Genomic DNA, 57,671 nt, shown 5'->3' with positions numbered 1-57,671 from the left:
CGCGGCCATGTCGATATTGGCCTGGGTGATATGGGTGAGTTTGCGGCAAAAGGGCGTCAGCAATGGCCGCCGCAAGGGCCGCACAAAGCGCTGGAAGTGGTCCAGTTCGCGGCCCTGGCGGTTGACCAGGCTGGCGCCGATCTCGATGACTTCCATCTCCGTCACGGGCCAGCCGCCGTCATCCGTTGTGGCTTCAAGGTCAATAATCAGCCAATGAGGCATGGTGCAGGTTCCCGTACTCGTCCCTTCCTGATGGGGATAGAGCGTAGCCCGGCCCTGTAGTTCCGCCTAGGGGCGTTATTGGATCTCGAGCAAAACCTGGCGGTTGCGCACCTGATCGCCCGTCACGACGCGCAGTTCCTTGACCGTGCCATCGATACCGGCCTTCAACGGGTGCTCCATTTTCATCGCTTCAAGCACCAGCAAAAGCTGGCCTTTGCTGACGTTTTCACCGACGCACACCCGTATATCGACGATGGCGCCGTCCATGGGGGCCTGGACCGTGCCGCTGCTGGCATCGGCCGGGCGGCTGGCAACTTGCTGGGTGCGGTCGGTGACGGTCAGCCCTGGCAGCCACAGCCGGTTGCCGTCCAGGTGATAGGCGATGCGGCGGCGAACCCCTTTGATGACGAAGGTGGCGTGGCGACCGTCGGTGGTGAGTGGCAGGTCGTCAATGGTCACGCTATGGAGTTGGCCGTTGATCTCCAGGCGGTATGTCACCGGGGCACTCGCCGTGTTGCGCCAGCGTGCGAGGGGGTGTGAGTGCTGGTTGGCGCTGTGTTGATAAAACAGCGCGGCGGCCAGCTTGAGCTGTTCAGCGGTCGCCGTCTGCTGTGGGATGACGCTGAAGTGTTCGGCGATCAAGCCCGTGCTGAAGTCGCCGGCGATAAAGTCCGGGTGCTTGAGCAGGTCGATGAGCAAGCGCTGATTGGTCGCCACGCCGAGTAACACTGTGTCTTCCACGGCGCGCAGCAATTTCCGCCGGGCTTCTTCGCGGCTGGCGCCGTGGGCGATGATCTTGCCCAGCATCGGGTCGTAGAACGGGCTGATGGTTTGGCCTTCACGCAAGCCATGGTCGATGCGCACGCCGGGGGCGGGTTCCCAACGCAACACGTCACCGGTTTGCGGCAGGAAGCCCTGGGCCGGGTCTTCGGCGTACAGGCGCACTTCCATGGCGTGGCCGGTCAGGGTCACCTGTGATTGGGTGAGTGGCAGCGCTTGCCCAGCGGCGATCTGCAACTGCCAGTCCACCAGGTCGAGGCCGGTGATCATCTCGGTGACGGGATGCTCCACTTGAAGGCGCGTGTTCATTTCCAGGAAATAGAACTGGCCGTTGCGGTCGAGCAGAAACTCCACGGTGCCGGCACCCACATAGTTGACCGCCCGCCCGGCCTTGAGCGCGGCTTCGCCCATGGCCTGGCGCAGTTCGGGCGTCATCACGGGGCAGGGCGCTTCTTCGATGACTTTTTGATGGCGGCGCTGGATCGAACAGTCGCGCTCGCCGAGGTAGATGAGGTTGCCATGGCGGTCGCCGAACAGTTGCACTTCCACGTGGCGCGGGTCGATCAGCGCCTGTTCGAGGATCAGTTCGTCGCTGCCGAACGCATTCATGGCTTCCGAGCGTGCGGTGCGCAGTTGCTCCAGCAACTGTTCGCGCTGGTGCACCAGGCGCATGCCACGCCCACCGCCACCGGCGCTGGCCTTGATCATCAGCGGGAAGCCGATGCGCTCGGCTTCCTGCTGCAAGGTGGCGTCATCCTGGGCACTGCCCTGGTAGCCGGCGATGCAGGGCACGCCGGCGTCGAGCATGGCGAGTTTGGACAGGCGTTTGCTGCCCATCAGTTCGATGGCTTCGACGCTGGGGCCGATGAAGGTGAGAGTGGCCTGCTGGCAGGCGCGGGCGAAGTCGGGGTTTTCGGAGAGGAAGCCGTAGCCGGGGTGGATGGCGTCGGCGCCGGTCAGTTGGGCGGCGGTGAGGATGGCCTGTGTGTTCAGGTAGGACTGGTGTACGGGCGCCGGGCCGATGTACACGGCTTCGTCGGCCATCTGTACGTGCAGGGCATCGGAATCCGCGTCGCTGTAGACGGCCACGGTGCGATAGCCCAGGGCCTGGGCGGTGTGCTGGATGCGGCAGGCGATTTCGCCGCGGTTGGCGATCAGGATCTTGGTGAATGCGGGCATTGGGTTATCCCTTGGCTGATGGGGTGTTTGTTCTGGCCTCTTCGCGAGCAAGCCCGCTCCCACAGGTTGGAATGCATTTCAAATGTGGGAGCGGGCTTGCTCGCGAAGGCGTCATTTGCACCACCGAGGCTTTCGCTTCTGGACAAACGCCTGCGTCCCCTCAACCCCTTCCTCACTCCTCACCGCCTCGGCAAACCACTGCGCCCCGCGATCCAGCACGGTCTCAAGCGGCTCATCCACACTGGCCAACAACAAGGCCTTGGTCCGCGCATTCGCCCCCGGCGCACACTGCAACACCTGCCCCAATACCTCATCCACCCGCTGCGCCAATGCCTGCGAGTCGTGCTCGACAAAATGCACCACGCCCAACCGCCCAGCCTCCACCCCATCAAACCGAGCCGCCGTCAGCGCCAGGCGCCGCGCGTGGGTAAGGCCAATACGCTTGACCACAAACGGCGCAATCTGCGCCGGCAGCAACCCCAGGCGGGTCTCGGGCAAGCCGAACTGCGCCTGGCCCGCTGCAATCGCAATATCACTCACGCACGCCAGCCCGAACCCACCGCCCAGCACCGCGCCTTGCAGCACCACGATCACCACTTGCGCCAGCGCCTGAACCTCTTGCAGCAAGGTGCCAAACGCACGGTTCAATGCTTGCAACTGCCCCCCGGCGCCGGCCAGATCCTTCACATCGGCCCCCGCGCAAAAATGCCCGCCCGCGCCGCTGATCACCACGGCACGCACCTGGCTGTCCAACTGAGCCAGTACCGCACGCAGTTCATTGACCATTTCAAGGCTCATCGCATTGCGGCATTCGGGGCGGTTGAGGGTGATGTGCAGCACGCCGTTATGGGCTTCGAGCAGCAAGGTATTCATGGCTTTTTACCGGGCAGGGTGCCCATCAGTTTGCAGATGATGCCCAGCATGATTTCGTCGGCACCGCCGCCAATCGACACCAGGCGCACGTCGCGATAGGCGCGGGCCACCGGGTTGTCCCACATGAAACCCATGCCGCCCCAATATTGCAGGCAACTGTCGCTGACCTCACGGCCCAGCCGCCCGGCCTTGAGCTTGGCCATGGAGGCCAGCCGCGTGACGTCCTGGCCCTTGATGTACTGCTCGGTGGCCTGGTAGACCAAGGCGCGCAGGCATTCGATTTCGCTGGCCAGTTCCGCCAGGCGGAAGTGGATCACCTGGTTATCAATGAGCGCTTTGCCGAAGGTCTGGCGCTCTTTGCAGTATTCGATGGTGCTGTCGATGCAGTGCTCCAGGCCCTTGATCATATTGGCCGCGCCGAACAGGCGTTCTTCCTGGAACTGCAACATCTGCATCATGAAGCCCGCGCCCTCGTGGCCGATGCGGTTGCGTTGCGGCACGCGCACGCCATCGAAAAACACCTGGGCGGTCTCGGAGCTGTGCATGCCGAGTTTTTCCAACGGCGGGCTGACGCTGATGCCGGGGCTGTTCATCGGCACCATGATCAGCGACTTGTTGATATGCGGTTTGTCGTCGGACGTGTTGGCCAGCAGGCAGATGAAGTCGGCGCTGGGCGAATTGGTGATCCACATCTTGCTGCCGTTGATCACATAGTCGTCGCCCTCCTTGCGCGCATGGGTCTTGAGCCCGGCCACGTCGGAGCCGGCACCGGTTTCCGAGACGCCGATGCAGCCGACCTGTTCGCCGCTGATGGCTGGGCGCAGGAATTCCTCGCGCAGTTCATCGGAGCCGAAGCGCGCCAAGGCAGGGGTGCACATGTCGGTCTGCACGCCGATGGACATGGGGATGCCGCCGCAGCGGATGGTGCCGAACTCTTCGGCGGCGACGATGGAATAGCTGTAGTCCAGGCCCATGCCGCCGAATTTTTCCGGTTTGGAAATGCCCAGCAGGCCGAGGTCGCCGGCTTTGCGGAAGATCTCGTGAATGGGAAAACGCCCGGCTTTTTCCCATTCATCCACGTGCGGGTTGATCTCGCGGTCGACGAAGGCGCGCACGGTGCGGCGCAGTTCCTGGTGTTCCTGGGTGAAGATCATTCTTATTGTTCTCCTGATTAGAAGCGCGCCACACCAAAGCTGTTCGGTTGCAGTTGCCGCCGTTCGGCTTCGTGACAGATATCCAGCAAAAAACCGAGCAAGGTGCGGGTGTCCCGTGGATCAATCAGCCCGTCGTCCCACAGGTTGGCGCTGCCGTAAAGGGCGGTGGACTGGCTGTCGAGTTTCTGCGCGGTGACCTGTTCGAGCATGTCGAGCACCTTGGGGTCGGGCACCAGGCCGTCCTTGAGTTGCTTGGCCTCGGTGACAATGCGCAGCACTTTGCCGGCCTGTGCGCCGCCCATCACCGCGGTGCGGCTGTTGGGCCAGGCGAAGATAAAGCGCGGGTCCAGGCCGCGGCCGCACATCGCGTAGTTGCCAGCACCGTAGGAGCCACCGACCACGATAGTGAGTTTAGGCACACGGGCGTTGGCCACTGCCTGGATCATCTTCGCACCGTGTTTGATCACCCCTTGCTGTTCCGACTCGGTGCCCACCATGAAACCGGTGGTGTTGTGCAAAAACAGCAGCGGCGTGCGGCTCTGGTCGCACAGCTGGATAAACTGCGCGGCTTTGCTCGCGCCCTTCGGCGTGATGGGGCCGTTATTGCCAATCACCCCCACGGCGCGCCCCTGGATGTGCAAATGGGCGCAGACAGTGTGGGGGTCGAACTCACCCTTGAATTCCAGCAGGTTGGAAGCGTCGGCCAGGCGCGCCAGGATTTCGCGCACGTCATAGGGCTTTTTCGGGTCATCGGGGATCAGCCCCAACAGCTCTTCAATCGGGTACAGCGGTTCGCGATAGGCGCGTTGGGGGGCCTGCGGCAAGCGGTCATTCCAGGGCAGCAGGCCCACAATCTCACGCACGATACGCACGCCATCGGCATCGTCCTGGGCCAGGTACTCAGCGGTGCCGGCGGTTTGCGCGTGCATCTGCGCGCCACCCAGTTCTTCATCGGTGGCGATTTCGCCAGTGGCGGCCTTGAGCAACGGTGGCCCGGCGAGGAACAGCTTGGCCTTGCCGCGCACCACCACCACGTAATCCGACAGGCCCGGCTGATACGCACCGCCGGCCGTGGCCGAACCATGCACCACGGTAATCTGCGGCAAGCCCATGGCCGACATGCGCGCCTGGTTGGCAAAGCTGCGTGCGCCTTCGACGAAAATCTCGGCGGCGTAGTTGAGGTTGGCGCCGCCGCTTTCGGCGAGGGTCACCACCGGCAATTTGTTCTCCATGGCGATCTGTTGCAGGCGCAGGGATTTCTTCAGCCCGGAAGGGGAAATGGTGCCGCCCTTGATCGCGCTGTTATTGGCCACCACCAGCATGCGCACGCCGCTGACATAGCCGATACCGGCGATCAGCCCGCCACCGGCGGCGCTGCCGTCCTTGTCGTCGTGGAGTTTGTAGCCGGCCAGGCTGGCCAGTTCCAGGAACGGCGCGCCGGGGTCCAGCAGCAGGTTGAGGCGCTCACGGGGCAGCAATTGGCCGCGCTTGTCGAACTTGGGCTTGGCTTCCTGGGCCTTGGCCAGCAGGGTGTGTTCCAGCTGGCGCAACTGGGTGATGGACGCCAGCATGGCTTCGCGGTTTTGCGCGAACGCTGGGCTGTTGGGGTCGATCAGGGTTTCAATGGTTGGCATGGCGTTATTGCTCCGCCTTGAGCACATCCGGCAGGTAGGCTCGGTGGAACCCATTGAACGGCTTGCTCGGTGCCTGCGCTTTGTGCAGCGGCCATGCGCGGCTGCCCAGGCTCGCGGCGCCGTCGATGCGCAGGGTGCTGCCGCTGATAAAGGCCGCAGCCGGGCTGAGCAGGAAGACGATGGCCGCGCTGACTTCCGACTCGGTGCCGATGCGCTTGAGCGGCACATGCTCACGCAGGGTGGGAATCACCGCCTTGAACGCGCCTTCGTAAGTGTCCATGCCGCTGGAGGCGATCCAGCCAGGCGCCACGGCGTTGACGCGCACCCCGGCATAGCCCCACTCAAACGCGGCGGTCTTGGTGAAGTTGTCCATGCCGGAGCGCGCCGCGCCGGAGTGGCCCATGCCGGGCATGCCGCCCCACATGTCGGCGAGCATGTTGACGATTGCGCCGCCGTGCTTGCTCATCGACTGGTTGAACACCTCCCGGGCCATCAGGAAACCGCCCACCAGGTTGGTGCGCAGTACGGTTTCAAAGCCCTTTTGATTGATCGCGGCCAGTGGCGACGGGTATTGGCCGCCGGCGTTATTCACCAGGCCATGAATGGGGCCGTGGTCGTGCAGAACTTGCGTGACCAGTGCCTTCACCGCCTCTTCATCGCGGATATCACAGGCCTGCCAATGGGCGAGGCCACCGTCTTCGGTAATTTCCTGGGCTACCTGCTGCAACTTGTCCGGCTTGCGCCCCACCAGGATCACGCGGGCGCCCAGGGCCGCCAGTTCATGGGCGGTGCAGCGGCCAATGCCACTGCCGCCACCGGTGACGATCAGGGTGTGCCCCTGGAACAGGTCGGCTTTGAAGATCGAATCGAAGGCCACGGCGACAGTCCTTTAGCTGAGTTGGTCGGCAATGTGCTGCGGTACGGCGATGGGGATTTCCAGCAGTTGCTGGGCGAAGGCCTTGCCCTGGGGGTCGATGCGCAGGCTGGCGATGCCGCCACCGCCCAAGGCGTTTTCCAGCAGGAAGTTGAGGCTGTGGCTGCCGGGCAAGTACCAGCGTTCGACGCGGCCATGGATCGGGTCGAGCACGTGGTCCATCCAGTCGACGATCACCTCCGGGGTCAGGGCTTCGGCGATCCACGGCAGGTAGTCGGGGTGGCGGGCGATCACCCCGATATTGCTGTGGTTGCCCTTGTCACCGGAGCGCGCCACGGCGAGTTTGACCAGCGGCACGCTGGCGTCGGCACGGCCCTGGGGCTTGGCCGGCTCGATGGGCGCGGCCGGCGTGAGCAGGGGCGCGCAGGCGGGCAACTCAACGGCATGGCGTTGTCCCTGGTAATCGATGGAAACACTGCAGCATGATTTGTCGATCAGGAACGAAAACAGCCGGATCAGCGGGTACACCGTCGGCCGCCCGCCGACAATGCCGGTCAGGCCCGGCGCCATGCCGGTGGCCGCCTGGGCGATCTCGCGGGCGAACAGCACCAGCGCCTGCTTACTCGGGTGCCGCACCGCCAGCTTCACCACCACTTCACGGCAATCCACACGCCGGGCATGGGCGCCGTAGGTGGCTTCGCTGCCCAGCAGTTCGATGTTGACGTCGGTGTAGGGGGGCCAGCCGCGCTGGCTGAACAGCTCTGATGTTTTGTTGATGAGCGCCTGGCTGACCCGCTCGGCCTTGGCTACCGCGTCGATGCCGGCGATCAGGCAGCTGGCGGTACAGCGAAAGCCATCGGGGTAGGTGGCGCTGACCTTGTACTGGTCGGTGGGTGGCAGGCCCTTGGCGCCGTGCAGGCGCACCGCGTGTTTGCCTTGTTGCTGCAGTTTGACCTGGCTGAAATCGCAGATCACGTCCGGCAGCACATAGGCGCGCGGGTCACCGATTTCATACAGCAGTTGTTCGGACACGCTGAGTTCGCTGATCAGGCCGCCGCTGCCCTCGACCTTGTTCACCGTGAACTGGCCGTCGGCGCTGACTTCGACGATGGGGAAGCCGATGTGTTCGTAGTCGGGCACGTCACGCCAGTCGGTGAAGTTACCGCCGGTGCACTGCGCGCCGCACTCGATGATATGCCCGGCCAGGGCGGCCTGGGCCAGGTGATCGTAGTCCTGCCACGACCAGTTGAATTCATGCACCAGTGCCGCGCTGACCACTGCGCTGTCGACCACGCGGCCGGTGATGACAATATCGGCGCCGAGCCCCAAAGCCTGGGCAATGCCCGGTGCGCCGAGGTAGGCATTGGCGGACACGCACAGGGGCGGCAGTGGGGCACCGTTGAACATGTCGGTGACAGGCGGCAGCTGTTTGAGTTGAGGGTGCAGGTCATCGCCGAGCAACACGGCGATTTTCAGCGGGATGTGCGCGTTATCGCAGGCCGCTTGCAGGGCGGCGGCGCAGGCTTGGGGGTTGATGCCGCCGGCGTTGCTGATCACCCGAATGCCCTGACGCTGGATATCCGCCAGCAAGGGCGTGAGCACCTCGACAAAATCCGTGGCGTAGCCGGCCTTGGGGTCTTTCAGGCGGGCACCGGCGAGGATCGACATGGTGACTTCCGCCAGGTAATCGAACACCAGGTAATCCAGGGCGCCGCCCTGCACCAATTGGGCGGCGGCGGTGCAGGTGTCGCCCCAGAAGGCGCTGGCGCAGCCGATACGTACCGTCTTGCTCATGAGAAATCCTTCCTCCAAGGGCTGGCGTCGAGACTACCAAGCAAGCGCTTGGTTTGTAAACTCCAGTCACAAGTTTTACCCAAGCGCTTGCTTGGGTGGCAGTCACGGCCTAAATTGCCGGCCAAGACGACAGTAGACGTGAAGGAGAGCAGCATGGATGAGCACAAAGCCCTGGGGGTGATGCGCACCATGGTCGACGCAGGCCAATTGACCGACCCCGAGAGCGCCCGCGGCAAGTTGCTGCAAACCGCGGCTCATCTGTTTCGCAACAAGGGGTTCGAGCGCACCACCGTGCGAGATCTGGCCGGCGCCGTGGGCATCCAGTCCGGCAGCATCTTTCATCACTTCAAGAGCAAGGATGAGATCTTGCGTGCGGTGATGGAGGAAACCATCCACTACAACACCGCGATGATGCGCGCTTCACTGGAGGAGGCGAACACGGTGCGCGAACGCGTACTGGCGCTGATCCGCTGCGAGTTGCAGTCGATCATGGGCGGCAGTGGCGAGGCCATGGCGGTGCTGGTCTACGAATGGCGCTCGCTGTCGGCCGAAGGCCAGGCGCACGTGCTGGCCCTGCGTGACGTGTATGAGCAGATCTGGTTGCAGGTGCTGGGCGAGGCCAAGGCCGCTGGCTACATCCGGGGCGATGTGTTTATCACCCGGCGCTTCCTCACCGGCGCTTTGTCATGGACCACCACCTGGTTTCGCGCCCAAGGCAGCATGACCCTTGAAGAGTTGGCCGAAGAGGCCTTGTTGATGGTGCTGAAGGCGGACTGAAGCGCAAGCCATTAATTTGCTGGCGAAAGTTGTCTCCCCCGGTAAAAACGCCTAGCTTATCGGCATTGAACTCTTCAACGGTGTGTGCCTCGATGTTTTCGCCATGGCGGCTGGCTGCAGGACTTACTTTATGGGCACTGGGCACCGCCGCGTGGACGCAGGCCGGTGCCGCGCAGTTGGTGAGAGTCGGCGCGGCGCACTTTCCGCCCTACACCGTGCGCCCCGAGCAAGGGGCCGACACCGGGTTGTTGCCGCAATTGGTCGAAGCGTTGAACGCTGCGCAAACCGATTACCAGTTTGTGGTGGTGCCTACCTCGATCCCCCGACGTTTTCGCGACTTCGAGCAAGGCCGGGTCGACATGGCGATCTTCGAAAACCCGGCCTGGGGTTGGCAGAATATTGCCCATACCAGTGTTGATATGGGGCTCGAAGATGCGGAAATTTTTGTCGCTCAGCGTCAGCCCGGGCGCGACCAGAGTTATTTTTCTGACCTTACCGGTAAACGTCTGGCGGTGTTCAGTGGGTATCACTATGCCTTTGCTGACTTCAATCCTGATCCCAAGAACATGGCCGAGCGTTTCAATGCGACTTTGACGTACTCCCATGACAGTAATCTGCTGATGGTTGCTCGTGGGCGTGCGGATATTGCGTTGGTGACCCGTTCGTACCTGAGTGATTTCATGGTGCGTAACGCGGACATGGCGGGGAAGTTTTTGGTGTCGGAGCGTATTGACCAGGTGTATCACCACTATGCGTTGCTGCGGCCAAAGGCACCGATCACCGGGCCGGCGTTTGCCGGGTTGCTCAAGGGGCTGCGTGATAATGGCCAGATGTTGAAGATTTTCGAGCCGTATCGAATTGATGTGATGCCACTGCCTTGAAATCTCAGTAAATAAAAGCCTTCGGGGCCAGTGGGATCAACTGTGGGAGCTGGCTTGCCTGCGATGACGGCCTGAAAGGCGACACCTATCTACCTGACACCCCGCGATCCAATTGTGGGAGCGGGCTTGCTCGCGAAGGCGGCCTGGCAGGTAACACAGTTGGATGGTGTACATATCCATTGCTGCGGTAACGGCCGCTTAGGGTTCCGCCCTGACGGCGGCTCACTTTCGAAAAGCGCGAAAGTAAGCAAAGCGCTCTTGCCCCACCACTCGGCACCTCGCTTAGGCTCGGTGTGCCCGAACGCAGGCTTGAATCCGTGGGCCGCCGCCACGCGCCATCCATGGCGCGGGGCGGCTAACCCGGCGTCCTGCCGGGTTACCCACGAATTCAAGCCTGCGTTCGGCCAGCGTGGTTTAACGGGGCGCCTAAGATCAAGATCAAAAGCAGATCAAAAGCGGCTCGCTTCGCATCGTGGTTACCGTTGGAAGCTGCCGCCCATACATTCCTCGCTGTGCTCAAACCCGCCGCGCAAACGTATCGCTATGGCTACCCGACACCTTGCGGCAATGCACCAGCGCGTCGCGAATCATGAAGTTCACCAGCGTCGGCGACACCCCAAGCTCCTTGGCGATGTCTTTTTGCGGCACGCCATGCAGGCGATACATCTCGAACGCGTAGCGGGTGCGCTGTGGCAACTCCGTCAGGGCGTCGGCGATGTTTTCCAAGGTGTTGAAATTGATGTGCGAGGTTTCCGGTGAAGCGCCGTGAATAACCACATTCAAGCCTTCCTCTTCGGTCCCGGAGTATTTGAGCTCCAGGGCCTGCTTGCGGTAGTGATCGATCGCCAAGTTGCGCACGATCTGGAACAGATAACTCAGTTGGGCCTTGAACGATGAGGTGATAGTCGGTGCCGACTGCAGCCGAAAATAGGCGTCTTGCACCACGTCTTCGGCGCGGGAGCGGCACCCGGTGATGCGGGCCGCGATCTTCACCAGGATCAGCCGATTGTCGACGAACGCCTGAAGAAGGGGTGAATCGCACCTGCCTGTGGATACTGGTTCCGTCATGGAAATCACCTTGTTGCTAATAGGTTAGGGGAGGGCATCCCTGCTGAGGCCTCCTACACATCGGGCAACAAATTATGCTGAATGATAATGATTGTCAAATGAGAAGGCGAACTAATCTTATGCCTTGGGCAAAGGTGTGAACCACGTCTCGCTCGCCCCCGGCGACTAATTATTTGCCGCCTCCGTCCGTTCTCATGGGTGACAGGTTCGTTAGCACAACGGCCAAGGATCAGCACCCGCAGGAGGACCAGATGGGTTTTTATCGTGCATTCAGCGTGTTTCAGTTTGGAGTCCTCGCCGGATGAGTACGCCCCTGCGGCTACGCCTGTTTTGCCTGCCCCATTCAGGCGCCAGCGCCTCGGTCTATGCGCGCTGGCGCCGGGTGCTGCCGGACTGGTTGCAAGTGTGCCCGCTGGAATTGCCGGGGCGCGGCATGCGCATGGACGAGCCGTTGCAGCGCGATATCAAGGCCCTGGCCGCGCAGCTTGCTGAAGAGATCAGCCGTGATCTGGATGGCCCTTATGCCTTGTTCGGCCACAGCCTTGGCGGGCTGTTGGCGTTTGAACTGGCTCACGCTTTAAACGCGCGCAATCTGCCTGCGCCCCTGGCGTTGTTTGCGTCCGGTACGGCGGGCCCGGCGCGTCGTGATGTGAGCGAGTACGCCGTCGAAAAGACCGATGCCCAACTCATTGCCCGCCTGCGCGAATTACAGGGGACCGCCGAAGAAGCCCTGGCCAACCCTGAGTTGATGCAACTGATGTTGCCGATCCTGCGCGCTGATTTTCTGCTGTGCGGCAGTTTCACCTATGGCGAGCGCCAGCCCCTGGCGCTGCCGATCCATGTGTTCGGTGGCAAGCACGACAGCGTGCGTGCCGACCAGTTGCTCGACTGGCAACTCGACGCCGCCAGTGGGTTTTCCCTGGACATGTTTGACGGCCACCACTTCTTTCTCGTGCAGCACGAAAGCGCCGTGCTGCGCTGTGTGCGTCGCTATGCCGACGAGCACCTGACGCGCTGGCGCATTGGCGCGGCGCGGCAGCTCGCCGCCGGCTGAACCCCACCGTTTCCCGAATTTCCCGTAAGCCGATTTCAGGCAGGAACCCCATGATGGACGCCTTCGAACTCCCCCGCACCCTGGTCCAGTCCCTTCAACAGCGTGCTGCGCAGACGCCGGACCAGGTGGCGTTGCGCTTCCTCGCCGAGAGCGCCGAGCACAGCGTGGTGCTCAGTTATCGCGACCTCGACCAGCGTGCCCGTACCATCGCCGCCGCCTTGCAAGCCAACGCTGGCCTGGGCGAGCGTGCGGTGTTGCTGTTCCCGAGTGGCCCGGACTATGTGGCGGCGTTCTTTGGTTGCCTGTACGCCGGGGTGATCGCGGTGCCGGCGTATCCGCCCGAATCCACGCGCCGTCATCACCAGGAGCGTCTGCTGTCGATCATCAGCGATGCCGAGCCGCGGCTGCTGTTGACCATTGCCAGCCTCAGCGAAGGCCTGGCGCAGATTGAAAATGCGCCCACGGTGTTGAGCGTCGACACCTTGGAGGCGCAGCAGGCCGACCAATGGGTTGAGCCCGACCTCAAGGCCGACGACATCGCCTTCCTGCAATACACCTCCGGCTCCACCGCGTTGCCCAAGGGCGTGCAAGTCAGTCACGGCAACCTGGTAGCCAACGAACTGCTGATTCGTCGCGGCTTTGGGATCGACCTCAACCCTGACGACGTGATCGTCAGCTGGCTGCCGCTGTACCACGACATGGGCCTGATCGGCGGCCTGCTGCAACCGATCTTCAGCGGCGTGCCCTGCGTGTTGATGTCGCCGGCCTATTTCCTCGGCCGGCCCTTGCGCTGGCTGGAGGCGATCAGCGAATACGGCGGCACCATCAGCGGTGGCCCGGATTTCGCCTACCGTCTGTGCAGCGAACGGGTCAGTGAGTCGGCCCTGGAGCGCCTCGACTTGAGCCGCTGGCGCGTGGCTTATTCGGGCTCCGAACCGATCCGCCTCGACACCCTGGAACGCTTCGCGGAAAAATTCGCCGCCTGTGGCTTCACCCCGAATAATTTCTTCGCATCCTACGGCCTCGCCGAAGCCACCCTGTTTGTCGCCGGCGGCAGTCGTGGCCGTGGCATTCCCGCCCTGCGCGTGGACGAGCAGGCGCTGGCCGCCAACCGTGCCGAACCGGGGCAGGGCCCTGCGATCATGAGTTGCGGCACTAGCCAGCCGGACCACGCCGTGCTGATCGCCGACCCGCACACCCTCACCGAGCTGCCCGACCAGTGCGTCGGCGAACTCTGGGCCACGGGCCCGAGCATCGCCCACGGCTACTGGCGCAACCCCGAAGCTAGCGCCAAGACCTTCGTCCAGCACGCCGGCCGCACCTGGTTGCGCACCGGTGACCTGGGCTTTATCCGCGACGGCGAGGTGTACATCACCGGGCGCCTGAAAGACCTGCTGATCGTGCGCGGCCATAACCTCTACCCCCAGGACATCGAACAGACCATCGAGCGCGAAGTGGAAGTGGTGCGCAAGGGCCGGGTCGCCGCGTTTGCGGTCAATGACCAGGGCCTGGAAGGCATCGGCATCGCGGCGGAAATCAGCCGCAGCGTGCAGAAAATCCTGCCGCCCGAAGCGCTGATCAAAGCGATCCGCCAAGCCGTGGCCGAGGCCTGCCAGCAAGCCCCGAGCGTGGTGGTGCTGCTCAACCCCGGCGCGTTGCCAAAAACCTCCAGCGGCAAAGTGCAGCGTGCGGCCTGTGCGCTTCGGCATGCCGATGGCAGCCTCGACAGCTACGCGCAGTTCCCCGGGCAGCAGGGGCCGGCGAGCGAAGTGGCGCTGGAATCGGACCTGCAACAGCAGATCGCGGCGATCTGGTGCGAACAACTGCAACTGGCTCATGTGGCGGGCGACGATCACTTTTTCTTGCTGGGCGGCAACTCCATCACCGCGACCCAAGTGGTCGCCCGCCTGCGCGCAACCCTCGGGCTGGAGTTGAACCTGCGCCTGCTGTTCGAAGCGCCGACACTTGCGGCCTTTGCTGCGGCTGTGGCGCACCTGCAACAGGACGGCGGCATGGCCCAAGGCGCAATCCACGCGCTGTCGCGTCAAGAAGACCTGCCCCAATCCCTGGCACAGAACCGCCTGTGGATCACCTGGCAATTGGACCCTCACAGCAGCGCCTACACCATTCCCGGCGCCTTGCACCTGCGCGGCGAGCTGGATGAAGACGCGCTGCGCCACAGCTTCCAGCAACTGATCAAGCGCCACGAAGCCCTGCGCACACGCTTCTACGAGCGCGACGGCCAGGCGTTCCAGCGTGTCGAGGCTTCGGCGGATTTCGAACTGCCGCTCATCGACCTTAGCGACTTGCCCCACGCCGAGCGCGAAGCCCGTGCGCAACAGGTTCGCGAAGACCTGGCGCGCAGCCCGTTCGACCTGGAAAAAGGCCCATTGCTGCGGGTGACCCTGGTGCGCCTGGACGATGAAGAGCACCAATTGCTGGTGACCTTGCACCACATCATTGCCGACGGTTGGTCGCTGAATATCCTGATCGACGAGTTCTCGCGCCTGTACGCCGCTGCCGCCCAGGGCCAACCCCTGGAGCTGCCGCCGTTGGCCTTGCAATACGCCGACTACGGCAGCTGGCAGCGCCAATGGCTGGCCGAAGGCGAAGGCCAGCGACAGCTGACGTACTGGAAAGCGCAGTTGGGTGACGAGCATCCGGCCCTGAACCTGGCCACCGATCACCCGCGCGCCGCCCAGCATCGGCACAGCGCCGCGCGCCATAGCGTGCGCCTGGATGCGCGCCTCAGTGCGGCGATACGCCAGACCGCCCAGGCCCATGACTCGACGCCGTTCATGCTGCTGCTGGCGACGTTCCAGACCTTGCTCTATCGCTACAGTGGCCAGCGCGATATCCGTATCGGCGTGCCCAATGCCAACCGTCCGCGCCAGGAAACCCAGGGCCTGATCGGCTTCTTTATCAACACCTTGGTGCTGCGCGCCGAGCTGGACGGGCGCCTGCCGTTCAATCAGCTGTTGGCCGCCACTCGCGAGACCACATTGGCTGCCCAGGCCCATCAGGACCTGCCCTTTGAGCAACTGCTGGAAGCCTTCCCCCAGGCCCGCGAACAGGGCCTGTTCCAGGTCATGTTCAACCACCAGCAACGTGACCTCAGTGCCTTGCGCCGCCTGCCGGGCTTGCTGGCCGATGAGTTGCCCTGGCACAGCCGCGAAGCCAAGTTCGACTTGCAACTGCACAGCGAAGAAGATCGCAATGGGCGCTTGAGCCTGTCGTTCGACTACGCCGACGAGTTGTTCGATTGCGCGACCATCCAGCGCCTGGCCGAGCACTTCATCCATCTACTTCACGCTGTGTGTGCGCACCCACAACACGCCATCGGCGACCTGCCGTTGATGCAGACCGACGAACAGCAGGCGTGGAGCGAAGCCCCTTGCGCGCCGGCCCGGCACTGGTTGCCCGAGCTGCTCAGCCAACAGACGTCGGACGCCACCGCGCTGGTCTGGCAAGACGGCAGCCTGACCTTCGCCCAACTGCACACCCAGGCCAACCGCCTGGCCCATTACCTGCGCGACAAAGGCGTCGGCCCGGACGTGTGCGTAGCCATCGCCGCCGAGCGTTCGCCGCAACTGCTGATCGGCCTGCTCGCCATCATCAAGGCTGGTGGCGCCTACGTGCCGCTGGACCCGGATTACCCCGCCGAGCGCCTGGCCTACATGCTCAAGGACAGCGGCGTGCAACTGCTGCTCACCCAGACCGCCTTGCTCCCCCAACTGCCCAGTGCCGAAGGCGTGTGCGTGATCGCCATGGACAGCCTGCACCTCGACAGCTGGCCGACCCAGGCGCCCGGCTTGCACCTGCACGGCGATAACCTCGCCTACGTGATCTACACCTCCGGTTCCACCGGCCAACCCAAAGGCGTGGGCAACACCCACGGCGCCCTGGCTGAGCGTTTGCAGTGGATGCAGGCCACCTATCAGTTGAACGACACCGATGTGCTGATGCAAAAGGCGCCGATCAGTTTCGACGTGTCGGTGTGGGAATGCTTCTGGCCATTGATTACCGGCTGCCGCCTGGTATTGGCCGGGCCGGGCGAACATCGCGACCCGCACCGTATCGCGCAGCTTGTGCAGGAACATGGGGTGACCACGCTGCACTTCGTGCCGCCGCTGTTGCAGCTGTTTATCGACGAGCCGCTGGTGGCCGAATGCACCAGCCTGCGTCGCCTGTTCTCCGGTGGCGAAGCCTTGCCTGCCGAATTGCGTAACCGCGTATTGGCACGCTTGCCAGCGGTGCAATTGCACAACCGCTATGGCCCGACCGAAACCGCGATCAACGTCACCCATTGGCAGTGCGCTGCCTCGGATGGCGAGCGCTCGCCGATTGGTCGGCCTTTGGGCAATGTGATCTGTCGCGTGCTGGACGAGCAGCTCAACCCGCTGCCGGCCGGTGTGCCGGGCGAACTGTGCATCGGCGGCATCGGCCTGGCGCGGGGTTACCTGGGCCGTGCCGGGCTGACGGCCGAACGTTTTGTCGCCGACCCGTTGGGCGCGGCGGGCACTCGGTTGTATCGCACCGGTGACCGTGCGCGCTGGAACGCCGATGGCGTGCTCGAATACCTCGGGCGCCTCGATCAGCAGGTCAAACTGCGGGGTTTCCGGGTGGAGCCGGAAGAAATCGAAGCGCGCCTGCTGGCCCTCGCAGGCATCGCCCAAGCCGTGGTGCTGGTGCGTGATGCCCAGTTGATCGGCTACTACACCGCCGACGCCGAACTGGATGAGCAAACGGTCAAAATCGCCCTGGCGGCCGAGTTGCCGGAGTACATGGTGCCCGCGCTGCTGATGCGCCTGGACGCCATGCCCCTGAGCCCCAGCGGCAAGCTCGACCGGCGCGCCTTGCCGGAGCCGGTATGGCAAACCCGCGAACACGTCGAACCGCACACAGTCTTGCAGCTGCAAATCGCCGCGATCTGGCGCGAGGTGCTGGGCCTGCCACGCATCGGCCTGCGCGATGACTTTTTCGCACTGGGCGGGCACTCGTTGCTGGCCACGCAAATCATCTCTCGCACCCGCCAGGCTTGTGACGTCGAACTGCCGCTGCGCACCCTGTTCGAAGCCAGCGAGCTGGGCGATTTTGCCGAGCAGGTCGGGCTGATCCAGGCGGCGGGCCAGCGCAACCAACAGACTGCCATCGCCAAAGTCGATCGCAGCCAGCCAGTCCCCTTGTCCTATTCCCAGCAGCGCATGTGGTTTCTCTGGCAGATGGAACCGGACAGCCCGGCCTACAACGTCGGCGGCATGGCGCGCCTGCGCGGTGTACTGGATGTGGGGCGTTTCGAGGCGGCCTTGCAAGCCTTGATCATGCGTCATGAAACCCTGCGCACCACCTTCCCAAGCGTTGACGGTGTGGCCTGTCAGAAGGTCTCGGCGCAAACCACTGTGCGCATGGGCTGGCAGGACTTCTGCGCACTGGATGAGCCGCAGCGCCAGCAGCGTTTGCAGCAACTGGCCGATGTCGAGGCGCACACGCCGTTCAACCTGGAAACCGGGCCGCTGTTGCGCGCTTGCCTGGTCAAGGCCGGCGAGCAAGAACATTACCTGGTGCTGACCCTGCACCATATCGTCACCGAAGGCTGGGCCATGGACATCTTTGCCCGTGAACTCAGCGCCCTGTATGAAGCCTTTATCGACGAGCGCGACTCGCCGCTGCCAGCGTTGCCGGTGCAGTACCTCGACTACAGCGTGTGGCAACGCCAGTGGATGGAAGCCGGTGAGCGCCAGCGCCAGCTGGACTACTGGACCGCCCAACTGGGCAACGAACACCCATTGCTGGAACTGCCCGGCGACCGTCCACGGCCACCGGTGCAAAGCCACCGGGGCGAGCTGTACCGCTTTGACTTGAGCGATGAGCTGGCCGCCCGCGTGCGTGCCTTCAACGCGCAACACGGCCTCACGCTGTTCATGACCATGACCGCGACCCTGGCGGTGTTGCTCTACCGCTACAGCGGCCAGACCGACCTGCGCATCGGCGCGCCCGTGGCCAACCGTATCCGTCCGGAAAGCGAAGGCTTGATTGGCGCGTTCCTCAATACCCAGGTGCTGCGTTGCCAGCTGACTGGGCAGATGCAGGTCAGCGAGTTGTTCGAGCAGGTGCGTCACACCGTGATCGAGGGTCAGTCCCATCAGGACCTGCCGTTCGACCACCTGGTGGAAGCTCTGCAACCACCGCGCAGCGCGGCGTACAACCCGTTGTTCCAGGTGATGTGCAACGTGCAGCGCTGGGAATTCCAGCAAAGCCGCCAACTGGCCGGCATGACCGTGGAGTACCTGGCCAACGATGCGAGAGCGACCAAGTTCGACCTCAACCTGGAAGTCACCGACCTCGACCATCGCCTGGGTTGCTGCCTGACCTACAGCACCGACCTGTTCGACGAGCCGCGCATTGCACGCATGGCCGCGCATTGGTGCAACCTGCTCGAAGCGCTGATCGCCTATCCCGGCCAGCGCCTCAGCGAATTGCCGTTGCTGAGCGCCGATGAGCAACGCGCCTTGCAAGACAGCCTGGGGGCGGAGAAGGGCGCGCATCGCCTCGACCAGTGCATCCATCAACTGTTCAGCCAACAGGCGAGCCAGCGGCCGGATGCCCCGGCGCTGACCTTTGCCGGTGTGACCCTCAGTTATGCGCAACTGGATGAGCGCGCCAACCGCCTGGCCTGGATGCTACGCGAGCGTGGCGTGGGCCCGCAGGTGCGCGTGGGTTTGGCACTGCCGCGTTCGCTGGAAATGGTCATCGGTTTGCTGGCGATCCTCAAGGCCGGCGGCGCCTACGTGCCGCTGGACCCGGAATACCCGCTGGACCGCTTGCATTACATGATCGAAGACAGTGGCATCGGCCTGCTGCTCAGTGATGCGGCCCTGTTCGAAGCCCTGGGTGAATTGCCGGCGACGGTGGCGTGCTGGTGCCTGGAGGATGACTCGCCGGTGCTGGCCAATTACCCCGCCGAGGCGCTGCCGTTCGTGAGTCTGGCGCAACACCAGGCGTACCTCATCTACACCTCGGGCTCCACGGGCAAGCCCAAAGGCGTGGTGGTGTCCCACGGTGAGATCGCCATGCATTGCCAAGCGGTGATCGAGCGCTTTGACATGCGCCCGGATGACTGCGAGCTGCACTTTTATTCGATCAACTTTGACGCCGCCACCGAGCGTTTGCTGGTGCCGCTGCTGTGCGGGGCGCGGGTGGTATTGCGCGCCCAGGGCCAGTGGGATGCCGAAGAGATCTGCGCGCTGATCCGTACCCATCGCATCAATGTGCTCGGTTTCACCCCCAGCTACGGCAGCCAGTTGGCGCAGTGGCTGGCGACCCAACAACAGACGCTGCCGGTGCGTATGTGCATCACCGGTGGCGAAGCCTTGACCGGCGAACACCTGCAACGCATCCGTGCGGCGTTCACGCCCCAGCTGTTCTTCAACGCTTACGGCCCCACCGAAACCGTGGTGATGCCCCTGGCCAGCCTGGCGCCCGAGCGGTTGGAGGAGGGCGCCGGCAGTGTGCCGATTGGCAGCATCGTCGGTGAGCGCGTGGCCTACATTCTCGACGCCGACCTGGCGCTGGTGCCCCAGGGCGCCAGCGGTGAGCTGTACATCGGTGGCACCGGCCTGGCCCAGGGTTATCACCAGCGGCCGGGGATGACGGCCGAGCGTTTTGTCGCAGACCCGTTTGCTGGAAAGGGCGGGCGCCTGTACCGCACCGGCGACCTGGTACGCCAACGCGCCGATGGCCTGGTGGAGTACCTGGGGCGTATCGACCATCAGGTGAAGATCCGCGGTTTTCGCATCGAACTGGGCGAAATCGAAACACGCTTGCTCGAACACGAGGCCGTGCGCGAAGCGGTGGTGCTGGCCCTGGATGCGCCGAGCGGCAAACAGCTGGTGGCGTACCTGGTCAGCGATGCCGAGCACGTCGCCTTGCGCGACGCGTTGAGGGCACACCTCAAGGCGCAATTGCCGGACTACATGGTGCCCGCGCATCTGATCGTGCTGCAAAGCATGCCGTTGACCGCCAACGGCAAGCTCGACCGCCGCGCCTTGCCGGAGCCGGACCCAGAGGCCAATCGCCAGGCCTACGTGGCGCCCCGCAGCGAGCTGGAACACAGCCTGGCCGCCATCTGGTGCGCGGTGCTGAACGTGGAGCAAGTCGGCCTCGACGATAACTTCTTTGAGCTGGGCGGCGACTCGATCCTGTCGATCCAGGTGGTCAGCCGTGCGCGCCAGGCCGGGATTCATTTCAGCCCCCGTGACCTGTTCCAGCACCAGACGGTACAGAGCCTGGCTGCCGTGGCGACCCGCTCGGAGCGAGTCATCGCCGAGCAGGGGCTGCTGACCGGCCCCTCTGGCCTCACGCCGATTCAGCACTGGTTCTTCGACACCGACATCCCGGCGCGCCAGCATTGGAACCAGGCATTGGTGCTCAAGCCGCTGCAACTGCTCGACCCCCATCGCTTGGAACAAGCGCTGCTGGCGGTGCTGGAACACCACGACGCGCTGCGCTTGAGCTTTACCCCGCGCGATGCGCAATGGCATGCCGAACACCTGGGCGTGCCGGAAGGCGGCGTGCTGCTGCAGGCGCAGGTGCGCGACATGCAGGCATGCACCGCGTTGTTCACCGACACCCAGCGCAGCCTCGACCTGGCACAGGGCCCGCTGTTGCGCGCCTTGCTGGTGGATGGGCCGCAAGGCCAGCAACGCTTGCTGATCGCCATCCATCACCTGGTGGTGGACGGCGTGTCGTGGCGCGTCCTGCTGGAAGACCTGCAAAACGTTTATCGCCAACTCAGTGCGGGCCAGTCTGTCAGCCTGCCGGCCAAAACCAGCGCGCTGCGCGATTGGGCCGCGCGCTTGCAAGCCTATGCCCACAGTGAATCCCTGCGCGAAGAGCTGAGCCTGTGGCAAGCGCAATTGGCTGGCCCGGCCGTGGCCTTGCCGGTTCAGCGCTCCCAAGGCACATTGCGAAACTGCGATGCCGAAACGGTCAGCGTGCGCCTGGATGCCGAGCGTACCCGGCAGTTGCTGCAACAGGCGCCGAGTGCCTATCGCACCCAGGTCAACGACCTGTTGCTCACCGCCCTGGCCCGCGTGCTATGCCGCTGGAGCGGGCAGGCCTCGGCATTGATCCAGCTGGAAGGCCATGGCCGCGAAACCTTGTTCGATGACATCGACCTGACCCGCAGCGTGGGCTGGTTCACCAGTGCCTATCCATTGCGCCTGACACCCCAAGCCGAGCAGAGCGACTCGATCAAGGCGATCAAGGAACAACTGCGTGGTGTGCCCCATAAAGGCTTGGGCTATGGCGTGCTGCGTTACCTGGCCGATGACCTGTGCAAGCAGAGCATGGCCGCGTTGCCGAGCGCGCAGATCACCTTCAACTACCTGGGCCAGTTCGACCAGAGCTTTGGCACTGAGGCGCTGTTCCATCCACTGGAGGAATCCGCCGGCCTGGCCCATGACACGGATGCGCCGTTGCCCAATGAACTGAGCATCGACAGCCAGGTCTACGGCGGCGAGCTGGTGTTGCGCTGGACCTTCAGCCGCGAGCGTCATGATCAACAGGTGATTCGCGATCTGGCCGAGGCTTACCTGGCCGAATTGCACAGCCTGATCGCCCATTGCCTGCAGGCCGATGCCGGCGGCCTCACGCCGTCCGACTTCCCCCTGGCGCACCTGACCCAGGTGCAACTGGACGCCTTGCCGGTCCCGGCCAGCGCCATCGAAGACGTCTACCCGCTGACCCCGATGCAGGAGGGCCTGCTGCTGCACACCTTGCTGGAGCCTGGCACCGGTCTGTATTACATGCAGGACCGCTACCGCATCAACAGCGCCCTGGACCCGGAGCGTTTTGCCCAGGCCTGGCAAGCGGTGATCGCCCGCCACGAAGCCTTGCGCGCCTCGTTCTGCTGGAACGTCGGCGAAGACATGCTGCAAGTGATCCACAAGCCCGGCAGCACGCCGATTGAATACCTGGACTGGAGCGCCGACCCGCAGGATGAGCAGGAGCCGCGCCTGCAAGCCTTGCTCAAGGCCGAGCGCGAGGCCGGTTTTGACTTGCTCAACCAGGCGCCTTTCCACTTGCGCCTGATTCGCGTGGGCGAGGCGCGCTACTGGTTCATGATGAGCAACCACCACATCCTGATCGATGCCTGGTGCCGTTCGCTGCTGATGAATGACTTCTTCGATATCTACACAGCCCTGGGCGAAGGCCACGACGCGCAACTGGCGACGCCGCCGCGCTACCGCGACTACATTGCCTGGCTGCAACGCCAGAACCTCAACGAAGCGCGCCAGTGGTGGCAGCAAAACTTGCAAGGCTTCGAGCGCGCCACACCGATCCCGAGCGACCGCCCGTTCCTGCGCGAACACGCCGGTGGCAGCGGCGGCATGGTGGTGGGCGACTGCTACACCCGCCTGGATGCCCGCGACGGTGCGCAACTGCGTGAACTGGCCCAGGCGCATCAACTCACCGTCAACACTTTCGCCCAGGCCGCGTGGGCCTTGGTGCTGCGGCGTTTAAGTGGCGATCGCGACGTGCTGTTCGGCGTCACCGTGGCCGGGCGCCCTGTGGACATGCCTGAGATGCAACGCACCGTCGGCCTGTTTATCAACAGCATCGCGTTGCGGGTAAAACTGCCCGAGGACGGCCAGACGTGCAGCGTGCGCCAGTGGTTGAGCGCTTTGCTCGACAGCAATATGCAACTGCGCGAGTACGAATACCTGCCACTGGTGACGATTCAGGAACACAGCGAATTGCCCAAGGGCCAGCCGCTGTTCGACAGCCTCTTTGTGTTTGAGAACGCGCCGGTGGAAGTCTCGGTGCTGGACCGTGCGCAAAGCCTCAATGCCACCTCGGATTCTGGCCGCACCCACACCAACTTCCCGCTGACGGCGGTGTGTTATCCGGGGGATGACCTCGGTTTGCACCTGTCCTACGACCAGCGTTATTTCGACGAAAGCACCGTGCAAGGCATGCTCGCTGAGTTCAAACGCCTGTTGCTGGCGCTGGTGCAGGGCTTCCATGGCGACATGGCCGAGCTGCCATTGATTGGCGAGCAGGAGCTTGAATTCCTGGTGCTGGGCTGTAATCAGAGTGAGCAGGCCTACCCACTGGAGACGAGCTACATCGAGCTGTTCGAGGCCCAGGTGGCAGAGCATCCGCAGCGTATCGCCGCCAGTTGCCTGGACCAGCAATGGAGCTACGACGAATTGAACCGTCGCAGTAACGGCCTGGGCCACGCCTTGATTGCGGCTGGTGTGGGCCTGGACCAACCGGTGGCGTTGCTGGCTGAACGTGGGTTGGACTTGCTCGGCATGATCATCGGCAGCTTCAAGGCCGGTGCCGGTTACCTGCCGCTGGACCCAGGGCTGCCCGGCCCGCGCCTGAGCCGCATCATCGACTTGAGCTGCACACCGTTGCTGGTGTGCACCGAAGCGTGCCGGGAACAGGCCATCAAACTGCTTGAAGGCTGCGACTGCCAGTTGCTGGTGTGGGAGGAAATCCCCGCCCGTGGCGAAAACCCCGGTGTCTACAGCGGCCCGGACAACCTTGCCTACGTGATCTACACCTCGGGTTCTACCGGCTTGCCCAAGGGCGTGATGGTCGAACAGCGTGGCATGCTCAATAACCAGTTGAGCAAGGTACCGTACCTGAGCTTGAGCGATGCCGATGTGATCGCCCAGACCGCGTCGCAAAGCTTCGATATTTCCGTCTGGCAGTTCCTCGCCGCGCCGCTGTTTGGCGCACGGGTGGACATCGTGCCCAATGCCATCGCCCATGATCCGCAAGGGCTGCTAGCTCACGTTCAAGCACAGGGCATCACCGTGCTGGAAAGTGTGCCATCGCTGATTCAGGGCATGCTGGCCCAGGAGCGCATCAGCCTCGACGGCCTGCGCTGGATGTTGCCGACCGGGGAGGCCATGCCGCCGGAGTTGGCCCATCAGTGGCTGCAACGTTACCCGCAGATTGGCCTGGTGAACGCCTACGGGCCGGCGGAATGCTCCGATGATGTGGCGTTCTTCCGCGTCGATCTGGCCTCGACCCGTGGCACTTACCTGCCAATTGGTACGCCGACCGACAATAACCGTTTGTACCTGCTCGATGGCGCCTTGGAGTTGGTGCCTCAAGGCGCGGTCGGTGAGTTGTGTGTCGCCGGCACCGGTGTCGGTCGCGGCTATGTCAGCGATCCGCTGCGCACCGCCCAGGTGTTTGTGCCCAACCCCTTCGGCGCGCCTGGCGAGCGACTCTACCGTACCGGCGACCTGGCGCGGCGCCGCAGCGATGGCGTGCTGGAGTATGTCGGTCGTATCGACCACCAGGTGAAGATTCGCGGCTACCGCATCGAACTGGGTGAAATCGAAGCGCGCCTGCACGAACAACCCCATGTGCGTGACGCGGCGGTGGGTGTGCAAGAGGGGGCCAACGGCAAGCACCTGGTCGGCTATCTGGTGGCAGCCGATGCCACGCTGGAACCGAATGAACAGCTGGAGCGCATCAAGCAACGCCTGCGTGCCGAACTGCCCGAATACATGGTGCCGCTGCATTGGCTCTGGCTTGAACGCCTGCCCCTGAATGCCAACGGCAAACTCGACCGCAAGGCCCTGCCGGCGCTGGAGATCGGCCAGTTGCACAGCCAGGACTACGTGGCGCCTCGCAATGAACTGGAAACCACTCTGGCCGGAATTTGGGCCGAGGTGTTGAGGGTTGAAAGGGTCGGGGTGCAGGACAACTTCTTCGAACTGGGCGGGCACTCGCTGCTGGCTACGCAGATCGCTTCGCGGGTGCAGAAGACGTTGCAGCGCGACGTGCCGCTGCGGGCGATGTTCGAGTGCAGCACAGTGGCGGAGCTGGCGGAGTATATCGACGGGTTGGCGGCCAATGAGATCAGTGCCGAGAAGGTGGATCGGTTGAGTGATTTGATGGCTGAGTTGGAGGGGTTCTAAGGCGCAAAGGGCGCTGTCCGTTGGTCGGGCAGCGCCGTTTTTTCAGCGCGAACTGTCAATTCTGACAGTAGGCGGGGGCGAAAAAATAGGACTCACTTAAGGGAGTGCCTTGGCCGGATTGGGCTGGTCGAGGATACCTACCTCTCTTGAACACGGAGTTCTGAAAATGGCCAAGCAAACCTCCACGCGTGAAGCCCCCTCAAATACCGACAATGCGCCAACGCCTTCAATTACGCCACAGCCGCAGGCGCTGGAAGTCGACGCGCCCATCATCTCCAGTGAGCTGTACGGGACGATTACGGCAGAAGCGATGGAGAAGGACTCATACCTGACTGTCGACTCGCGCATGGACAGGTTGGACATCACCATAAAGTTCAGCATAAAGGAGGCGCCAGAGATCCGCTTGAATGATGTTGTTGACTCAAGCGGGCAGCCGGGTGCCAGGGAAATCCTGATTCCGCAGAAATACCTGACCATGTCCATGGGGTACACGCTGGTCGTATGGTACGAGGGCACAGTGAGCGGTAAACCAGCTGTTTCACTGACCAAGGAAGTGGGGGTGACTTTTTACTCGGCAGAACAAAGTAAAGCGCTAGCACCTCGATTAAGAGATGAAAAGGTATTCCAAAATACGCCAACCTATGACATGCACGATCACCAAGGCGATGAGATAGTTGAAATACCTATTCCTCCACTCGCCCAGGTTGGAGATAAAATTTATTGCAGTGTCGTTATTGAGCAATTCAGTGGAAAACCCGTTTTCTATATCGTGGCTTACGGGTATGCATTAACGCTCGAAAATATAGTATCAGGCAAAAAACTTGAATTTCCGATTCCTCGTGGTTGGCTGGCACGTCAGAAGCCACGTTACGAATCAATTACTTGTCAGGCTGCCTGGATCACCAGTGGCGAGGAGCCCCAACCGCCGGCTGAAGTTGAAAATCCTGATGAAGAGACCCGGCTTCCCAGGAACGCTCTTCAAATCCAACATCGTCGTACCGCTGCTTTCATTGGGGATCAAGGCCTGGAGAATTTGCAGCCGCCCCATTTGCGGCAGTCTGCGTTTTTCGATGATAAGTGGTGCCTTAACCCGGAACTCACCAAAAACGGGGGCGATGTGGACGCGCCGCAGCTGGACACTTATGCAGGTGATCAGGTCTGCTTCTATGTCAGCGGGCCCGGCTATGGATCGAAGTTACTGGGTTGTGTGGAGATTAAAAACGATGGGGACCCGGCGTCCGTCAAGTTACCGCGCTGTGTGATTGCTTGTTTCTTTAATAAGCCGATGACGCTGAGCTATACCGTTCAATTTCCTAACCTGATGGGGCCAGAACCACAATCGCCGGAGCGAGTGGTCAATGTATTGATGCCTAGACTTTTTAAGGCGGAGATTGCAGAGGCAACTCACGGTAAGGTCAACCTCAATATTTTCGATGAGGACGCATCGGCGTTTGTTTATTTAGGGGACTATGCCACCTGCTCCGCATATTGCTGGATGTGGGTCACGGGCAAACATGAGGACGGGAGTGACTACCGTTTCGATATTTTGTCCGGGGCCCCCGTCACTGAAGAATGGCATAAAGGGGTAGAAGTATCGGTCTCCAGGCATAAGCTGCAGCAACTGGCCGATTGCAGCGACTTTACGTTGTGCTTTGCCGTGTCGTTCTGCGAGGGTTCCGATCGATTAGAAGCCATTGAGGCTCCGCCGGCGAGTTTCCATGTCATCCAGGAATACCTAGTGTTGCCCGCACCTGAAGTGGACAAGGCTGAGGGCGACGAGTTGGAGCCGTGGAACGCCCAGGATGGCGTTGATGTGGTAGTGAGTTACCAGCGTATGAGTGGCAGGCAAACCATCAAACTCTGCTGGAAGGACGATGAAGGCAATTATTGGCCGGTGGCCCCTCAAAATGGTAACGCAACAGGTACCGTAAGCTTCCATATACCGGTAGACGCGGTGATTGCCGCCATCGGTACCATGGTGGAAATCAGGTACTCAGTGACCACCTCCTGTGGGACTACGACGTCCGAGAGCCTGCCCCTGAAGGTGCTGGTGCCTCACCGTTTACCGACGCCTGTGGTGCGCCAGGCAACACCCGTCGCTACTCAGGACGGTGTCTTGAATCTAAGTACCTTTGCCGGTAACGCCGATATCGACATAGAGAAATGGTGGTTTATCCTGCTGCAGCAAAAAGGCAGGATGCACGCAGAAGGAACGCGGCAAAACGGCAGTCCATATGTGTTTGATGTATATCTGAAAAAACCAGTGACAGATACCAGCGTAGGATTATCAGATATCGTCAGGCGATCTGACTTGGCGGTTTTGAAGAATAACTCTGCGCTGACGTTTACATTTTTTGCCAGGCCCAACCCTCGTTCCGATCAAGGTGTTGAGGTCAAGTTTCCATCGTTAAGGCTGATTGCCCGCTATCAGTACAGAGATTTCACATCGTTTGCAGGCGGCAATCGAAACGGTTGGCTAGACGGAGCGGCATCTCAAGGCGAAAACAGAAGCGCCACGTTCTTTGGCAAGCCTTGCATAGCCAACGGCACGGCTTCCTCGGGCACCGCTGGCGTCATTCTGTACAAAAATCTGACTGGGCTGGAGGTGGGCCGTAGCTATCGCTTCAGTATGCTCGGCTGCACCTATAATGGGGCCGCCCCGTTACCACAGTTATATCTGCGTACTGATGCAGGTAACGTTAGCGCGGTAACAACGTTCACAGCCATGGCATGGAGAGAAATAGCGTTGGTTTTCGTCGCTTCCCGCTCCTCGATGCAGATGCAAATTGTATCTAACGTCGGTTCGGGAGCCAGCGGCAACGACTTCGCGATGACGGATTGTTTGATCGAGGACGTATAGCCTTGATGAAAGCCTGATCGAAAATGCTCCCGCCACATTGGCGGGAGCGTTTTGCGTCTACTGACTGCCCAAAATCTTCACCAACTTATCCGGCGAAGGCGCCCCTTGCTGCTGCTGCAACCCCCCCTTGTCATCCAGATAGAAAATCGCCGGCGTCGCCGATAACTCCAGTTCATCCATCAGCTTCATATTGGCATCAAGCTTGGCCTCAACCTCCGCCGGGATCTTCTCCAAGGCCTTGAGCTTGCTGCCTTTGCCGGCCGCTTCGTGCTCTTGCAGGGCTTTTTGCGGGTCTTTGGCGGCGAGCAGGGCGGCGGATTTTCCGGGGCTGTCTTCGCGAATGATGCCGACCATGATGTGGCGCAACTGCACCTTGCCGGCCTTGACCCACGGGCGGGCCTGTTCCCAGAACATGTTGCAGTACGGGCAGTTGGGGTCGCTGAACAGGTAGACGGTGCGCGGGGCGTTTTTATCGCCGTCCTGGATCCAGCTGCTGTTTTCCATCTTGGCCCAGACTTCCTTGGCCATCGGCGCATACACCAGTTTTTCCAGGGGCGCGGTGCTCAGGTCATTGCCCTGGGCGTCGTACAGGTTGCCGGCGATGACGTTTTTGCCGTCGGCGGTCAAGTACAGGGCCATGCCACGGTTCTGGTACTGGGCGGCGTAGCCGGTGAGGCCGCTGGGGGCATCGAATTTGCCGATGATCTTGGCGCCCTTGGCTTCGATCTGTTTGATCGGGGCCGGCAGGTCTTCGGCCTGGGCCAGCGCAGCGGCTAGCGTCAAAGGCAGCAGGGTCAGCAGGTGGCGGAGGCGAGGCATGTCGGTTTCCTTATCGTGGCGTTGTCGAAGGGTTCCATGGCGCGGGCCAGGCTGGCTTCGGAGAGTTCGCCCAGGTGGCTGTTGATCAGGCGCCCATCGGCTTGGTAGAACAGCGTAGTCGGCAGCGCCATGGAACCCACGGCCTGGCCAAGGCGGCCGCTGGCGTCGAACAGCACGTTGTCCAGGTTCAGGCCCTGGGTGGCCAGGTAGGTGCTGACGCTTTGCATGCTTTCGGCCTGGTTGACGAACAGGAAGGTCACGTCGGGGCGCATGCGCTGGGCGTTTTCCAGCACCGGCATTTCGCGTCGGCACGGCGGGCACCAGGTGGCCCACAGATTGATCACCAGCGGGCCGCCCTGATAGTCCGCCAGTTGCACCACCTCGCCATTGGCGTTGCGCAGGGTGATGTCCGGCAGGCGCGTGCCTTTTTCATACAGGCTCAGGGACAGGCTGGTCATGCCCCAGAACAACAGGCCGGTGATCACCCCGGCGCTGAGGGGCTTGCGCAGGGCTGGGCGACGCCAGCCGTACGCCAGCGTGCCAAGGATCAGCGCGATGATCCCGGGCCAGGCGAGAAAGCCGCCGTCACGCAGGTCGACCATCTCCACCCAGTCGTTGCTGTAATAACTCCAGTACATCAGCACAAAGCTGACCCGGGCGGCGAGCAGGCCCAGCAGGAACAGGCTGAACAGCACCGACTCCGGGTTTTCGCCGCCGCGCTTGGCCACGCGCCAGCCCACCAGGGTGGCGAGAATCAGCGCGCTGATCAGCAGCAGGTGATTCAGGGCGATGGCGAAGGTGCCGATGGTGAGGGTCAGCATCAGAGAGCGTCCCGCGTCTGGGTCCAGCGTTGCAGGAAGGCGGCGGCATCTACTTCGCCGGTGATGCGTTGGGCGCGGCGTTCTTCACCGTCCGGGCCGATCCACACGAAGCTCGGTGGCCCTGGCACTTTGTAGCGGCCCAGCAGCTCGCGGCTGGCGGCGTTGTCAGCGGTGACGTCCAGGCGTAACAGGCGCACGTCTTTGAGCGCGTCCATCACCTCGGGTTTGCCGAACACCTGTTTCTCCATGATCTTGCACGACACGCACCAGTCGGCGTAATAGTCCAACAGCACCCACTGGCCCTGGGCCTTGGCGCTGTCGAGTTGGCTTTGCAATACAGCCGGGTCGCTGACCGTGGTGAAGGCATCGTGAGCGCTGGGTGCAGCGGCGAGCCGCGAGCCGCTGTAGACCTTCAACGGTTGCCACAGCTCATCGCTGCCACCGGCCGCACCCACCACCAGCACCGCGCCCCACAGGCCCAGCACCAGGGAACCGGCGCCGAATACCTTGGCCGCCAGGCCGGACTCACGGGCCAGTGCCCAGCCACAGTACGCCATTACCAGCGCCAAGGCGCCCCACAGGCCGATCCACAGGCTGTCGCCGACCACCGGGCGAATCATCAGCACGGCGGTGCCCAGGAACAGGAAACCGAAGACGCCCTTGAGCACATTCATCCAGGTGCCCGGCTTGGGCAGGAAGCGATTGCCCACGGTCACCAGCAGCAACAGCGGAATGCCGATACCGATGCCCATGGCAAACAGGATCAGGCCACCGTGCAGCGCGTTGCCGCTCTGGGCGATGTACAGCAGGGCGCCAGCCAGGGGCGCGGTCATGCATGGGCCCACCAGCAGGCCGGACAACGCGCCGAGCACACCGGCACCCACCAGGCTGCCACCGCTTTGCTGGCGGCTGACGTTATCGAGGCGGTCGCGCAGGAAGGCGGGCAGTTGCAATTCAAAGAAGCCGAACATCGGCAGGGCGAGCAGCACGAACAACGCTGCAAAGCTGCCGAGGATCCACGGCGTTTGCAAAAGCGCGGCGAGGTTGGCGCCGAGCAACGCGGCCATCACCCCCAGGGCGGCATACACCAGCGCCATGCACACCACGTAGCTGCCGGCCAGGGCAAAGCCACGGCGCGGGCTGGCGCCACTGCCCACCACCAGGCCGGCGAGGATCGGCAGCATCGGCAACGAGCAAGGCGCAAACGCCAACAGCAGGCCCAGGCCGAAGAACACCAGCAGGCTCCACCCCAGGCTGCGCTGCTGCAGGCCGCTGGCCAGGCTTTGATCCTGGGCCTGCGCGGTGGCGGCGACGGCCGGGTTGCCGCCCAGGTCCACGGTGATCGACTGCGGCGGATAGCACAGGCCCGCATCGGCGCAGCCCTGCCAGCCGAGCTTGACCTGGCCGGTGGTGCCAGCGGGGATCTTCACTTCCAGGCCCTGGCGATACACTTGCTGCTCGCCAAAGAACTCGTCGCTATGGGCTTCACCCTCGGGCAGCACGGGCTTTTCGGCCAGGCCGTCGAACTTCATGCGCTGCTGGTACAGGTAGTAACCGTCGGCAATCTGCCAGAACAGCTGGGTTTCGCCGCTTTCAAGACGTTCGGAGGTAAAGGCGAAGGCTTTGCCCACCGGGAGGAAGTCGGGTTTGGTTTCGAAGGGGCTGCCCGGCGCTGCCTGGGCGAATCCCGCGAACAACACCAGCAGAAAGGTAAACAGATGCCGCATGGTCAAGCCTTAGTTCGATGCAAGTGAGGCACACAATGTGTGGCGTTGATTAACCGATGATTAACCGCCGCTATTCTAGAGTGTAGGGATTATCCGGTGTTGCGAACTTTAACGGCATAATGCGCGCTTAATCCGTGACTTTTCTAATCGCGCCATCATTCATGAAGGGTTAACCATGCACGTACTGGTCTGTGAAGACGACGAACTGATCGCCAGTGGCATTGTGGCCGGCCTGACCGCCCAGGGCTTTACCGTGGAACGCGTGGCCACGGCCTCGGCTGCGCGGGCGATGCTCAAGGCCGCCGCCTTCGACATCATGGTGCTCGACCTTGGCTTGCCCGACGAAGACGGCCTCAAGCTGCTGCAACAACAGCGCAGCCAGGGGTTGGAGATTCCGGTGCTGATCCTCACCGCGCGGGACTCGGTGACCAACCGCGTCGATGGCCTGCAAGCTGGCGCCGACGACTACCTGCTCAAGCCCTTCGACCTGCGCGAACTCGCCGCGCGCCTGCAAACCCTGCTGCGCCGGGTGGCGGGGCGCAGCGTCAACCTGATCGAACATGGCCGCCTGGCCTACGACCCCAGCAGCCGCGAGACCTTCCTCGGCGGCCAGCCGGTGGACCTGTCCCGGCGCGAACAGGCGTTGTTGCAGGCGCTGTTGCACAACAAGGGCCGCGTACTGTCCAGCGAACAGCTCAAAGACAGCGTCTACGGCTTCAGCGACGAACTGGAAAGCAACGCGCTCAACGTGCATATCCACCACCTGCGGCGCAAGTTGGGCAACGGCATCGTCGAAACCGTCAGGGGGCTGGGCTATCGCCTGGGCACGGCTGATGGGGGAGAAAACACCCCGTGATGAGCTTGCGTCTGCGCCTGACGTTCAAGCTGGGCGCCGCTTTTGTACTGATCTGGGTGCTGGCGGCTGCCTGGATGCTCAACGATTTGCGCAACCAGATGATGTTTTCCCTCGACCAGCGCCTGGTGGCTTCGGCGCGCATGGTGGCCGGGCTCACCGAGCAGATGCCGGGCCTGGCCAGCGTCAGCGGGGGCGCGCATTTGCGCACTGAACAGTTGAATGTGCCGGGCGGCATGGCCTGCCAGGTCAGTTCCTTGCGCGGCGAGATCCTGGCGCGCAGCCATACTACGCCTGAGGAAGGGCTGGAGTCGCGCCGCAGCGGTTTTCGCGACCAGATCATCGACGGCGTGGGCTGGCGCAGTTTTACCCTGTCCCGTGGCGACTTGCTGATCACCACCGCCGACCGCCAGGTGGAGCGCGAGGCCCTGAACCTGTCGATCCTGCTGGCGGCGTCGGTGCCGGTCGGCGTGGCGTTGCTGGGCTGCCTGTGCCTGCTGTGGCTGGGCATCGGCCAGAGCCTGGTGCCGCTCAACCGTATGCGTGACGCGCTGATGCGGCGCAGTGCCGATTCCCTCGAACCCTTGCAGATTCACCCGTTGCCCAGCGAACTCAAACCGTTGCTCGACACCCAGAACCAACTGCTGCAACGCATCGCCAAGACCATCGAGCGCGAACGTCGCCTGACCGGTGACGCCGCCCATGAACTGCGCAGCCCGTTGACCGCGATCAAGACCCACCTGCAAGTCGCACGCATGACCGAGGGGGCGGCCCGCGACCAGTCCCTGGCGCACGCCGAGGAGGGCGCCGACCGCTTGCATCGCACCCTGGAGCAACTGCTGTTGCTGGCGCGGGTGGAGGGCAGCCTGTCGTTTGATGATGGCCTGCAATCGAGTGCAGAGGAAGTCGCCAGGTTGGCGATCCAGGATGCCAACGCCGGTGACAATTCACGCATCGATCTGATCCTGGCGCCGGATCTTTCCCCTGTTCCAGTGGCAATGCCCGTGGGCCTGGCCGTCGCGGCCTTGCGTAACCTGCTGGACAACGCCTTGCGCCATACCCCGGTCGATACCCGCGTGGAACTGCAGGTGTTTTCTACCCCGGATAACGTGGTGTTCCGCGTGCGTGACCATGGCCAGCAGATCTCCAGCGAAGACCTGCAATACCTCACCCAACGTTTCTGGCGCAATGGCAGCAGCGAAGGCTGTGGCTTGGGCTTGGCGATTGTCCAGGCGATCGTGCAGCGCTGCTCCTGCTCGTTGCATTTTGACAGCCAGCCCGACGGCATGCGGGTCGACCTGGGTATGCCATTGCGGCGCTGAACTGACTTTTCACGTGGCAAATAATTACCGCCCGCCTGAAGCTCAAGCCTTCAGGATGGCGGTAATTTTTTTGCGCTTGAACGGGCCGAATGAGTCGGCCTGAATTGAAAAGGACCGTTCTTATGTTGGTGATCGACACCAGTTTCCCCGCCAGGGATTTCAACGACCGCCGCGGCGAAACCGTGCAACAGGTGGTTGTGCACTACACCGCTTCGCCCTTTGCTTGCTCACTACGCACCCTCACCCAAGATGGCGTCAGCGCCCACTATCTGTTGCCCGACCCCGATGAATCCAGCTACCGCGCTGCCGGTTATGAAGAGCTGCGGGTGTTTCGCCTGGTGGACGAGGGTCAGCGCGCCTGGCATGCAGGCGTGAGCTATTGGGCGGGGAAGGCCGACCTCAACAGCCGCTCGATGGGCATTGAAATCGTCAACCTGGCGCGCGATGACGCGGGCGTCTTTACCTTTCCTGAATATGCACCGGCGCAGGTTGATGTATTGATTGAATTGCTTCGCGACCTGCTGGAACGCTATCCGCAGGTCGGCCCTACTGACTGGCTCGGGCATTCGGACGTGGCCTACTGGCGCAAGAGCGACCCAGGGCCTCGGCTGCCGTGGCGGGTGCTGCATGAAGCCGGCATCGGGGCCTGGTTTGATGAGTCGACCCGGGCGATGTACCAGCGCCGCTTTTGTCTCGGCTTGCCGCCGGAAGTGGAAGTGGAGCGGGCGTTTCAGCGGTATGGCTACAAGCCCGCGCAGAATCGCCGGGCCTTTGAGCAGCGCACCCGAGCGTTCCAGATGCACTTTCGGCCACGGGATTATTGTGGGTTCCTGGATGCAGAGACTTGCGCGATCTTGTATGCACTGAACGAAAAGTACCGTGGGATTTGATGCCGAGCACTGTTCAAATGTGGGTCCCCATGTGGGAGAGGGCTTGCCCCCGTGACGGCCTGACAGCCGACGTCGATCAAACTGTGGGAGCTGGCTTGCCTGCGATGACGGCCTGCCAGCCGACGCCTATCTCTCTGACACCCCGCAATCAAACTGTGGGAGCGGGCTTGCTCGCGAAGGCGGCCTGGCAGTCAACACAGTTGGACCGGGTACATATCCGTTATTTAGGTAACGGCCACCTAGGGTTCCGCCCTGACGGCGGCTCACTTTCGAAAAGCGCGAAAGTAAGCAAAGCGCTCTTGCCCCACCACTCGGCACCTCGCTTAGGCTCGGTGTGCCCGTAATCCGCCAGTGATTTGGGGGGCCGCCGCCACGCGCCATCCATGGCGCGGGGCGGCTAAACCGGCATCCCTGCCGGTTTACCCCCCAAATCCCTGTCGAATTCCGGCCAGCGTGGTTTAACGGGGCGCCTGAGATCAAAAGCAGATCAAGAGCGGCTCGCTTCGCATCGTGGTTACCGGTGGCTGCGGCGAACTGCACAGTCGGTAAATATCCGACCAACCTCCTAAATCCCCATGCATCTGAAGCGTCTCCACAACAGGAAATCCGTGCGCATGCCCTTGGGCCAGACGCCAACGGATCGGCAGTTTGGTCACGATCATCAGCGTATTGAGGGATCCAGAGATGTCAGTCGCTACCAGCCGTATCGAAGACGCCCCGGTGCAGGCCGCGGAAACGCTCTATCAGTTTGACGAAAGCCCGCTGCTGGCCCGTCAGCGCCAGCAGGAATCCAACGCCCGCAGTTACCCACGGCGCATTCCCCTGGCGCTCAAGCGCGCCAAGGGCATTTATGTGGAAGACGTTGAGGGGCGCCGGTTCATCGATTGCCTGGCCGGTGCCGGCACCCTGGCGCTGGGGCATAACCACCCGGTGGTGATCCAGGCCATCCAGCAAGTGTTGAGCGACGAACTGCCCCTGCACACCCTGGACCTGACTACGCCGGTCAAGGATCAATTCGTGCAGGACCTGTTCGGTTTGCTGCCTTCGGAGCTGGCGCGGGAAGCCAAAATCCAGTTCTGCGGCCCCACCGGCACCGATGCGGTGGAAGCCGCGTTGAAGCTGGTGCGCACCGCCACCGGGCGCAGCACTGTGCTGTCGTTCCAGGGCGGCTATCACGGCATGAGCCAGGGCGCGCTGAGTTTGATGGGCAGCCTGGGGCCGAAGAAGCCCTTGGGCGCCTTGCTCGGCAATGGCGTGCAATTCCTGCCCTTCCCGTATGACTACCGTTGCCCGTTCGGCCTGGGTGGCGCTGAGGGTGTGCGGGTCAACCTGCATTATCTGGAAAACCTGCTCAACGATCCGGAAGCCGGCGTGTTGCTGCCGGCGGCGGTGATTGTCGAAGTGGTCCAGGGTGAGGGCGGTGTGATCCCGGCGGACCTCGACTGGCTGCGTGGCCTGCGCCGTATCACCGCGCAAGCGGGGGTGGCGTTGATCGTTGATGAAATCCAGAGTGGCTTTGGGCGTACCGGCAAAATGTTTGCCTTCGAACACGCTGGCATCATCCCGGATGTGGTGGTCATGTCCAAAGCCATTGGCGGCAGCCTGCCACTGGCGGTGGTGGTGTACCGCGACTGGCTCGACACCTGGCTGCCGGGTGCCCATGCCGGGACCTTCCGCGGCAATCAAATGGCGATGGCGGCGGGCTCGGCGGTGATGCGCTACCTCAAGGATCACGACCTGGCAGGCCATGCGGCGGCCATGGGCGAGCGCCTCGGTGAACACCTGCGCCTCCTGCAGCGCGACTTCCCGCACCTGGGGGATATCCGTGGGCGTGGGCTGATGCTGGGGGTGGAGCTGGTAGACCCGACGGGCACGCCTGACAGTCAGGGCCACCCACCGGTGCATCGCCAGTTGGCACCGCTGGTGCAGCGCGAATGCCTCAAGCGCGGGCTGATCCTGGAACTGGGCGGGCGCCATGGCAGTGTGGTGCGCTTTTTGCCGCCGCTGGTGATCACCGCTGGCGAAGTCGACCAGGTGGCCGAGATTTTCGGGCGCGCCTTGGCAGCGGCCGTGGCCAGCGTCTAATTTTCCAGGCCCTTGGTACGTTTCTATAGATATCAGTGCTGCGCGTGGTGCGCAGCCAGCCTTTGAGCGACGGAGAACAGCAATGACCTCAGTATTTGACCGCGACGACATCCTCTTTCAGGTAGTGGTCAACCATGAAGAACAGTATTCGATCTGGCCCGACTACAAGGCCGTGCCAGAAGGCTGGCGCACCGTGGGCAAGAGCGGCATGAAGAAAGAATGCCTGGCCTACATCGAGGAAGTGTGGACCGACATGCGCCCGTTGAGCCTGCGCCAGAAAATGGATGGCGCGGCCCTCGCCAACTGATTCACCTGGGTTCAAATGTGGGAGGGGGCTTGCCCTAATGCCGATCAGTCAAGCGAACGCAATGCTTAAAGCCGCGAAGATCAAATGTGGGAGCGGGCTTGCTCGCGAAAGCGCGATACCAGTCACTGGATGCGCTGACTGACCCACCGCATTCGCGAGCAAGCCCGCTCCCACACGGGATCTGCGTTTAACTGACAGGCATCAGGGAAGTCCGCTCCCACATCAAGCATTACAGGGGGGTGTGGGTGTAGAGGTAGTCCGTCGCCAACGACGCCAGCGTTCTCACGCCCACCACCAATGCCGACTCATCCACAAAGAACCCAGGGTTGTGATTCGGCGCCGCCTTGCTCATGTCCTGGTCCCGTGGGGTCACCCCCAGGAACACAAACAACCCCGGCGCCTCCTTGGCATAGAACGAGAAGTCTTCGGCGCCACCTACCAATGGGCCTTGCACCACATCATCCTGAGCCGCCCAGCGCAGGCTCGGCAGCATTTTCTCGGTCAACGCCGGGTTGTTGATGGTGGGGTCGTACTTCTCGATGATCGTCACTTCGGCCTTGGCGCCACCGCTTTCGGCGATTTTCTCTACGGTTTGACGCACGTCTGCATGCAGCTTCTGGCGAATGCCGTAGTCGTAGGAGCGAATGGTGCCGCTCATGTCCAACGACTCGGGGATGATGTTGTAGCGGGTGCCACCGTTGATGGTGCCGATGCTCACCACGGAAGGGAATGACGAAATATCGGTGCGGCGGCTGACCACGGTCTGCAGGCCGACAATGGTTTGCGCGCCGACGGTGATCGGGTCGATACCGTCCCAGGGGCGGCCGGCGTGGGTCTGTTTGCCGAGGATTTTGATGCGCAGGTCATCGGAGCTGGCCAGGGTCGGGCCCGGGCGGTAGGCGATTTGCCCGGCAGGCACACCGGCCCACACATGCAGGCCGAACACCGCGTCAGGCTTGGGCGCTTTCATCACGCCTTCCTGCACCATCATCTTTGCGCCCCAAGTGTTCTTGCCGTCGGGGATAAAGTCGCTGGGGCCTTCTTCGGCCGGTTGGAAGTAAAACACCACGGTGCCGGGCAGGCGCTCGCTCATTCCCGTAAGAATCTTCGCAGTGCTCAGCAGGATGGCGGTATGGGCGTCGTGGCCGCAGGCGTGCATCACGTCGACTTCCTTGCCCAGGTAGGTGCCCTTGGCTTTGGAGGCGAAGGGCAGGTCGGCGACTTCCTTGACCGGCAGCGCATCCATGTCGGCGCGCAGGGCCACGGTCGGGCCGGGCAGGGCGCCTTTCAAGATGGCGACGACGCCGGTGCGGGCCACCCCGGTCTTCACCTCAAGGCCGAGTTCGCGCAACTGTTTGGCGACCAGCTCGGCGGTGCGGGTTTCGGTATTGCCCAGTTCGGGGTGGGCGTGGATATCGCGGCGGGTTTCCAACAGGCTGGGTTCGAGGATTTTCGCCTGGGCGGCAATTTCCTCCCGGGCACTGTCCTGGCCGCTGCTGGCGGCAATCACGGCACTGCTTGCGACCGCGCCGAGCAACCCCAAAACCCATTGGTGTGTCAGACCGTTCATACGCATACCAACCTCTCCTTGCTTATTGTTGTGGATCTTTCTCCTGCACGCTGCCGGCGGTCAGCACCTGCACGCTCAAGCGCGGCGTTGCCAGGTCAAGCCCGGCTTCATCCAGGTGCCGCTTGAGCGACAGGTTGAACGCCCGCGACACTTCCCACTGCTTGATCGGCGCAGTCTTGAAGCGTGCGCGCAGGATCGCGCTGCCGGACTCGAAACTTTCCACGCCCTGGATCTCCAGCGGAGACCAGATATTGCGGCGTTGCAGCGGGTCGTTGCGCATGGCATGGCCGACGTCGCGCATCAGTTTGATCGCGTCGTCGATTTCCATGTTGTAGGGGATCGCCACGCGGAAGATCGCGTAGCCGAATTCGCGGGAGTAGTTCTTGATGCTCTTGATTTCGCTGAACGGGATGGTGTGCACGATGCCGTCGATATCGCGCAGGCGCACGGTACGGATGGTCAAGCCTTCCACCGTGCCGAGGTGGCCGCCCACATCCACGTAGTCGTCGATGGCCAGGGAGTCTTCGATGATAATGAACAGGCCGGTGATCAAGTCTGCCACCAGCGACTGCGCACCAAAACCGATGGCGATACCGATCACACCCGCACCGGCCAGCAGGGGCGTGACGTTCATGCCCATGTTCGCCAGGGCGACGATGGCGGCGATGATGAAAATGGTCACGAACAGCACGTTGCGGATCAACGGCATCATGGTCTGCGCACGGGCGTTGGCCAAGCCTTTGCGCGAACGCGTCAGGGCGTGGTGAATGGCCGTGTCGCTGAGGATCCAGATCAGCCAGGCAAACAGCAACGTGCCCGCGAGGCCAAACAGCTTGACGGCTATTTCATGACCGTCACCTTCGGTAAAGCGAATCATCGACAGGCCCCACACCCGCAGCCCCAACTCGATAAACACCAGCCACACCACCAAGTGCACCAAGGTGTAGACGAAGCCTTTAAGGCGCTCGGAATACAGTGCATGGCGCTTGTGCCCGCGGTGCGGCTTGAGGGCGTGGCGGCGCACCAGGCCGTTGATCACCATGCACAGCACCAGTAACACCGTGCACAGCAGCGACTGGCGCAGGGCGGTGCTGGTGTCGCCGGCGGAGAGGAAGGTGGCGAACAGCGAAATGCCCACCAGCAACAGCGCCGGCAGGTACCAGAAGGTGCCGATGATCGACAGGGTATCGGTGAGCGCACGGCGGTTGAGGCGGCGCGACAGCGGCTGGTTGCGGATCAGGTGCGCAATCGGCCGGCGGAATCGCAGGATAAACACCCCGGTGGACAACGCCGCCATTACATTGGCCACGGTCGCGGCAGTGTGGGCCAGGTGCTGGCCGAGGGCTGCAACCAGGCGCGGGTCGCTCAGGGCTTCACCGAAGGCGGCAAAACTGCCGATCCACCACAGCGGGCGGAACGCCTGGTGGCGCAGGATATACAGGGCGCGGTGGCGGTGCGGGCCGTCGAGCAGCGAGAAGGCAATCACGCAGATGGCCGAGAAGCAGGTGCCGACCACCAAGGCATAGGCCAGCACCATGGCCAACGATTTACCCAGGGATGAAGGCAGGGCGTAGCTCAGGTACACCGTGATCACCAGGGCGATCAGCCAGGGGCCCAGCTTGCGCAGGGCGAAGCGCAACATGTCCCAGGTGCGCGGGTGCTGCGGCAGCTCTTCGGGCAGTCCGAAGCGCTCGCGCACCCGGTGGCTGAGCCAGATCAGCGCGGCGGCCAGCAGGCTCCACACCGCCAGGATCACAGCAAAACCGAAGATGATCGGCAGCCATTCGCTGGCCGGCAACATCAGCGCGGCGAGTTCATCCTTGGCCAGGTCGACTTCATTGGACCAACGCCCCAGCGGGCTGTCGGCGCCGGAAAACTGCTGCTCAAAGCCCGACAGCGTACTGCCGATCAACCCGAGTACTCCGAGTTCGGCGGCGGGCTGGGCCTTTTGCGTGGCGGCGCGCAGCTTTTTCAGGTCGCTGAGCAACTGGGTGCGTTGCTGGTCGTTTTCGAGGGTCTTGATCACTTCGTCCAGCGACTGCCCCAGGGGCACTTCGGCCTGGGGTTGGGTCTTGCTGGAACCGCCCAGCATCCCCGGTAAGCCCACGGCTTGGGCGGACGTTAGCGGCAGCAGCGTGAGCAGAGCGATCAGCAGGTAGCAGGGCAGGGCAAACAGACGGGAGAACACGAGGCGGTCAACCTTGAAAACGACGAATTGACCGAGTGTACGAGGCCGCTATGCCCAATGCGAGCGCATTTGTCACTGCGCCAGTTTGGCGAGGATCTTGTAGAGCACGGTGCCGAGGATCAACAGCATGCCGATCCACATGCCAAACACGCCCAGAGGCTTGTCGCGAAAGTTGAAGCCGACCGCGAGCATGATCATGCCGATCACGATGGGGATCAGCATGGCGTGGAAGGAGGACATTGAGATCATGGCGGAGGCGGCCTTGTCGGATTGGAAGTTCTGACAAGTCTAGGCCGGATTGGCAGAAGTGCAGTTGATGTGAGTCAGATAGCTTTATGTCTGTTTGGAAACCCATCGCGGGCAAGCCCGCTCCCACATTTGATCTGTGAATACATTCAAGTGTGGGAGCGGGCTTGCCCGCGATGGGCGCGCCTCGGTCTCAGGGCAAATCGCGGCTGGCGTAAAACGCCCCCAGCACCTTGACCAGATGCGCCAGGTCATGGCTGCCGCACAGCTCGCGGATCGAGTGCATGGCAAAGGTCGGCAAGCCGATGTCCACCGTACGCACGCCCAGGTGGCTGGCGGTAATGGGGCCGATGGTCGAGCCACAGCCCATGTCGCTGCGCACCACGAAGCTTTGCACCGGCACTTCCTGGGCCATGCACAGGTGGCGGAAGAACCCGGCGGTTTCGCTGTTAGTGGCGTAGCGCTGGTTGCTGTTGACCTTGATCACCGGGCCGGCGTTGAGTTTCGGACCGTGGTTGGCGTCGTGTTTCTCGGCGTAATTGGGATGCACGCCGTGGGCGTTGTCTGCCGACACCAGCAGGGATTTTTGAATGGTGCGTACGAATTCTTCACCTTCGGGCAATAGGCGACGCAGGGTCTGTTCCAGCATCGGGCCATCGGCACCGCAGGCCGAGCAGGAGCCGACTTCTTCGTGGTCGTTGCACACCAGCACGCAGGTTTCATCGGTGTCGCTGGTGAGCAAGGCCTGCAAACCGGCGTAGCACGACAGCAGGTTGTCCAGGCGCGCGCCGGCGATGAAGTCGCCATTGAGGCCGATCACGGCGGCACTCTGGGTGTCGTAGAAACTCAGCTCGTAGTCGAGCACCACATCGGCATTCAACCCGTGCTCGCGGGCCAACTGTTCGGTGAGCACGGCGCGAAAGTCCACGCGCTCGTCACCGGCAAACTGCGCGAGGATCGGCGGCAGCTCGGTCTGGGCATTGATCGCCCAGCCTTGGTTGGCTTCACGGTTGAGGTGAATGGCCAGGTTGGGAATGATGGCGATCGGCAGCTTGAAGTCGATCAGTTGGCTCTCGACCTTGCCATCGCGGCGGAAGGTGACACGGCCAGCCAGGGACAGGTCGCGGTCGAACCAGGGCGCCAACAGTGCGCCGCCGTAGACTTCCACGCCCAGTTGCCAGAAGCCCTGGCGTTGCAGCTCCGGCTGGGGCTTGACCCGCAGGCATGGGCTGTCGGTGTGGGCGCCGACCATGCGGATACCGTCCTGCAGCGGCGATTGGCGGCCGAGCTTGAAGGCGATGATCGAGGAGTCGTTGCGGGTCACGTAGTAGCGACCGTTGGCCTCGGTGGCCCAGGTGTCGCGCTCGTCGAGACGCTGGTAACCGGCCGCTTCCAGGCGCTGGGCCAGGGCAGCAGTGGCATGAAAAGGAGTAGGGGAGGCCTTGAGGAAGTCGATCAGGCCTTGATTCAACGCTTCGCGCATAAATAGCTCCAGACAGCAATGCGCGGAGTTTACCGTATTGGTTTGACTCGGTGTCTAGAACTGACACCGAACTAAATGTGGGAGCGGGCTTGCTCGCGAAGGCGGTGTCTCAGTCACAGTTGTGTTAACTGAACCGTCGCCTTCGCGAGCAAGCCCGCTCCCACATTTTGATCGTGTTGCCAAATTTAAAACGGTGCAGGGCACTCGAAGCGCAGGCGCTCGCCGCTTTGCGGATGGGTGAAGCTGAGCATGCTTGCATGCAGGCACAGGCGTGGCCAGGCGGCAAGGGCTTGTTCATAGGCATACAAACCATCACCGAGCAGCGGGTGGCCGATGGAGAGCATATGCACGCGCAACTGGTGCGAGCGCCCGGTGATGGGGGTCAGCTCCACGCGGCACCAGTCGCCGCAACGCTCCAGCACTTTCCAGAAGGTCAGCGCATGTTTGCCGAACTCATGGTCGACCACATGGCGAGGCTTGGTCGGCGGGTCGTAGCGCAGAGGCAGGTCGATGCTGCCGCTGTCCAGTGCCGGTTGGCCCCAGGCCAGGGCGGTGTAGGCCTTTTCTGTTTCGCGGTCGTGAAACTGGCGGGACAGTTCGCGGTGGGTATCCGCGTCCCGGGCCAGCAGGATGATCCCCGAGGTTTCCCAGTCCAGGCGATGGACGATGCGGGCTTCGGGGTAGCCGTTTTCCTGCAGGCGGGTGATCAGGCAGTCCTTGTTGTCGTCGGCGCGGCCAGGCACCGAGAGCAGCAGGGTGGGCTTGTTCACCACCAGGACAGCGTCGTCCTGATGCAGGATATGGATATTGGACAGCGGCATTAAACAGCCTCGTAACAAACGCCAACGGCGGCTCCACTGACCGCCCCCTCACCCTGTAGGAGCGAGCTTGCCCGCGAAGAACTTATCGGCACTGCGTTCATTGAGGTTAAACGCGGTGTTCTCAGGTTTTTCGCGAGCAAGCTCGCTCCTACAGCAGTACAGGGCCAGGTAGCAGAGCCGCCGTGGCGACCGCCCGTTCGATCAACGATCGGGCAGGGTGATATTGAGTTCCAGAATCGAGCAGCTGCCGTCATTTTCCAGGGCGACATGCACGTCATCGTTGCCGATATTGACGTACTTGCGGATCACCTCGACCAGTTCCTTCTGCAAGGCTGGCAGGTAGTCCGGGGTGCTGCGTTGGCCGCGTTCGTGCGCCACGATGATCTGTAGACGCTCTTTCGCGACCGATGCGGTACTGGGTTTTTTGTTGGCGCGAAAGAAGTCGAGAAATTTCATTGTTTAGTTGCCTCCAAAGATACGCTCGAAGAATCCCTTCTTCTTGACATCGAGGAAGCGGTGTTCCACGGTCTTGCCCAGCAAGCGATCCACGGCATCGCTGTACGCCTGGCCGGCGTCGCTCTGGTCGTCAAGAATCACCGGCACGCCCTGGTTGGATGCCTTCAGGACGGCCTGGGATTCCGGAATCACGCCCAGCAGAGTCACGGCGAGGATTTCCTTCACGTCTTCAACGCCGAGCATTTCGCCATTGTTGACGCGCTCCGGGTTGTAGCGAGTGAGCAGCAGGTGTTCCTTGATCGGGTCCTGGCCTTCTTCGGCGCGCTTGGACTTGCTGGCCAACAGGCCCAGCATACGGTCCGAGTCACGTACCGAGGACACTTCCGGGTTGGTCACCACGATGGCTTCATCGGCGAAGTACATCGCCAGGTGAGCACCGGTTTCGATACCGGCCGGCGAATCGCACACCACGTATTCGAAGGTTTCCTTGAGCTCGGCCAGAACCTTGCCCACGCCTTCCTTGGTCAGCGCGTCTTTGTCACGGGTCTGGCTGGCGGCCAGCACGTACAGGTTCTCAAGGCGCTTGTCCTTGATCAGGGCCTGTTGCAGGTTGGCTTCGCCGTTCACCACGTTGACGAAGTCATACACCACGCGGCGCTCGCAGCCCATGATCAGGTCAAGGTTACGCAGGCCGACGTCGAAGTCGACGATGACTGTCTTGTGGCCGCGCAGAGCGAGGCCGGTACCGATAGCGGCGCTGGTGGTGGTCTTACCCACACCACCCTTGCCGGATGTAACCACGAGAATCTTGGCCAAGGTGTTTCACCCCTAAGGAAAAAGGACTTTCGGTCCCTGAAAAACATCTCTTGGAGCTCGCCGCAGGCGGACAGCCTTTGCAGGAAAAAGCCGGGGTTTCCATGGGAAAACACCAACTTCCAAAAAGTCCTACACAAGTCTTGCCGGTTTCGCTTTGCTATCAGAGTCTAGAGATGCTTGGAAAATGCGGCAGTATCCGTTAAAGACGGATGATGTTCAACACATCGCCCGACAGGTTGACCTGTACCGAAGCGCCCCACAGTGGATCGCGGCGCAAATCTTCGGAAACCTTGTACTGACCCGCGATGGAAACCAGCTCAGCGGTCAACTGCTGGCAAAAAATACGCGCCTTGGTATCACCCTTGATGCCGGCCAGGGCGCGTCCGCGCATCGGGCCGTATACATGGATGTTGCCATCGGCAAGAAGTTCCGCCCCCGGGCTGACCGAGGAAACCACCACAAGGTCGCCGCCCTGGGCGTAAATCTGCTGCCCGCCGCGCACAGGCGAGGTGATGATCTTGGTTGGCCTGATCGTAGGCTCGGGCGGTTTTTCCGGTTTTTTCTTTTCTTCGCCGACCGATGGTTCCAGCGCACGCTCGCGGGCGCCGGACGGTGGCAGTACTGGCAGTTCAATGGCGATGGCGGCGGCAATGTCTTCGATGCGGCTGGCACGGATGGCCAGTGTACGCAGGCCATGGGAGCGGCATACGCGCATCAGCCCGGGCAAATCAATCACGCCCTGGCCGGCCGGCAGCTTGTCCAGGGCCAGCACCAGCGGGGCGTTGTTGAAGAAGTTCGGCGCCAGGGCGACCTTGGCGGCCAGTTGGCGGTCCAGGGCGTCGAGGTCATTGCGGGCCAGTTCCAGCACGGTAATGGCGAGCATGCTGCCTTTTAGCTGGAACACGGGATCTTGGTCTAGCGGTTCGGTTTGGCTCATGGTCGGCGAAAGCGGCTTGTCACGAAAAGTGTCGAGACTTATAACGAGAACACTCACCCGCCGCAAGCCGAGTCGAACCGTTGTAGAATGCGCGGCCCTTGTCTTTACCGGAATCTGTAATGGATCGCCCGCGTTTTCGAGCTGTATTTCTTCACCCGCGTTTTTGGCTGCTATGGCTGGGGCTCGGCCTGCTGTGGCTGGTCACTCAATTGCCGTATCGGGCCCTGCTGACCATTGGTCGCCTGCTGGGCGCGGGCATGTACCGCGTGGCCGGTGATCGTCGCCGTATTGCGGCGCGTAACCTCGAGCTGTGCTTCCCGGAAAAATCCGCCAAGGAACGCAAACGCCTGCTCAAGGAAAACTTCGCTTCCACCGGCATCGCCTTCTTTGAAATGGCCATGAGCTGGTGGTGGCCCAAGCCGCGCCTGGCGCGCCTGGCCCATGTCGAAGGGCTGGAACACCTCACCCAGGCGCAGTTGGACGGCAAGGGCGTGATCCTCATGGCGCTGCACTTCACCACCCTGGAAATCGGCGCGGCGCTGCTGGGGCAAAAGCACACCATTGACGGCATGTACCGCGAACACGGCAACCCGTTGTTCGACTTTATCCAGCGCCGTGGCCGCGAACGCCACAACCTCGATTCCCTGGCCGTGGAGCGTGACGACGTGCGCGGCATGCTCAAGCTGCTGCGCGCCGGCCGGGCCATCTGGTACGCGCCAGACCAGGACTACGGCGCCAAGCAAAGTATCTTCGTGCCGCTGTTCGGCATCCAGGCCGCCACCGTCACCGCCACCAGCAAGTTCGCTCGCCTGGGCAAGGCGCTGGTGGTGCCGTTTACCCAGGAGCGCCTGGCTGACGGCAGCGGTTACCGCCTGGTGATCCATGCGCCGCTGACCGACTTCCCGGGTGAAACCGACGAGGCCGACTGCCTGCGCATCAACCAGTGGGTCGAAGCCTCGGTACGCGAATGCCCCGAGCAATACCTGTGGACGCACCGCCGCTTCAAGAGCCGGCCACCGGGTGAGCCCAAGTTGTACGAAAAGCGCCGTCGATAACCCCAACCCCTTCTCACATGGAGTGACGCAATGCGCCCAGCGGAACCGGTCACAGGTTTGATTCTTTCCGGCGGCGGGGCGCGCGCGGCATATCAGGTGGGGGTGTTGGCGGCGATTGCCGAGTTGCTGCCTGCGGGGGCAGCGAATCCTTTTCCGGTGATCGTCGGCACCTCCGCTGGCGCGATCAATGCGGTGAGCCTGGCCAGTGGCGCCAGCGATTTTTCCGCGGCCATCCAACGGCTGACGGCCTTCTGGCAGGGCTTTCGCAGCCATCAGGTGCTGCGCAGTGACTGGCCGGGGGTGATGCGCCAGGCCAGTCGTTTCCTGATCCACAGCCTGCTGGGCCTGGGCGCCCAGGTGCCGGTGGCGTTGCTCAACAGCTCACCGCTGCGCGAGCTGTTGCAGGAGCGCTTGAACCTGGACGGCATCGACGAGGCGATCCGTCGCCAGCATTTGCAGGCGGTGGCGGTGACCGCGTTTGGTTATGAGTCCGGGCAAGCGGTGACCTTCTATCAGGGCGGCGGCACCATTGATGCCTGGCTGCGCCATCGGCGTATCGGTGTGCCCACCCAATTGACCGTGGAGCACCTGCTGGCCAGTTCGGCGATCCCGCTGCTGTTTGCCCCGGTCAAACTCGGCCAGGAGTACTTCGGCGATGGCGCGGTGCGCCAGTCCGCCCCCATCAGCCCGGCCTTGCACCTGGGCGCCAGTCGCGTGTTGGTGGTGGGGGTGAGTGGCAACCCTCGGGGCAATGAACCTTCGGTGCAACGCACCTACACCGGCCAGCAACCGACCCTGGCGCAAATTGGCGGGCACATGCTCAACAGCACGTTCATTGACAGCCTGGAAAGCGATATCGAGCTGCTGGAGCGCTTGAACCAGTTCAGCCGCGTCGTGCCTGTGGATGCGGCGGTGCAGGGCCTGGCGCCAGTGGAGGTGCTGGTGATTGCCCCCAGCCAGCCCATCGATGAAATCGCCGCACGACATCGCCAGGAGTTGCCGGCGGCACTGCGTGTGTTTTTGCGCGGGCCTGGGGCGACCAAGACCAGCGGCGCGGGGGTGTTGAGTTATCTGTTGTTCGAGGCGGGGTATTGCAGCGAGTTGATCGAGCTGGGGCGCAAGGATGCGCTGGCCAAGCGCGAAGAAATCGCTCGGTTCCTCGGCCTGACGCCGAACTGAATGTGGGAGCTGGCTTGCCTGCGATAGCGGTATGCCAGCCAACACTGCTGGTACAGACACACCGCGATCGCAGGCAAGCCAGCTCCCACAGGGAACCGCGATCGACCTTTAGAAGTGGTACTTGACCAGGAAGCTTGCTGTGTCCTGAGTCGTCTTGAAGGCGCCGCTGTCTTCAATCCCGTATTTGTTCTTCCAGTAGTCGTACTCAAAACCCACATACAACTGCTTGTCGCCCCAATGCAGCGCCTTGCCCAAGTCGTATTTGACCTGTGGGTTGAAGTGCAGGTTGGCGTGGTAAGTGCCACGGGCGTTCTTGTCGTTGTCCACTACCCAATCCATAAAACCGTCGATCAACACGTCGGAGTTACCCACCGGAATCGTGTAAGACCACACCGGGGTGATCTGCCACACGCCGTCACCCGGGCGATTGCCTTCGGTCTGGCGCTGGTAGAAGTTCAGCTGGAAGTAGTCGAAACCGGGGATGTTCAAATCGAATGCCGGGCCCAGCAAGTAGGACTCGTTATCGCCTTCGCCGAACTCATAGGTGAAGGCCAGCAACACATCCTTGATCGGGCCGAATGACAGGTCCTTGTTGAGAATCTTGCCGAAGGACAAGCGCGGGCTGAACTCGCCGTAGTAAGTGTTGGGCCCGACGTTGCCGTCTTCCTTGCCGTTGTAAAAGATGCGGTCGAGGAAGAAGAAGTTGTCGCCATACTTCCACGCGTCGGCATGTTCGAAGGTGACGGTTTGCTGGATCTGCGGGTTGACGGTAAAGCTCTTGCCCCACAGGTAAGTCAGGCTGTTGTTTTGCCACTGCAACAAGTCACCGGCCACGGCTTGGCCACCGGCCAACAGCGATCCTGCCAGCATCAGGCCTTTGAACATAGGTTTCATTCGGTTGCTCCCGAGTTAAAGTTTTATGGTTTTTCTTCTACGCAGGCGCTCTGGTGTGGCGCCTTTTGGTTCGCTGCAAAAATCGTCTGTTCGGTCAGCTTTGATGCTTTTAGCAAGAGCTGCGCCAAGGTGTTCAAAAAGCCAAAAAATCCCCGTCGGCTGCAACGGATGCAGTCGAATAAAGGGGACTTTTGCGCACTTTGGCAGCAAACATCAGGCCGGGATAAGTTGGCCTTGAGGTCAGCTTTTACATTCGCTGTTTTTTTTTGAGTCGATTCGAGCGGGCGCGGAGAATACTGGCTCCCAGGCCTGGGCTCAAGTGCGCTGTAACAGAGCGCGAGGGGCAAGAATGGGGCGCGGCGTGTGGCCGGCCCCACGTCAAGGCTGTGCATGTGGGCGTTCCCTGTTTGTTGTTATTTTTGTACTAACAAAGGAATCAATGCGTATGGGCGACTTCGGGGCGCTCAGCGCCACCGAGGATGTTGAACAGAATGTTCAGCGACAACGCGCTGAGGGTCGCCATGGCGATGCCGCTGTGGGTAATCGGGCTCATCCACAACGGCAGCTGTGCGAAGAACTCCGGGCGCACCACGGGGATCAGGCCCATGCCGATGCTCACCGCCACCAGCAACTGGTTACGCCGATCAGCGATGTCGGCTTCCTGCAGGATCTTGATCCCGGTCGCCGCCACCATCCCGAACATGGCAATCGCCGCGCCGCCGAGTACCGCGGGTGGAATCGACGCCACCAGATAGGCCGCCTTGGGCAACAGGCTCAGCACGATCAAGAATGCACCGGCCATGAGCGTGACGGAGCGGCAGCGCACGCCGGTCATCTGCACCAGGCCGATATTCTGCGCGAAGGAGGAGTGGGTAAAGGTGTTGAAGAAGCCGGCAAAGAACGACGCGCCGGCATCGCACAGCAGGCCGCGCCGCAGCATCTTCGGCGTGACCTCCTGGCCGGTGATCTTGCCCAGGGCCAGGAACATGCCAGTGGACTCGACAAAAATGATCACCACCACCAGGCACATCGACAGGATCGGCGCCAACTCGAACTTGGGCATGCCAAAGTGCAACGGCGTCACCACCTGCACCCACGGCGCCTGGGCCAGGCCACTGAGGTCGACCATGCCGATCACGCCACACAGCGCGTAACCCAGGCCCATGCCGATCAGCACCGAGATGTTCACCCAGAAGCCGCGCATGAAGCGGTTGATCAGCAAGATAGTGGCCAGTACCAGGGCGGCGATCGCCAAGTAGACCGGCGAGCCAAACGTGGCGGCGGCGCTGCCCCCGCCGGCCCAGTTCACGGCGACCGGAAACAGCGAAAGGCCGATGGCGGTGATCACGGTACCGGTCACCAGCGGTGGGAAAAAGCGCACCACCTTGGACATGAACGGCGCGATCAGCATGCCGAAGAACCCGGCGGCGATGGTCGCGCCGAAGATGCCCTGCAAACCGATGCCGGGCATGCCGGCCATGGCGACCATGCTGCCCACGGCGGCAAAACTGGCGCCCATCATCACCGGCATGCGGATGCCCATCGGGCCGATGCCGAACGACTGCACCATGGTGGCAATACCGGCTACGAGTAGGTCGGCGTTGATCAGAAAGGCGATTTCTTCACGGCTCAGGCCGGCGGCCTGGCCAATGATCAGAGGCACGGCGACGGCACCGCCGTACATCAGCAAGACGTGTTGCAGGCCTACCAGAATCAATTGCAAGAGGGGCAGCCGCACCATGGCGGGCGCGGCAGGAGTCTGCGTTTCTAACTGGGACATGCAACACCTCGAATCTTTTTATTTTTGTGTTGTTTGGCATTCAATTGCCATTTGGAACGCGATTTCAAATCACCGCATATCCCCTGTGGGAGCGGGCTTGCTCGCGAAAGCGTCGGTTCAGTCACCTTAAGGGTTGAATGACACACCGCATTCGCGAGCAAGCCCGCTCCCACATTTGGATCTGCGTCAGACTGTCAGTTGGTGCGCGCCCCCTGGTTGATCCAGGAACCAATCAAATCCCGCTCCTGCTGGGTCATCTGGGTAATGTTGCCCAGCGGCATGATCTGGCTGGCCACGGCCTGCGCTTGAATGCGCGCGGCTTGCTGCTGGATCTGTGCCGGTGTGTCGAACATCACCCCAGCCGGAGCGGTGCTGAACAGCGGGCTGGTGGGCTTGGCCGAGTGGCACACGGTGCAGCGTTGCTCGATCACGTGGTGCACCCGGCCGAAGTCCGTGGTGGCCTGGGCCGGTGCCGGTTCAGCGGCGGGTGCGGCAGGCGCGGCCGGTTTCAAGCCACCGCCCAATGCGGTTTCCGGCAGGGGTTGGTACTCGATGGCAGCTGGTGCCTTGGCAATCGGCTCAGCGGGCTTGGGCCCGGTCACGTAGGCCAGGCTGATCATCGCCAAGGCGCCCACGGGCAAGGTCCACGCATACTTCTGGCTGTCATGCCGGGTGTTGAAGTAGTGGCGCACCAACACCGCCGCCACCGCGATCCCGGCCAGGATCAGCCAGTTGTATTGGCTGCCATAGGTGCTCGGGAAGTGGTTGCTGATCATGATGAACAGCACCGGCAAGGTGAAGTAGTTGTTGTGGCGTGAACGCAGCAGGCCCTTGGCCGGCAGCGCCGGGTCGGGTGTGCGGTTCTCGGCGATGGCCGCCACCAGCGCGCGCTGGGCCGGCATGATGATGCGGAACACGTTACCCACCATGATCGTGCCGATCACCGCACCCACGTGCAGGTACGCACCGCGGCCGCTGAACACTTTGCTGAAGCCGTAGGCCGCCGCAATCAACAGTACGAACAGGATCAAGCCGAGCAGGGCAGGGCGTTTGCCCAGGGCCGAGTCGCACAGGAAGGAGTAGATGAACCAGCCGGCGAACAGTGAGCCGATGCCCAGCAATACGCCTTCGGTGCCGCTGAGGCTGCTGCCGGGGGCGAGCAGGTACAGCGTGGGGTTGAGGTAGAACACCACGCACAGCAGCGCGACGCCCGACATCCAGGTGAAATAGGCTTCCCATTTGAACCAGTGCAGGTTGTCCGGCATGGTCGGTGGGGCCAGTTTGTATTTTTCCAGGTGGTAGATACCGCCACCGTGGATCGCCCACAAGTCACCGGCCAGGCCGTTCTTGGGGTTGACGCGATTAAGGTTGTTTTCCAGCCAGACGAAGTAGAAAGAAGCGCCGATCCAGGCGACGCCAGTGATCATGTGAACCCAGCGCACGCTCAGGTTCAGCCATTCCAACAGATGTGCTTCCACAGTCTTTACCTCTCGCCTGTCACCCTTGTTGTCGGGTGATCAGACCTTCTCTTATTGGTGGGGGGCGAGGATCAACCGCTCATCCTCTTTGAAAAAATGCTCATCGCAGTTATTGCCTGTGCCACTGCGATCAACCACCAGGAAGTCATCCCGCTTTTCGATCGTCAGCACCGGGTGGTGCCAGACGCCGCGATGGTAATTAATGCCCTGCCTGCCGTTGGTGACGAAGGCGCGGACCAAGCCTGATACAGGTTCATCGCCAAGTGGCGCGACCACGATCAGAAAGGGGTTGCCGAGCAGCGGAATGAAAGCCTGGCTGCCCAGCGGGTGTCTCTCCAGCATGCACACGGTCAGCGGCATGTCCTGCGCGTCGGCGCGGAAGATGCTGATGATGGCGTGGTCTTCCGGCTTCGCGGTTTCGACCGTGGCCAGTTTGTGAAAGCGCATGGTCGACCCGTTGTTGATCATGAAGTGGTCGCTGCCGTCGGTTTCGATAACGTCTCCGAAGGGGGCGAAGGCTTCTTTGGTCAGGGGTTCGATCATCAGTGTGCGCATGGCTGTCTTCTTATCCGAATACTGTGTTGTTTGGTCTATTGCTATCGCGGGCAAGCCCGCTCCCACATTTGGAATGCATTCCCCTGTGGGAGCTGGCTTGCCTGCGATGGCATCACCGCTTATTTCGACACTTTGCCCAGGACGCGCAGGCGACTCACACCACCATCCGGGAACACGTTCAAGCGGATGTGGGTAATCGGCCCCAGCGCCTTGATCTGCTCGGCGAAGGTGTGTTCGGCGTGCATTTCCAGCTTCTGCGCCGGCAGCAGTTCGCGCCAGAACAGCGATTGGGTTTCGATCTGGCTGTCGGTGCCGCCTTTCACAAAGGCGCCCTGGATCGAGCAGGTGTCCGGGTAGTTGCCCTTGAAGTGCAGGGTGTCGACCACGATTTTCTCGATCTCGCCCGGGTGGCCCAGAGCGACGATCACCCAGTCATTGCCAGGCGTACGACGACGTGCGGTTTCCCAGCCGTCGCCCATGTTGATGCCACGGCCCGGGTTGAGGATGTTGCTCATGCGGCCGAAGTGTTCATCGGAACAGGCCAGGGCACGGCCGCCATTGAGCGCGGCAGCCAGGTCGACCTGTTCGTTGTCGCCCACCGAAGACCAGTCGCGGAACGGCACACCGTACACCCGCAGACGCGCTACGCCGCCATCCGGGTAGATGTTGAAGCGCAGGTGGCTGAACGCCTGGTCGTTGTTGATCTCGTGGTAGTGGTGGCTGTTGCCTTGCAGCTCGACGGCCGACAGCACTTCCACCCACTGGGTGTTGGCATCCGGCTCGCCCGAGGCCAGGAAGCAGGCTTCCAGGGAGGCCGACGGCGGGAAGTTGCCGGTGAAGAATGAAGTGTCGATGTCCACGCCTTTGATCGAACCCGGCACGCCCAGGCGGATCACCGCGCTGTCGTAGCCTTCGAAGCGCTTGCGGCGTGACTCCCAGCCGTCCATCCACTTGCCGTTGTCATCGAAAACGCCCTCCTTCCACACGGCCGGGGTCGGCTGGAACAGGCGGTTGGCGTCAGCGAACCAGTCATCGGTCACCGAGATGATCTTGGTGCCCAGGCGGGCGTCGGCCAGGTTGACGAACTTCTCGAAAGGTACGGCGTAAGCTTTCATTCTTCTTGTCTGCCTTAGATAGAGTGGCTGGGGATGGACTGCTAGAGGTTCAGTAAACGGAACAACGCGATCTTGTTGATCTCGTCCAGCGCGCACTTGAACTCAGCGTCTGCAGAGTTGTGGATGCGCGTTTCGAACGCGGCGAGGATCTGGTGCCGGTTGCTGCCTTTTACCGCCATGATGAAGGGAAACTTGAACTTGGCTTTGTAGGCCTCATTCAGCTCGGTGAAGCGAGAAAACTCTTCGGCCGTGCATTGGTGAATACCCGCGCCCGCTTGTTCATCGGTGCTGGCTTGGGTCAGTTGGCCCTGGACGGCAGCTTTGCCGGCCAGGTCCGGGTGAGCATTGATCAGCGCCAGTTGCGAGGCGTGATCAGCGCTCAACAGGATATCGCTCATGCGCTGGTGCAGGGTTTCGATCTGGTCGATCGACGCGTCCTGGCCCAGGTCGAAGGCCTTTTCGGCCACCCATGGCGAGTGTTCGTAGATATCGGCGAAGGCCTGGACGAAGGCGTCGCGGCTCAAGGTCGAAGGTTTAAGGGTTTGGAACGCAGTCATTTCGCCGCTCCCGGGAAAGGGTGGGTTTGGTGCCAGTGACGGGCGATGTCCACGCGGCGGGTGAACCACACCTGGTCATGGCCTTTGACGTATTCAATGAAGCGCTTGAGCGAGGCCAGGCGTGCCGGGCGGCCGATCAGGCGGCAATGCAGGCCGATGGAGAGCATCTTCGGCGCCTCGGCGCCTTCGGCATACAGCACGTCGAAGGCGTCCTTGAGGTACTCGAAAAAGTCATCGCCCTTGTTGAAGCCCTGCACCTGGGTGAAGCGCATGTCGTTGGTGTCCAGGGTGTAGGGGATCACCAAATGCGGCTTGCCGTGGGGGGTGTTGGGTTCCCAGTAGGGCAGGTCGTCGTCGTAGGTGTCGCAGTCATACAGGAAACCGCCTTCCTCCATCACCAGGCGACGGGTGTTGGGGCCGGTGCGGCCGGTGTACCAGCCCAGCGGGCGTTCGCCGGTGAGTTCGGTGAGGATGCGGATGGCTTCGAGCATGTGCTCGCGCTCCTGGGCCTCGTCCATGTACTGGTAGTCGATCCAGCGGTAGCCGTGGCTGCAGATCTCGTGGCCGGCGGCGACCATGGCGCGGATCACATCCGGGTGGCGCTGGGCGGCCATGGCCACGGCGAAGATGGTCAGCGGGATGTCGAATTCTTTGAACAGCTTGAGGATGCGCCACACGCCGGCACGGCTGCCGTACTCGTACAGCGACTCCATGCTCATGTTGCGCTCGCCTTGCAGCGGCTGGGCCGAGACCATTTCCGAGAGGAAGGCTTCTGACTCTTTGTCACCGTGCAGAATGTTGCGCTCGCCGCCTTCTTCGTAGTTGAGTACGAACGACAGCGCAATGCGTGCCTTGCCTGGCCAGTGGGGGTGAGGAGGGTTACTGCCGTAACCGATCAGGTCGCGTGGGTAGTCAGCGCTCACTGCAGTCTTCCTTCTTGTTCGTGGTAGCAAATGTGTGGCGGCCGGGCAGTGGAATGACTGAGTGGCGTCACAGCGATGAGTGATTGTATACAACTTATCGCGAACTTTGTAAGCCTGCATTTCTGCATTTTTTCTGAACGGGCGCTCTACGGGTCTCTGCAAGAAACTTGCCTAAGTGGTCAGGTTAAGATCAAAAAGCCCACTGTAGGAGCGAGCTTGCTCGCGAATAACCTGAGGGCGCCACTTTTCATCCTGAGAGCCCGCGTTATCGTTGGCGTTTTTCGCGAGCAAGCTCGCTCCTACGGGGGGTTGAAGCGCTGTGAAATTTATTGTGTACAATTTTCTTTGAAAATGTCTTAATCAGCCATCGCCGGCTTTTTCACTGCCCTGAAAGAGTGCGGGTTTTTCTATGACTGACTTCGGGAGGCGCATAAAAGCCATGGGACGTTTGACCACACACGTTTTGGACGCCGCGCACGGCTGCCCCGGCAGCGCCATCAAGGTTGAGCTGTACCGCGTCGAAGGCGCGCAGCTGGAACTGGTTGCCACCGCCACCACCAATAGCGATGGCCGTTGCGACGCGCCGCTGCTGCAAGGCGACGACTACCGCAGCGGCGTGTACCAACTGCAGTTCAGCGCCGGTGATTACTACCGTGCCCGTGGCGTGCAATTGCCCGAGCCGGCTTTTCTGGACGTGGTGGTACTGCGCTTTGGCATCAGTGCCGAACAGGACCATTACCATGTGCCTTTGCTGATTTCGCCTTACAGCTACTCCACCTATCGCGGTAGCTGAGTCGTCACCTCGCTTCACACCCCCAAATGCTCTTCGTTGGTTTCGCCCGCGCACACTGCGGGCTTTTTTTTGCCCGTGGCTTGTGAATTGGCCGCTCAAGTATGTAACGCACCCTGGGCGGCAGCGGTGCCTAGTCTCGGCTTTTCTGAACGGAATAGTCGCTATGAGCACCGACACCACGGCCTGGGCCGACAAGCTTGATTTCGATGACCCACACACCTCTTCCCTGGAGCGTGACGAGGCCATTCGCGTGTTGCTGACCCGTCGGCTCAATGCGGTCGCGCACCCCAGCCACGAAATCAACCAGATCCACCAGGCTCAGGTCAGGGGACGCGAATCGGCCAAAGCCCTCAGCGGCCTGATTGGACGCGCACCGAGGATACTGGGGGTCATTCGTGGCGCATTGCGCGAAGCCTTCTCCCTCGACCCTGACACCTTACTGTTCACCGAACCTCTGCCCCCGGCTCCCGCGCGCAAGGTCAACAGCTTGACCGAGCGGGCCCTGGCGTTGCTGATCCAGCCCAATGTACCGCTCAATATCAACCAGTTCACCTCATTGAGCCTCAAGGATGATCCGACCAAACGTCTAACGTTTACCGCCAGGGAAGCATTGGTTCGGGTCAAGGACTTGGCGCTGCTCGCTCGGTTCGAGCGCGCGGTAGCCGAGTATTGGCAGCAGTTGGCCCACGGTTCCTGGCTGACACGTCGAGAGCGCTGGGTGCAATTGCGCACATCGTTGTTCGCCGAGAATGCGTTTTTGGCCCATCGCACGTCTCAACTGACGGACAGTGGCTATGACATGCTAAGCAAACTGCTGCAAATACCTGACGCCGGCTTGCGCCAGAAGGCCGGCGGCGAATGGGCTGCGATTCAGGTGAGCCACATCATGTGGCCCGGGACTAATCGGGCCATGGTGCCCATCCCGGGGGCTCTGCATATTTATCGTGATGGCGTCGTCGGGGGGACGCCCCAGGTGATTTATCTGCCCGGTCTGTTCCGCGAATTCTATGAGTTCGACTCCTTCAACCAGCTGCAGTGTGATTTGCCACTATTGGTCAACGGCCCCTTGAGCAGTGCTTTATGGCAATGCCTGCCGCTGCGTCGTAGACATGAGGCGTGTAACACCATAGGCGCAACGCCCATGACATTCGTCCGGCAACATGGGGACGCGTTGCAAAACAGTGCGCGCGAATTGCTGGACGGGCAATGGGATAATGAGCTGGCGTGTGCCTTATCGATCAATCATGGGGTGATGGGCATTCAGGACGCGGGGCAGCCGGCTATCGCCGGTATCCAACGCTTTCTCAGGTTTATCCAAAAAGGGCGCCAGCGTGTGGTGGCGTTCACTCGGTTGGGCCGTACCCTGGATGCCTTGTTGGAGTGGGATTACAAGCGCCGCAGTGACGAAATTGTACTTGGGCGCCTGACGCCGGACCTCGCGTTCAAAACCCAGCAAGCACAGCTCAAGCGTTACGAAAAAAAACTGATGGGTTTGCTGGACGCCACGGATGTGGGCAGCGCCAGCGCGGGCTACCAGGAATTTTTGCGCCTTGAACGCCAATGGCAGGACCAGGTTGCGGTGGCGCGCAAGTGGGCGCAAAGCCCGCTTGAACGCGTGTTTCAGAGTGATTACTGGCTGGAGAAACCCGAGGGCTCACGCACACGTGGTTCGTTGCTAATGCAAGCGCAGCGTGACGCCTTGCTTGGGGAGGCGCAGATGCAACACCGCTTGGGCCTGATGAGTCGCGCCCATCTGGAGTGTCTGGAGGCTGTGTTGAATGAAGCATGGGTACCCGGGGCCAAGTCCACGGACAGCTGTGTACTGCAAGTATCCGTGGGCGGCGAGGCAACCAAATTGTACCCATTGCTGGGCGCAGTAGTGGTAACCACCCAAGCGGCTCGGA

Annotated in this window: 41 protein-coding genes (2 of these 41 cut by a window edge); 14 read left to right on the top strand and 27 right to left on the bottom strand. The window is 62.1% G+C overall.

The genetic code is table 11. The features are described from left to right. From N2A98_RS18415 to N2A98_RS18385, 7 genes are all read right to left on the bottom strand, one after another. Positions 1-222: the 5' end (the start) of an exonuclease domain-containing protein gene (locus N2A98_RS18415; RefSeq protein WP_044272462.1), read on the bottom strand. The gene continues 321 nt to the left of window position 1, outside the view; only the first 222 of its 543 coding nucleotides appear in the window; its start codon is at positions 220-222; its stop codon lies off the left edge, out of view. A gap of 75 nt (positions 223-297) precedes the next feature. Further along, positions 298-2,181 (bottom strand): acetyl/propionyl/methylcrotonyl-CoA carboxylase subunit alpha, encoded by a 1,884-nt coding sequence (locus N2A98_RS18410; RefSeq protein WP_275622478.1) that lies wholly within the window; start codon positions 2,179-2,181, stop codon positions 298-300. A 111-nt stretch (positions 2,182-2,292) separates the two neighbouring features. Then, positions 2,293-3,054: an enoyl-CoA hydratase-related protein gene (locus N2A98_RS18405; RefSeq protein WP_047711488.1), complete on the bottom strand. Its 762-nt coding sequence runs from the start codon at positions 3,052-3,054 to the stop codon at positions 2,293-2,295. Continuing rightward, positions 3,051-4,208, bottom strand: a complete 1,158-nt coding sequence (gene atuD / locus N2A98_RS18400) for a citronellyl-CoA dehydrogenase (RefSeq protein WP_275622477.1) — start codon at positions 4,206-4,208, stop codon at positions 3,051-3,053. Before atuD ends, N2A98_RS18405 begins: the two co-directional genes overlap by 4 nt. A 17-nt stretch (positions 4,209-4,225) precedes the next feature. Continuing rightward, complete coding sequence (atuC, locus tag N2A98_RS18395) at positions 4,226-5,842, bottom strand: geranyl-CoA carboxylase subunit beta (protein ID WP_275622476.1); 1,617 nt, start codon at positions 5,840-5,842, stop codon at positions 4,226-4,228. Positions 5,843-5,846: 4 nt separating this feature from the next. After that, positions 5,847-6,719: an SDR family oxidoreductase gene (locus N2A98_RS18390; RefSeq protein WP_069558723.1), complete on the bottom strand. Its 873-nt coding sequence runs from the start codon at positions 6,717-6,719 to the stop codon at positions 5,847-5,849. 12 nt (positions 6,720-6,731) lie between these two features. Further along, positions 6,732-8,510 (bottom strand): acyclic terpene utilization AtuA family protein, encoded by a 1,779-nt coding sequence (locus N2A98_RS18385; RefSeq protein WP_275622475.1) that lies wholly within the window; start codon positions 8,508-8,510, stop codon positions 6,732-6,734. A gap of 153 nt (positions 8,511-8,663) precedes the next feature. Between N2A98_RS18385 and N2A98_RS18380 the strand changes: the two genes are divergently transcribed. Next, positions 8,664-9,287, top strand: coding sequence for a TetR/AcrR family transcriptional regulator (locus N2A98_RS18380; protein ID WP_044274936.1), 624 nt, complete (start codon positions 8,664-8,666; stop codon positions 9,285-9,287). 92 nt (positions 9,288-9,379) lie between these two features. After that, positions 9,380-10,168 (top strand): transporter substrate-binding domain-containing protein, encoded by a 789-nt coding sequence (locus N2A98_RS18375; protein WP_044274935.1) that lies wholly within the window; start codon positions 9,380-9,382, stop codon positions 10,166-10,168. Between the two features lie 516 nt (positions 10,169-10,684). Here the strand turns inward: N2A98_RS18375 and N2A98_RS18370 are convergent. Next, positions 10,685-11,236, bottom strand: a complete 552-nt coding sequence (locus N2A98_RS18370) for an RNA polymerase factor sigma-70 (RefSeq protein ID WP_003192867.1) — start codon at positions 11,234-11,236, stop codon at positions 10,685-10,687. A gap of 301 nt (positions 11,237-11,537) precedes the next feature. Between N2A98_RS18370 and N2A98_RS18365 the strand changes: the two genes are divergently transcribed. The 3 genes from N2A98_RS18365 to N2A98_RS18355 all read left to right on the top strand — a co-directional run bounded on the left by N2A98_RS18365 (position 11,538) and on the right by N2A98_RS18355 (position 28,097). After that, positions 11,538-12,290, top strand: a complete 753-nt coding sequence (locus N2A98_RS18365) for an alpha/beta fold hydrolase (protein WP_275622474.1) — start codon at positions 11,538-11,540, stop codon at positions 12,288-12,290. Between the two features lie 50 nt (positions 12,291-12,340). Next, complete coding sequence (locus N2A98_RS18360; protein ID WP_275622473.1) at positions 12,341-25,237, top strand: non-ribosomal peptide synthetase; 12,897 nt, start codon at positions 12,341-12,343, stop codon at positions 25,235-25,237. 166 nt (positions 25,238-25,403) lie between these two features. Next, on the top strand, positions 25,404-28,097 hold the full coding sequence (locus tag N2A98_RS18355; protein ID WP_275622472.1) for a hypothetical protein: 2,694 nt from the start codon (positions 25,404-25,406) through the stop codon (positions 28,095-28,097). A gap of 57 nt (positions 28,098-28,154) precedes the next feature. On the opposite strand, the gene dsbG is transcribed toward N2A98_RS18355, so the two are convergent. Genes dsbG through dsbD form a run of 3 tightly spaced genes read right to left on the bottom strand, consistent with a single transcriptional unit; the run spans position 28,155 to position 31,464 of the window. Continuing rightward, positions 28,155-28,916 carry a thiol:disulfide interchange protein DsbG gene (gene dsbG, locus N2A98_RS18350; protein ID WP_078803553.1) on the bottom strand — a complete coding sequence of 254 codons (762 nt, stop codon included), beginning with the start codon at positions 28,914-28,916 and terminating at the stop codon, positions 28,155-28,157. After that, entirely contained in the window at positions 28,892-29,737 is an 846-nt protein-coding gene (locus tag N2A98_RS18345) for a TlpA disulfide reductase family protein (protein ID WP_044274928.1), read from the bottom strand. The genes dsbG and N2A98_RS18345 overlap by 25 nt, the downstream gene beginning before the upstream one ends. Beyond that, positions 29,737-31,464, bottom strand: coding sequence for a protein-disulfide reductase DsbD (gene dsbD / locus N2A98_RS18340; RefSeq protein WP_044274927.1), 1,728 nt, complete (start codon positions 31,462-31,464; stop codon positions 29,737-29,739). The genes N2A98_RS18345 and dsbD overlap by 1 nt, the downstream gene beginning before the upstream one ends. Before the next feature lie 175 nt (positions 31,465-31,639). Here dsbD and N2A98_RS18335 point away from each other — a divergent pair, with 175 nt between their 5' ends. From N2A98_RS18335 to N2A98_RS18315, 5 genes are all read left to right on the top strand, one after another. Further along, on the top strand, positions 31,640-32,320 hold the full coding sequence (locus N2A98_RS18335; protein ID WP_032895992.1) for a response regulator: 681 nt from the start codon (positions 31,640-31,642) through the stop codon (positions 32,318-32,320). Then, complete coding sequence (locus tag N2A98_RS18330; protein ID WP_275622471.1) at positions 32,320-33,639, top strand: ATP-binding protein; 1,320 nt, start codon at positions 32,320-32,322, stop codon at positions 33,637-33,639. Before N2A98_RS18335 ends, N2A98_RS18330 begins: the two co-directional genes overlap by 1 nt. Positions 33,640-33,761: 122 nt before the next feature. Further along, a complete protein-coding gene (locus N2A98_RS18325) occupies positions 33,762-34,529 on the top strand; it encodes an N-acetylmuramoyl-L-alanine amidase (RefSeq protein ID WP_044274926.1) in 768 nt (255 codons plus the stop codon). A gap of 684 nt (positions 34,530-35,213) precedes the next feature. Then, a complete protein-coding gene (locus N2A98_RS18320) occupies positions 35,214-36,614 on the top strand; it encodes an aspartate aminotransferase family protein (protein WP_032895994.1) in 1,401 nt (466 codons plus the stop codon). A gap of 82 nt (positions 36,615-36,696) precedes the next feature. After that, a complete protein-coding gene (locus N2A98_RS18315; RefSeq protein ID WP_003192847.1) occupies positions 36,697-36,921 on the top strand; it encodes an MbtH family protein in 225 nt (74 codons plus the stop codon). A 229-nt stretch (positions 36,922-37,150) separates the two neighbouring features. Here N2A98_RS18315 and N2A98_RS18310 read toward each other — a convergent pair whose 3' ends face one another. From N2A98_RS18310 to minC, 8 genes are all read right to left on the bottom strand, one after another. Continuing rightward, positions 37,151-38,497 (bottom strand): amidohydrolase, encoded by a 1,347-nt coding sequence (locus N2A98_RS18310; protein WP_275622470.1) that lies wholly within the window; start codon positions 38,495-38,497, stop codon positions 37,151-37,153. A 16-nt stretch (positions 38,498-38,513) separates the two neighbouring features. Beyond that, the gene (locus N2A98_RS18305; RefSeq protein WP_125970472.1) at positions 38,514-40,679 is read right to left on the bottom strand and encodes a mechanosensitive ion channel domain-containing protein; all 2,166 of its coding nucleotides are present in this window, start codon (positions 40,677-40,679) and stop codon (positions 38,514-38,516) included. A 72-nt stretch (positions 40,680-40,751) separates the two neighbouring features. Then, positions 40,752-40,928, bottom strand: coding sequence for a hypothetical protein (locus N2A98_RS18300; protein WP_164692207.1), 177 nt, complete (start codon positions 40,926-40,928; stop codon positions 40,752-40,754). Between the two features lie 190 nt (positions 40,929-41,118). After that, complete coding sequence (locus tag N2A98_RS18295; RefSeq protein ID WP_003192841.1) at positions 41,119-42,408, bottom strand: M18 family aminopeptidase; 1,290 nt, start codon at positions 42,406-42,408, stop codon at positions 41,119-41,121. Positions 42,409-42,593: 185 nt separating this feature from the next. Further along, a complete protein-coding gene (locus N2A98_RS18290; protein ID WP_275622469.1) occupies positions 42,594-43,229 on the bottom strand; it encodes an RluA family pseudouridine synthase in 636 nt (211 codons plus the stop codon). Positions 43,230-43,430: 201 nt separating this feature from the next. After that, positions 43,431-43,685, bottom strand: a complete 255-nt coding sequence (gene minE, locus N2A98_RS18285) for a cell division topological specificity factor MinE (RefSeq protein ID WP_003175252.1) — start codon at positions 43,683-43,685, stop codon at positions 43,431-43,433. 3 nt (positions 43,686-43,688) lie between these two features. Beyond that, positions 43,689-44,501 carry a septum site-determining protein MinD gene (gene minD / locus N2A98_RS18280; RefSeq protein WP_003192835.1) on the bottom strand — a complete coding sequence of 271 codons (813 nt, stop codon included), beginning with the start codon at positions 44,499-44,501 and terminating at the stop codon, positions 43,689-43,691. A gap of 199 nt (positions 44,502-44,700) precedes the next feature. Continuing rightward, positions 44,701-45,438 (bottom strand): septum site-determining protein MinC, encoded by a 738-nt coding sequence (gene minC / locus N2A98_RS18275; protein ID WP_032895999.1) that lies wholly within the window; start codon positions 45,436-45,438, stop codon positions 44,701-44,703. Between the two features lie 119 nt (positions 45,439-45,557). Here minC and N2A98_RS18270 point away from each other — a divergent pair, with 119 nt between their 5' ends. Further along, positions 45,558-46,493: a lipid A biosynthesis lauroyl acyltransferase gene (locus tag N2A98_RS18270; RefSeq protein WP_047711480.1), complete on the top strand. Its 936-nt coding sequence runs from the start codon at positions 45,558-45,560 to the stop codon at positions 46,491-46,493. A 30-nt stretch (positions 46,494-46,523) separates the two neighbouring features. Next, positions 46,524-47,672, top strand: a complete 1,149-nt coding sequence (locus N2A98_RS18265) for a patatin-like phospholipase family protein (RefSeq protein WP_275622468.1) — start codon at positions 46,524-46,526, stop codon at positions 47,670-47,672. A 108-nt stretch (positions 47,673-47,780) separates the two neighbouring features. Here N2A98_RS18265 and N2A98_RS18260 read toward each other — a convergent pair whose 3' ends face one another. The 8 genes from N2A98_RS18260 to puuE all read right to left on the bottom strand — a co-directional run bounded on the left by N2A98_RS18260 (position 47,781) and on the right by puuE (position 54,974). Continuing rightward, on the bottom strand, positions 47,781-48,566 hold the full coding sequence (locus tag N2A98_RS18260) for an outer membrane protein OmpK (protein ID WP_044271679.1): 786 nt from the start codon (positions 48,564-48,566) through the stop codon (positions 47,781-47,783). A 23-nt stretch (positions 48,567-48,589) separates the two neighbouring features. Continuing rightward, positions 48,590-48,958 carry a hypothetical protein gene (locus N2A98_RS18255; RefSeq protein ID WP_125970471.1) on the bottom strand — a complete coding sequence of 123 codons (369 nt, stop codon included), beginning with the start codon at positions 48,956-48,958 and terminating at the stop codon, positions 48,590-48,592. Positions 48,959-49,002: 44 nt separating this feature from the next. Beyond that, on the bottom strand, positions 49,003-50,346 hold the full coding sequence (locus tag N2A98_RS18250; protein WP_032896003.1) for a nucleobase:cation symporter-2 family protein: 1,344 nt from the start codon (positions 50,344-50,346) through the stop codon (positions 49,003-49,005). A 194-nt stretch (positions 50,347-50,540) separates the two neighbouring features. Next, complete coding sequence (locus N2A98_RS18245) at positions 50,541-51,824, bottom strand: urate hydroxylase PuuD (protein ID WP_275622467.1); 1,284 nt, start codon at positions 51,822-51,824, stop codon at positions 50,541-50,543. A 51-nt stretch (positions 51,825-51,875) separates the two neighbouring features. Next, positions 51,876-52,379, bottom strand: coding sequence for an ureidoglycolate lyase (locus N2A98_RS18240; RefSeq protein WP_003192823.1), 504 nt, complete (start codon positions 52,377-52,379; stop codon positions 51,876-51,878). A gap of 119 nt (positions 52,380-52,498) precedes the next feature. Next, a complete protein-coding gene (gene alc, locus N2A98_RS18235; protein ID WP_014719294.1) occupies positions 52,499-53,494 on the bottom strand; it encodes an allantoicase in 996 nt (331 codons plus the stop codon). 41 nt (positions 53,495-53,535) lie between these two features. Continuing rightward, positions 53,536-54,051 carry a 2-oxo-4-hydroxy-4-carboxy-5-ureidoimidazoline decarboxylase gene (gene uraD, locus N2A98_RS18230; protein WP_044271673.1) on the bottom strand — a complete coding sequence of 172 codons (516 nt, stop codon included), beginning with the start codon at positions 54,049-54,051 and terminating at the stop codon, positions 53,536-53,538. Next, entirely contained in the window at positions 54,048-54,974 is a 927-nt protein-coding gene (gene puuE, locus N2A98_RS18225; RefSeq protein WP_044271671.1) for an allantoinase PuuE, read from the bottom strand. The genes uraD and puuE overlap by 4 nt, the downstream gene beginning before the upstream one ends. 409 nt (positions 54,975-55,383) lie before the next feature. On the opposite strand from puuE, the gene uraH reads away from it, so the two are divergent. Together uraH and N2A98_RS18215 are read left to right on the top strand one after the other, a co-directional pair. Then, entirely contained in the window at positions 55,384-55,767 is a 384-nt protein-coding gene (gene uraH, locus N2A98_RS18220; protein WP_169918229.1) for a hydroxyisourate hydrolase, read from the top strand. 163 nt (positions 55,768-55,930) lie between these two features. Next, positions 55,931-57,671, top strand: partial view of a DUF6543 domain-containing protein gene (locus tag N2A98_RS18215; RefSeq protein WP_275622466.1) — the 5' end (the start) only. 3,440 nt of this gene lie beyond the right edge of the window; the window shows 1,741 of its 5,181 coding nt (coding positions 1-1,741); it begins with the start codon at positions 55,931-55,933; the stop codon falls past the right edge of the window.

Source organism: Pseudomonas sp. FJ2-5-13, assembly GCF_029201605.1.
In the GTDB taxonomy this organism is placed as follows: domain Bacteria; phylum Pseudomonadota; class Gammaproteobacteria; order Pseudomonadales; family Pseudomonadaceae; genus Aquipseudomonas; species Aquipseudomonas lactis.
Note: the sequence above shows the minus strand (reverse complement) of the source record. Positions and strands in the feature narration are given on the sequence as shown.

What these genes read in the sequence shown, in the direction of transcription:
- N2A98_RS18265 (WP_275622468.1), top strand. Translation starts at nt 46,524, where the DNA reads ATGCGCCCAGCGGAACCGGTCACAGGTTTGATTCTTTCCGGCGGCGGG.
- N2A98_RS18385 (WP_275622475.1), bottom strand. Translation starts at nt 8,510, where the DNA reads ATGAGCAAGACGGTACGTATCGGCTGCGCCAGCGCCTTCTGGGGCGAC.
- uraH (WP_169918229.1), top strand. Translation starts at nt 55,384, where the DNA reads ATGACTGACTTCGGGAGGCGCATAAAAGCCATGGGACGTTTGACCACA.
- N2A98_RS18310 (WP_275622470.1), bottom strand. Translation starts at nt 38,497, where the DNA reads ATGCGTATGAACGGTCTGACACACCAATGGGTTTTGGGGTTGCTCGGC.
- N2A98_RS18345 (WP_044274928.1), bottom strand. Translation starts at nt 29,737, where the DNA reads ATGCTGACCCTCACCATCGGCACCTTCGCCATCGCCCTGAATCACCTG.
- N2A98_RS18325 (WP_044274926.1), top strand. Translation starts at nt 33,762, where the DNA reads ATGTTGGTGATCGACACCAGTTTCCCCGCCAGGGATTTCAACGACCGC.
- N2A98_RS18375 (WP_044274935.1), top strand. Translation starts at nt 9,380, where the DNA reads ATGTTTTCGCCATGGCGGCTGGCTGCAGGACTTACTTTATGGGCACTG.
- N2A98_RS18270 (WP_047711480.1), top strand. Translation starts at nt 45,558, where the DNA reads ATGGATCGCCCGCGTTTTCGAGCTGTATTTCTTCACCCGCGTTTTTGG.
- N2A98_RS18240 (WP_003192823.1), bottom strand. Translation starts at nt 52,379, where the DNA reads ATGCGCACACTGATGATCGAACCCCTGACCAAAGAAGCCTTCGCCCCC.
- N2A98_RS18380 (WP_044274936.1), top strand. Translation starts at nt 8,664, where the DNA reads ATGGATGAGCACAAAGCCCTGGGGGTGATGCGCACCATGGTCGACGCA.
- N2A98_RS18405 (WP_047711488.1), bottom strand. Translation starts at nt 3,054, where the DNA reads ATGAATACCTTGCTGCTCGAAGCCCATAACGGCGTGCTGCACATCACC.
- N2A98_RS18370 (WP_003192867.1), bottom strand. Translation starts at nt 11,236, where the DNA reads ATGACGGAACCAGTATCCACAGGCAGGTGCGATTCACCCCTTCTTCAG.
- dsbG (WP_078803553.1), bottom strand. Translation starts at nt 28,916, where the DNA reads ATGCCTCGCCTCCGCCACCTGCTGACCCTGCTGCCTTTGACGCTAGCC.
- N2A98_RS18355 (WP_275622472.1), top strand. Translation starts at nt 25,404, where the DNA reads ATGGCCAAGCAAACCTCCACGCGTGAAGCCCCCTCAAATACCGACAAT.
- atuD (WP_275622477.1), bottom strand. Translation starts at nt 4,208, where the DNA reads ATGATCTTCACCCAGGAACACCAGGAACTGCGCCGCACCGTGCGCGCC.
- minE (WP_003175252.1), bottom strand. Translation starts at nt 43,685, where the DNA reads ATGAAATTTCTCGACTTCTTTCGCGCCAACAAAAAACCCAGTACCGCA.
- N2A98_RS18255 (WP_125970471.1), bottom strand. Translation starts at nt 48,958, where the DNA reads ATGCACAGCCTTGACGTGGGGCCGGCCACACGCCGCGCCCCATTCTTG.
- N2A98_RS18260 (WP_044271679.1), bottom strand. Translation starts at nt 48,566, where the DNA reads ATGAAACCTATGTTCAAAGGCCTGATGCTGGCAGGATCGCTGTTGGCC.
- N2A98_RS18410 (WP_275622478.1), bottom strand. Translation starts at nt 2,181, where the DNA reads ATGCCCGCATTCACCAAGATCCTGATCGCCAACCGCGGCGAAATCGCC.
- alc (WP_014719294.1), bottom strand. Translation starts at nt 53,494, where the DNA reads ATGAAAGCTTACGCCGTACCTTTCGAGAAGTTCGTCAACCTGGCCGAC.
- N2A98_RS18365 (WP_275622474.1), top strand. Translation starts at nt 11,538, where the DNA reads ATGAGTACGCCCCTGCGGCTACGCCTGTTTTGCCTGCCCCATTCAGGC.
- dsbD (WP_044274927.1), bottom strand. Translation starts at nt 31,464, where the DNA reads ATGCGGCATCTGTTTACCTTTCTGCTGGTGTTGTTCGCGGGATTCGCC.
- uraD (WP_044271673.1), bottom strand. Translation starts at nt 54,051, where the DNA reads ATGACTGCGTTCCAAACCCTTAAACCTTCGACCTTGAGCCGCGACGCC.
- minC (WP_032895999.1), bottom strand. Translation starts at nt 45,438, where the DNA reads ATGAGCCAAACCGAACCGCTAGACCAAGATCCCGTGTTCCAGCTAAAA.
- N2A98_RS18320 (WP_032895994.1), top strand. Translation starts at nt 35,214, where the DNA reads ATGTCAGTCGCTACCAGCCGTATCGAAGACGCCCCGGTGCAGGCCGCG.
- N2A98_RS18335 (WP_032895992.1), top strand. Translation starts at nt 31,640, where the DNA reads ATGCACGTACTGGTCTGTGAAGACGACGAACTGATCGCCAGTGGCATT.
- N2A98_RS18315 (WP_003192847.1), top strand. Translation starts at nt 36,697, where the DNA reads ATGACCTCAGTATTTGACCGCGACGACATCCTCTTTCAGGTAGTGGTC.
- N2A98_RS18300 (WP_164692207.1), bottom strand. Translation starts at nt 40,928, where the DNA reads ATGATCTCAATGTCCTCCTTCCACGCCATGCTGATCCCCATCGTGATC.
- N2A98_RS18330 (WP_275622471.1), top strand. Translation starts at nt 32,320, where the DNA reads ATGAGCTTGCGTCTGCGCCTGACGTTCAAGCTGGGCGCCGCTTTTGTA.
- N2A98_RS18295 (WP_003192841.1), bottom strand. Translation starts at nt 42,408, where the DNA reads ATGCGCGAAGCGTTGAATCAAGGCCTGATCGACTTCCTCAAGGCCTCC.
- N2A98_RS18250 (WP_032896003.1), bottom strand. Translation starts at nt 50,346, where the DNA reads ATGTCCCAGTTAGAAACGCAGACTCCTGCCGCGCCCGCCATGGTGCGG.
- N2A98_RS18360 (WP_275622473.1), top strand. Translation starts at nt 12,341, where the DNA reads ATGATGGACGCCTTCGAACTCCCCCGCACCCTGGTCCAGTCCCTTCAA.
- N2A98_RS18290 (WP_275622469.1), bottom strand. Translation starts at nt 43,229, where the DNA reads ATGCCGCTGTCCAATATCCATATCCTGCATCAGGACGACGCTGTCCTG.
- atuC (WP_275622476.1), bottom strand. Translation starts at nt 5,842, where the DNA reads ATGCCAACCATTGAAACCCTGATCGACCCCAACAGCCCAGCGTTCGCG.